Annotated in this window: 35 protein-coding genes and 1 tRNA gene; 12 read left to right on the forward strand and 24 right to left on the reverse strand. The window is 65.9% G+C overall.

Annotated elements, in window-relative coordinates; translation table 11 throughout:
• Positions 1–254 precede the first annotated feature (254 nt).
• The gene (locus FOA17_RS01815; protein WP_149139800.1) at positions 255–941 is read right to left on the reverse strand and encodes an ABC transporter ATP-binding protein; all 687 of its coding nucleotides are present in this window, start codon (positions 939–941) and stop codon (positions 255–257) included.
• A gap of 14 nt (positions 942–955) precedes the next feature.
• Positions 956–2314: a KpsE/RkpR family capsule polysaccharide export protein gene (locus tag FOA17_RS01820; RefSeq protein WP_149139801.1), complete on the reverse strand. Its 1359-nt coding sequence runs from the start codon at positions 2312–2314 to the stop codon at positions 956–958.
• A 96-nt stretch (positions 2315–2410) separates the two neighbouring features.
• Between FOA17_RS01820 and FOA17_RS01825 the strand changes: the two genes are divergently transcribed.
• The 5 genes from FOA17_RS01825 to rfbA all read left to right on the forward strand — a co-directional run bounded on the left by FOA17_RS01825 (position 2411) and on the right by rfbA (position 6730).
• Positions 2411–3265: an ABC transporter permease gene (locus tag FOA17_RS01825; RefSeq protein ID WP_149139802.1), complete on the forward strand. Its 855-nt coding sequence runs from the start codon at positions 2411–2413 to the stop codon at positions 3263–3265.
• Between the two features lie 84 nt (positions 3266–3349).
• The gene (gene rfbC, locus FOA17_RS01830; RefSeq protein ID WP_149139833.1) at positions 3350–3904 is read left to right on the forward strand and encodes a dTDP-4-dehydrorhamnose 3,5-epimerase; all 555 of its coding nucleotides are present in this window, start codon (positions 3350–3352) and stop codon (positions 3902–3904) included.
• A 1-nt stretch (position 3905) separates the two neighbouring features.
• Positions 3906–4967 carry a dTDP-glucose 4,6-dehydratase gene (rfbB, locus tag FOA17_RS01835; RefSeq protein WP_149139803.1) on the forward strand — a complete coding sequence of 354 codons (1062 nt, stop codon included), beginning with the start codon at positions 3906–3908 and terminating at the stop codon, positions 4965–4967.
• A gap of 31 nt (positions 4968–4998) precedes the next feature.
• Positions 4999–5847 carry a dTDP-4-dehydrorhamnose reductase gene (gene rfbD, locus FOA17_RS01840; protein ID WP_149139804.1) on the forward strand — a complete coding sequence of 283 codons (849 nt, stop codon included), beginning with the start codon at positions 4999–5001 and terminating at the stop codon, positions 5845–5847.
• Position 5848: 1 nt separating this feature from the next.
• Positions 5849–6730 carry a glucose-1-phosphate thymidylyltransferase RfbA gene (gene rfbA / locus FOA17_RS01845; RefSeq protein WP_149139805.1) on the forward strand — a complete coding sequence of 294 codons (882 nt, stop codon included), beginning with the start codon at positions 5849–5851 and terminating at the stop codon, positions 6728–6730.
• Here the strand turns inward: rfbA and FOA17_RS01850 are convergent.
• The 5 genes from FOA17_RS01850 to FOA17_RS19680 form a co-directional block, all read right to left on the reverse strand.
• Positions 6727–7071, reverse strand: coding sequence for a DUF4376 domain-containing protein (locus tag FOA17_RS01850; RefSeq protein ID WP_149139806.1), 345 nt, complete (start codon positions 7069–7071; stop codon positions 6727–6729). The genes rfbA and FOA17_RS01850 overlap by 4 nt on opposite strands.
• Positions 7071–7379 (reverse strand): hypothetical protein, encoded by a 309-nt coding sequence (locus tag FOA17_RS01855; protein ID WP_149139807.1) that lies wholly within the window; start codon positions 7377–7379, stop codon positions 7071–7073. Before FOA17_RS01855 ends, FOA17_RS01850 begins: the two co-directional genes overlap by 1 nt.
• An 11-nt stretch (positions 7380–7390) precedes the next feature.
• Positions 7391–8464 carry a DUF2793 domain-containing protein gene (locus FOA17_RS01860; protein ID WP_149139808.1) on the reverse strand — a complete coding sequence of 358 codons (1074 nt, stop codon included), beginning with the start codon at positions 8462–8464 and terminating at the stop codon, positions 7391–7393.
• A gap of 94 nt (positions 8465–8558) precedes the next feature.
• On the reverse strand, positions 8559–9557 hold the full coding sequence (locus tag FOA17_RS01865; RefSeq protein WP_238991697.1) for a replication initiator protein A: 999 nt from the start codon (positions 9555–9557) through the stop codon (positions 8559–8561).
• A 211-nt stretch (positions 9558–9768) separates the two neighbouring features.
• Positions 9769–9942, reverse strand: coding sequence for a hypothetical protein (locus FOA17_RS19680; protein ID WP_162528144.1), 174 nt, complete (start codon positions 9940–9942; stop codon positions 9769–9771).
• A gap of 83 nt (positions 9943–10025) precedes the next feature.
• Here FOA17_RS19680 and FOA17_RS01870 point away from each other — a divergent pair, with 83 nt between their 5' ends.
• From FOA17_RS01870 to galE, 3 genes are all read left to right on the forward strand, one after another.
• Positions 10026–11420, forward strand: a complete 1395-nt coding sequence (locus FOA17_RS01870; RefSeq protein WP_162528145.1) for an AAA family ATPase — start codon at positions 10026–10028, stop codon at positions 11418–11420.
• 81 nt (positions 11421–11501) lie between these two features.
• On the forward strand, positions 11502–12464 hold the full coding sequence (locus FOA17_RS01875; RefSeq protein WP_149139811.1) for a ParB/RepB/Spo0J family partition protein: 963 nt from the start codon (positions 11502–11504) through the stop codon (positions 12462–12464).
• Between the two features lie 70 nt (positions 12465–12534).
• Complete coding sequence (galE, locus tag FOA17_RS01880) at positions 12535–13527, forward strand: UDP-glucose 4-epimerase GalE (RefSeq protein ID WP_149139812.1); 993 nt, start codon at positions 12535–12537, stop codon at positions 13525–13527.
• On the opposite strand, the gene FOA17_RS01885 is transcribed toward galE, so the two are convergent.
• On the reverse strand, positions 13528–15180 hold the full coding sequence (locus FOA17_RS01885) for a glycosyltransferase (protein ID WP_149139813.1): 1653 nt from the start codon (positions 15178–15180) through the stop codon (positions 13528–13530).
• A gap of 129 nt (positions 15181–15309) precedes the next feature.
• On the opposite strand from FOA17_RS01885, the gene FOA17_RS01890 reads away from it, so the two are divergent.
• Positions 15310–19086 (forward strand): CDP-glycerol glycerophosphotransferase family protein, encoded by a 3777-nt coding sequence (locus FOA17_RS01890; protein WP_149139814.1) that lies wholly within the window; start codon positions 15310–15312, stop codon positions 19084–19086.
• Positions 19083–19385 carry a hypothetical protein gene (locus FOA17_RS01895; protein WP_149139815.1) on the forward strand — a complete coding sequence of 101 codons (303 nt, stop codon included), beginning with the start codon at positions 19083–19085 and terminating at the stop codon, positions 19383–19385. The genes FOA17_RS01890 and FOA17_RS01895 overlap by 4 nt, the downstream gene beginning before the upstream one ends.
• Here FOA17_RS01895 and FOA17_RS01900 read toward each other — a convergent pair.
• The 8 genes from FOA17_RS01900 to FOA17_RS01935 all read right to left on the reverse strand — a co-directional run bounded on the left by FOA17_RS01900 (position 19339) and on the right by FOA17_RS01935 (position 29133).
• Positions 19339–20637 carry a LicD family protein gene (locus tag FOA17_RS01900; protein WP_149139816.1) on the reverse strand — a complete coding sequence of 433 codons (1299 nt, stop codon included), beginning with the start codon at positions 20635–20637 and terminating at the stop codon, positions 19339–19341. The two genes, FOA17_RS01895 and FOA17_RS01900, sit on opposite strands and share 47 nt — an antisense overlap.
• 88 nt (positions 20638–20725) lie before the next feature.
• Positions 20726–21505, reverse strand: a complete 780-nt coding sequence (locus FOA17_RS01905; RefSeq protein WP_149139817.1) for a glycosyltransferase family 2 protein — start codon at positions 21503–21505, stop codon at positions 20726–20728.
• A complete protein-coding gene (locus FOA17_RS01910; RefSeq protein WP_149139818.1) occupies positions 21502–22320 on the reverse strand; it encodes a glycosyltransferase family 2 protein in 819 nt (272 codons plus the stop codon). Before FOA17_RS01910 ends, FOA17_RS01905 begins: the two co-directional genes overlap by 4 nt.
• A 4-nt stretch (positions 22321–22324) precedes the next feature.
• The gene (locus tag FOA17_RS01915; RefSeq protein ID WP_149139819.1) at positions 22325–24817 is read right to left on the reverse strand and encodes a glycosyltransferase; all 2493 of its coding nucleotides are present in this window, start codon (positions 24815–24817) and stop codon (positions 22325–22327) included.
• Between the two features lie 38 nt (positions 24818–24855).
• Entirely contained in the window at positions 24856–25917 is a 1062-nt protein-coding gene (locus tag FOA17_RS01920) for a hypothetical protein (protein ID WP_149139820.1), read from the reverse strand.
• A gap of 124 nt (positions 25918–26041) precedes the next feature.
• A complete protein-coding gene (locus tag FOA17_RS01925; RefSeq protein ID WP_149139821.1) occupies positions 26042–27190 on the reverse strand; it encodes an XcbB/CpsF family capsular polysaccharide biosynthesis protein in 1149 nt (382 codons plus the stop codon).
• Between the two features lie 13 nt (positions 27191–27203).
• Positions 27204–27641 carry a glycerol-3-phosphate cytidylyltransferase gene (gene tagD, locus FOA17_RS01930; protein WP_149139822.1) on the reverse strand — a complete coding sequence of 146 codons (438 nt, stop codon included), beginning with the start codon at positions 27639–27641 and terminating at the stop codon, positions 27204–27206.
• Between the two features lie 121 nt (positions 27642–27762).
• A complete protein-coding gene (locus FOA17_RS01935) occupies positions 27763–29133 on the reverse strand; it encodes a phosphohexomutase domain-containing protein (protein ID WP_149139823.1) in 1371 nt (456 codons plus the stop codon).
• Between the two features lie 230 nt (positions 29134–29363).
• On the opposite strand from FOA17_RS01935, the gene ilvD reads away from it, so the two are divergent.
• Entirely contained in the window at positions 29364–31202 is a 1839-nt protein-coding gene (ilvD, locus tag FOA17_RS01940; RefSeq protein WP_149139824.1) for a dihydroxy-acid dehydratase, read from the forward strand.
• Between the two features lie 117 nt (positions 31203–31319).
• On the opposite strand, the gene cysN is transcribed toward ilvD, so the two are convergent.
• From cysN to FOA17_RS01975, 7 genes are all read right to left on the reverse strand, one after another.
• On the reverse strand, positions 31320–33233 hold the full coding sequence (gene cysN, locus FOA17_RS01945) for a sulfate adenylyltransferase subunit CysN (protein WP_149139825.1): 1914 nt from the start codon (positions 33231–33233) through the stop codon (positions 31320–31322).
• 1 nt (position 33234) lies between these two features.
• On the reverse strand, positions 33235–34167 hold the full coding sequence (gene cysD / locus FOA17_RS01950; RefSeq protein WP_149139826.1) for a sulfate adenylyltransferase subunit CysD: 933 nt from the start codon (positions 34165–34167) through the stop codon (positions 33235–33237).
• 787 nt (positions 34168–34954) lie between these two features.
• Positions 34955–35524, reverse strand: coding sequence for a hypothetical protein (locus FOA17_RS01955; protein ID WP_149139827.1), 570 nt, complete (start codon positions 35522–35524; stop codon positions 34955–34957).
• A 390-nt stretch (positions 35525–35914) separates the two neighbouring features.
• Complete coding sequence (locus FOA17_RS01960; protein ID WP_149139828.1) at positions 35915–36844, reverse strand: alginate O-acetyltransferase AlgX-related protein; 930 nt, start codon at positions 36842–36844, stop codon at positions 35915–35917.
• Positions 36845–36859: 15 nt separating this feature from the next.
• A complete protein-coding gene (locus FOA17_RS01965; protein WP_149139829.1) occupies positions 36860–38308 on the reverse strand; it encodes an HlyD family secretion protein in 1449 nt (482 codons plus the stop codon).
• 2 nt (positions 38309–38310) lie between these two features.
• Positions 38311–40794, reverse strand: coding sequence for a rhamnan synthesis F family protein (locus FOA17_RS01970; RefSeq protein ID WP_149139830.1), 2484 nt, complete (start codon positions 40792–40794; stop codon positions 38311–38313).
• On the reverse strand, positions 40788–41018 hold the full coding sequence (locus tag FOA17_RS01975; protein WP_149139831.1) for a hypothetical protein: 231 nt from the start codon (positions 41016–41018) through the stop codon (positions 40788–40790). Before FOA17_RS01975 ends, FOA17_RS01970 begins: the two co-directional genes overlap by 7 nt.
• 445 nt (positions 41019–41463) lie before the next feature.
• Between FOA17_RS01975 and FOA17_RS01980 the strand changes: the two genes are divergently transcribed.
• Positions 41464–42384 (forward strand): NAD-dependent epimerase/dehydratase family protein, encoded by a 921-nt coding sequence (locus FOA17_RS01980; protein ID WP_149139832.1) that lies wholly within the window; start codon positions 41464–41466, stop codon positions 42382–42384.
• 179 nt (positions 42385–42563) lie between these two features.
• Here FOA17_RS01980 and FOA17_RS01985 read toward each other — a convergent pair.
• Positions 42564–42640: transfer RNA gene (locus FOA17_RS01985), tRNA-Met, on the reverse strand.
• Positions 42641–42688: the final 48 nt, after the last annotated feature.

Below are 42688 nucleotides of genomic sequence, written 5' to 3' on the forward strand. Positions count from 1 at the left end.
GCCAACCTCATCTCCAGTCCCGCTTCAGCCTCAACCGCTGCGGTGAAGCGGCTTCTAGACCCACCCAACAAAACCCGCAAGCCAAAAATCACTCCCCAAACGCTTTTTCTTCACCAAACAACAAATCCCCCTTGTTTCATTGGCAGGATGACCGGGCAGGCGGCGGCACGGATGCGGGAAATCGCGACGCGGCCCCGGGGCGGGGCGACGGCAGGCGCAGGAATCGCAGAATCGTCGGGCCGGGTCCGTCGCCTTCAGGCGCGGCGGCGGCGTTTCGGGGCGGGTTCGTCGCCCATCAGACGCTGATGCAGGGCGATCGCCTCTTCCAGATCTTCGAAATACCACAGCTGGCCCAGTTCCAGCACCAGACCCGAGTCGCAGAATTCGCGCACCGTGCTCATGTCATGGCTGACCATGATCGCGCCCGAGGTCTTCATCCTTTCGCGGAACACCGCGCGGCTCTTGCGGCGAAAGGCGGCGTCGCCGACGGCGGTGACCTCGTCCACCAGATAGGTGTCGAACCGGATGCCCATGGCCGCGCCAAAGGTCAGTCGCGACCGCATCCCCGAGGAATAGCTGCGCACCGGCATGTGGAAATGCCGGCCAAGTTCGGCGAAATCCTCGACAAAGGCGGCCAGCTGTTCGGTATCGACCCCGTAGATGCGGGCGATGAAGCGGATGTTCTGCGCCCCGGTCAGGTCGCGATGCACCGCCCCGCCCAGGCCTACCGGCCAGCTGATCGTGCCATCCGAGACGATGCGCCCGGCATCGGGGCGGATCGTGCCCGCCACCATCTGCAACAAGGTGGACTTGCCCGCCCCGTTGCGCCCCAGCAGCGCCAGCGACCGCCCGGTGGGCAGCGTGAGGTCCAGATCCTGCACGATGATCTTGCGCGCGCCGCCGGTGCGAAAGCTCTTGTGCAGATGCTCGAAGCGGATCATGCGCCCGGCCCGGATCAGCGCCGGTCGCGGACGCTGTAGAAGATCAGCGCGCCGATCGACCAGGCCAGGACCAGGAACAGCCCGACCAGGCCCGACCAGACGAAGCGCTGCGGGAATTCCGCCACCTGCGGCAGGGTCGGCCGGATATAGGGCGCGAGATAGAGCGTCTGGCGCGAAGCATTGGCCCGGGCCAGATCGAGTGCGGCCAGCGCGGTGCGATAGGCCTCTTCGGCGAATTGCTGATCGACGGTCAGGCGTTCGAATTCGGCAATCAGCTCGGGGTAATTCTCGTCGGCCTCCCCTGCGCCGTCGGCCGAGGCAAAGGTCTGGCGTTCGGCGGCGATACGGTCGCGGATCACCTGGATGCGGCGCGCGGCCTGATTGCGGCGCGGGTCGTTTTCCTGGGTGGTGCCCAGCACCAGGTCATTGTCGATCAGCGCCTCGGCCAGCTGTTGCTGAAGGTTGTTCAGCACGCCCATCCGCCCCTGGATATCGGCCGAGGGATCGACGATCCGGGTGCGGGTGCGGAAGCGGCTGAGCGCCTCGCGCGCATCCTTGAGCCGCGCCACCGCCTGATCCAGATCGGCATTGGCATAGCGCATCACGTCTTCGCGGGCCTGGGTGTTCAGGTCGTTGATCATGCGCTGGCTCTCGGCCACGATCTCGCCGGCGATGCGCTGCGCATCCTCGGGGGTAAAGGCCAGCACGCGCAATTCGATCAGCCGCGTGCTTTGATCGTAAGAGATGCGCACCATGCGGCGCCAGTAATCGTGCAATTCCTCGATCTGGGCATCGGGCCAGAGCGCGAAGACCGGGTCGCCCGGCCAATGCGCCGCATAGATCGCGCCAAGGCCGATGCGTTCGTCGATGGCGGAGACGATTTCCTGGCTCTGGATGAATTCATAGAGGATGTCGGATTCCGACATGCCCCCGCCCCCGGTCAGCTGCGCCAGCCCCCCCAGAAGCGCGCCCGAGGTATTGTCCTCGCGCCGGATGGTGAAGGCGACGGTCGAGGCATATTGATCCTGCGCCACGCCCCAGAGATAGCTCATCGCCAGCACCAGCGGCAGCACGACCAGCACGACAAAGGACCAGGCCAGCCGGCGATGGCGCGGCCGCAACTGCGCGGCTTCGGCCATGGGGCGGATCTCGATGATCGGCGCCGGGCGCGGCGCGGCGGCGGCGCGGGCCCCGGCCCGGGGGGCCGCCCCTTCCGCCTCGGCGGAAAGCCGCTGGCCTGGGCCCTGGGCCCCGGCCCCGCGGGCCTTCACCCCTGCCGCAGCGGGCTGCGCCCGCGCCCCGGCACGGGCCGGGGCCGGTTCGACAGGTTGCCCCTGTGCAACGGCCGCATCTGGGTTTTGCTGATCATTCAAGGGCTTGCCTCGGCATCAACCGATTTGAACTTATGCGCCCCCTTCTACATAATGGGCGACTGAAACGCCAGCACCCGTTTGCCCACAGGTTCGTGCATGCCCGCCTCCCCTGCCCTGCCCGCCATTCCCCCTGCCCTGCCGCCCGCCCTGCCGCCGGCGCAGGAACCCCGGCGCGTGCAGACCCGGCCCTTTCCGACACTGCGCACCGTTCTGGCGCTGACCCTGCGCGAGATGTCCTCGCGCTATGGCCGGTCGCCGGGGGGCTATCTCTGGGCGGTGCTGGAACCGGTGGGGGCGATCCTGCTGCTGTCGATCGCCTTCGGGATCTTCATCCGCAACCCGCCGCTGGGCGCGAGCTTCCTGCTGTTCTACGCCACCGGCTATCTGCCCTTCATGGTCTATGGCGACATTGCCGGATCGGTGGCGCGGTCGATCACCTATTCGCGGCCGCTGCTGATGTATCCGGCGGTGACCTGGGTCGATGCGGTGCTGGCGCGCTTTGCGCTGAATGCGCTGACCGGGATCACCGTCACCTTCCTCGTGCTGCTGGGGATCCTGATCTTTTCCGATTCCCGGGTCATTCTGGAACTGCCGCCGCTCTTGCTGGCACATGTGATGCTGCTGACCGTGGCGCTTGGCATCGGCGTGCTGAACTGCGCGCTGTTCGGGTTGATCCCGGTCTGGGAAATGATCTGGGGCATCGCGATGCGGCCGCTGATGCTGGCTTCGGGGGTGATGTTCATCTACGAGGACATGCCCGCCTTTGCCCGGTCGATCCTGTGGTACAACCCGCTGCTGCATGTGACCGGCGAGATGCGCAAGGGCTTTTACCCGATGTATGACGCAAGCTATGTCAATCCGGCCTATGTGCTGCTGGTCGGGCTGGGCGCGCTGTTTCTGGGCGTGGTGCTGCTTGGGCGCTATCACCGCGACATTCTGAACAACGACTGATCCGGCCCCTTTTCTTGCCCGGCGGGCACGGGCATAGTCCGGCCCGCTGGCCCGGGGCCCCAGACCGAGAAAGACGTGACGAACATGCAGATCGAACAGACCGCCCTGCCCGGCGTTGTCATCCTGACACCCGCGCGTTTCGGCGATGCGCGCGGTTTCTTTTCCGAAAGCTGGAGCCGCAAGCGCCTGGCCGATGCCGGGATCGACATCGACTTCGTGCAGGACAATCATTCGGTCTCGGCCCGGGCGGGCACGCTGCGCGGCCTGCATTTCCAGTCGCCCCCCCACGCCCAGGCCAAGCTGGTGCGGTGCGGGCGGGGCGCGCTCTGGGATGTGGCGGTGGATATCCGCGCCGGATCGCCGAGCTATGGGCAATGGGTGGGGGTGGAACTGTCGGCCGAAAACGGGCGGCAATTGCTGATCCCGGCGGGCTTCCTGCATGGTTTCGTGACCCGCGCGCCCGATACCGAGATCGTCTACAAATGCTCGGATTACTACGCGCCCGACTGCGACGGATCCGTCGCCTGGGATTCGGTCGGCATCGACTGGGGGCTGACCGACGCCCCGGTCCTGTCGGCCAAGGATGCCGCGGCGGTGCCGCTGGCCGATTTCAAGACGCCATTCGCTTACGAGGGATAAGATGAAGATACTGGTGACGGGGGGCGCGGGCTTCATCGGCTCGGCCGTGGTGCGGCTGGCGATTTCCCGCGGGCATAGCGTGGTCAATCTGGATGCGCTGACCTATGCGGCCTGCCTGGAAAACGTGGCCAGCGTCGGCAATTCGCCGCTTTACGCCTTTGAACAGGCCGATATCCGCGACCGCGCCGCGCTGGACCGCATCTTTGCCGCGCATCGCCCCGATGCGGTGATGCATCTGGCCGCCGAAAGCCATGTGGACCGCTCGATCGACGGGCCGGGCGCCTTTATCGAGACCAATGTGAACGGCACCTACAACATGCTGGAAGCCGCGCGCAGCTATTGGCAGGCCGAGGGCCGGCCCGAGGCGTTCCGCTTTCATCACATCTCCACCGACGAGGTTTTCGGATCCCTGCCCGCCGACCCGGCGGTCAAGTTCACCGAAGACACCGCCTATGACCCGCGCAGCCCATATTCGGCCTCCAAGGCGGCCAGCGACCATCTGGTGCGCGCCTGGCACGAAACCTATGGCCTGCCGGTGGTGCTGACCAATTGCTCCAACAATTACGGGCCGTTCCATTTCCCCGAGAAACTGGTGCCGGTGATCATCCTCAACGCGCTGGCCGGCAAGCCGCTGCCGATCTATGGCAATGGCTCGAACATCCGGGACTGGCTGTTTGTCGAAGATCACGCCGATGCGCTGCTGCTGGTGCTGGAAAAGGGCGAGCTGGGCCGCAGCTACAATATCGGCGGCGAGAATGAGCGCACCAATCTCGATCTGGTCAGGACGCTTTGCACCATTCTGGATGAAAAGCGGCCCAAGGCGGCAGGGTCTTATGCCGACCAGATCACCTTCGTGACCGATCGCCCCGGCCATGACGCCCGCTATGCCATTGATCCGACACGCATTCGCACCGAACTGGGCTGGCGCCCCTCGGTCACGGTCGAAGAGGGTCTGGCGCGCACCGTGGCCTGGTATCTGGAGAACGAGGCCTGGTGGCGCCCGCTTCAGGCCCGGCAAGGCGTGGGCGAGCGGCTGGGAACCGGCGAAAAGCGGGTGGGGTGATGCTGACGGCACCCCTGTTGTGGAGACGGCAATGACCCTGCTGATATTCGGACAGACCGGGCAAGTGGCCCGGGAACTGGCGCGCCGGGCGCCGGACGCGCGGTTTCTGGGTCGGGCCGAGGCCGATCTTTCCGACCCTGCCGCCTGCGCCGCCGCCATTCGGGCGCAGCGCCCGGATGCGGTGATCAATGCGGCCGCCTGGACGGCGGTGGACAAGGCCGAGACCGAGGAGGAGGCGGCGACCCTGGTCAATGGCGCGGCCCCCGGTGCCATGGCGCAGGCCTGTGCCGATCTGGATATTCCGCTGGTCCATATCTCCACCGATTATGTGTTTGACGGCGCGGGCACCCTGCCCTTTCGCCCCAGCGACCCCACGGCGCCGCTGGGCGCCTATGGCCGCTCCAAGCTGGCGGGCGAGGTGGCGGTGCGGGCCTCGGGCGCGCGGCATGTGATCCTGCGCACCTCCTGGGTGTTTTCCGCCCATGGCGCGAATTTCGTGAAGACCATGCTGCGGCTGGGCGCCGATCGCCCCGCCCTGCGGGTGGTGGCCGACCAGATCGGCGGGCCGACCCCGGCCGATGCCATCGCCGCCGCCTGTCTGACCCTAGCCGATGCCCTGCGGGAAGGCGCCGCCGGCGGCACCCATCATTTTGCCGGTGCGCCGGAAACCAGCTGGGCCGGTTTCGCGCGCGAAACATTCGCGCTGGCCGGTCTGCCGGTCACGGTCGAGGATATCCCGTCTGATGCCTATCCGACCCCGGCGCGCCGTCCGCTGAATTCCCGCCTTGATTGTTCCGCATTGGCGGCGGATTTCGGCATCATGCAACCAGACTGGCGGGCCGCCCTGGCCCATGTGATCACCGAGTTGAAAGGCGCCTGAAATGCAGCGCAAGGGAATCATTCTGGCCGGCGGGTCCGGCACGCGGCTTTACCCGATCACCATCGGCGTCTCGAAGCAGCTTCTGCCGATCTATGACAAGCCGATGATCTATTATCCGCTGTCGGTACTGATGCTGGCCGGCATCCGCGAGATCGCGATCATCACCACCCCGCAGGATCAGGACCAGTTCCGCCGCACGCTGGGCGATGGCAACCAATGGGGGCTGAGCCTGAGCTATATCGAACAACCCTCGCCCGACGGGCTGGCCCAGGCCTATCTGCTGGCCGAGGGGTTCCTGGCCGGCGCGCCCTCGGCCATGGTGCTGGGCGACAACATCTTTTTCGGCCATGGCCTGCCCGAGATGCTGGAACGCGCCGATGCGCGCCCCAGCGGCGGCACGGTCTTTGGCTATCATGTCGTCGATCCCGAACGCTATGGCGTGGTCGGCTTCGATGCCAGCGGCCGGGTGAACCGCATCGTCGAGAAACCCGCCGATCCGCCCTCGGCCTATGCGGTGACCGGGCTGTATTTCCTTGATGGCAGCGCGCCGGAACGCGCCCGTGCGGTGCAGCCCTCGCCCCGGGGCGAGCTGGAGATCACCTCCCTGCTGGAAATGTATCTGGCCGAGGGCAGCCTGTCGGTCGAACAGATGGGGCGGGGCTTTGCCTGGCTCGATACCGGCACCCATGCCAGCCTGCTGGATGCCGGGAATTTCGTGCGCACCCTGTCGGAACGCCAGGGCCAGCAGGTCGGCAGCCCCGAGGAGATCGCCTTCGATCATGGCTGGATCACCCCGGATCAGCTGGCCGAACGGGCGCGGCTGTTCGGCAAGACCGCCTATGGCGCCTATCTGGCCGCCCTGCTGGACCCGGTGCGCCGCTAACCGGCGTCAAGCTGGGCCAGTGCGGCGGCCTCGCGGTCGAAGCAGGCCTGCACATGGGCCCGCACCGCCCGGGCCAGCGTCAGGACCTGGGCCCCGTCCAGCGTCACGAAACGGCCATCCGGCAGTTTCCAGCCCAGCCTGAGGTCCGGGTCCATCAGCGCGGCCAGCGCCGCCCCGGCCAGCCGCGCCTGCGACACGTCATCGGTCGCGACGGGCAGCCCCTCGCACAGGATGCCGGCGGCAATCTCGGCATCGCGCCGGGTCTTCAGCGCCGCCCGCGCGGCCGCGCGGGCCTCGGCAGCGCGGGTTTCGGGCGCAATCATCAGGCTCCAGTCGATCATCACTGCACCTCCTCGGGGCTGGCTTCGGAACCGGGCAGGGCGATCGGGCCATCGCCCTCCAGCCGCAGCACCGTCGGGGCAGGGGCCTGCCCCGGCCCGTGCGGCAGCAGGATCGACAGCTGCAACAGGCCCGCCACGCGCGCCACCGGGCCGGCCAGCCAGCCGCCTGCCACCGCCTCGGCAGGCAGCAGGCCGCCTTCGGGCAGTGGCGCGAAATCAAGCTCCACGCCATTGAGACACAGGATGTCGCCCTGGCGGCTCAGGGTCAGGCCGTCGTCGCGGCGCTGCGGGATCAGGGTGATCTGCATGATTGTCCTCCTCAGAACCAGCGGCCGGTCGCCAGAGCATAGGCCTCGACCTGATTGCCCGAGACCAGGGCGACAGCACCGCTGCGGGCCCACCAATAAATGAGCGTGCTGCCAGCCGAGACATTGGCCGGCGTCAGCGCCCCATCCCCGCGCGACAGGCCAGACGGCATGTTCGACCAGACATTGGGGTTGAGCGCGGTCAACACCGTGGGAACAGAGCCGGCCGCAAAGGCAGCAGGAAAGGCCCATGTCGCCAAAAGCGCATTGGCCGCCGTATAGCCGAGCGTCACCTTGTGGCTGCAAATCTGGGTGCCATCGGCCCAGCGGACATAGTCGCCATTCGCATTGCTGCCGCGTTCGATCACCGCGCCGGTGGGTTGCCCGGTAGCCTGGCTGACCGGCCCCAGCAGATTGGCGCGGGTATAGGGCAGGGCGCCCGCCACGGTCAGCCCGGCGGGAAAGGCCGCGACCCCGGTCGCCCGGGCCACCCGCAGCGCCTCGGTCCAAGTGTTGCCATCGGCGCTGACCTTCACGCTGAAATCGTCATTCCCCGTCAGCCCGATCTCGGCCCGGCCCGACCAGTTGGTCTGATAGAGCAGCGAAGCGGTCTGTCCGGCCGCGGCCTTGTTGATCTTCATCTGATGTCCGGCGCCGTCATGGCTGAACAACGAGGCCTCGGCCGATACCGCCAGACGGTTCACCGCATCGGCGGTGGTGCCGATGCCCAGACTGCCCAGCTGCTCCATCGGCAGCACCTGCCAGCTTGACCCGCGCCAGATGCGCAGCTGCGCCTGTTCGCGCCCCCAGGCCCGCCACCCCTCGCGCGGGGCGATGAAGATCCAGCCCCCCGCCACCCGCAGCGCCAGCTTGCCGGTCTTGCCCGCCCAGTCGCCCGTCGCACCCGAGGTGACGGCCCAGATCAGCCCGACGCCCGGATTGGCGGGCGGCGTGGTGGCGCCAAAGGCCTCCACCACCAGCTGCGCCAGCGCGTCCAGCCGCTCCAGCGCCTCGTTATGGGTGACATGTTTCTGGGCCTGCGCCGGCATCAGATAGGGCAGGTCAAGATTGGGCGAGGTATCGGGCATCAGGCGCGGCTCCTGCGGATCACGAAATCAGCGCCGATCCTTGCCGCAATTCGCTGCGAAACCCTGATCCGCCCGGCCGCGCGCGGGTTTTTCGTTAACCTTGGCGCCGCGCCTTCACCCAGCCCAGAAAGGCCCGGTCGGGGGCCGACAGCCGGGGCCGCCCGGTTTGCAGCCACCAGGACCGCCACTCCGCCTCCAGCGCATAGACATCCGCGCCCGGGGCCAGCGCGCGCGCCGCATCCAGCACATCGGGGTCAAGGCGCGGCGGGGCCAGATCGGCGGCCGGCTCCTCCTCGATCATCCCGATCCGGGCAAAGCGGATCACGTCGCCCGGCTCCTCGGTCATCAGGTAATCGGGCAGCTGGGCCTCCTCGATCATCTTGCGGATCGCGGCACGAAACACCCGCACCGGGGCCGAGGATCCGGCCTTTTTGTGCAGCACAGAGACGGAAACCCGCCATTCCGGCTGCCGCCCGCAATGTTTGCGCGCCAGTTCATAGACCCGCCGCTCCAGCGGTTTGCGCAAGGTGAAATAGTCCCGGCTCAGCGTCAGGACCGACCGCGCCAGCACCGAGCGGAACAGCCATTCCGACAGTGTCACCATGACCGAGATCATCCGCCCGCCCCGGGTCTTGCGCAGGATCTCCCAGCTTTCGATCAGGCCGAAGCCGCTGGTCGCCTCCAGCCCGCCGGTGGTGATATTGGTGGTGATGCGGGTGCCGGCCAGCCGCTCGAAGGCCTCGCGCAGCCGCAGATAACTGTCGCCCCCGGTATCGCGCCGCGTGGCCTGCAACAGGTCATGCGCCTTGAGCTGCAAGGTGCGGCTGACCTCGCGCCCGGCATTCAGCGCCGCCATCAGCTGACTGATGCAATAGATCAGGATATCCTTGTCATGGATCGTCGCGCGCCCCTTGACCGAGGGCACCACCTCCACCGTCGCGCCATTATGCTCATAACGCAGGATGCGCCGGTCAGGCTTGGTAGACAGCGAAAAGATCGGATGTTCCATCGTGCCCAGATCGTCCTTCGGGCTCGCCTCCAACACGTCGCAGATGAACAGATCGCCAATGACCGGCGGCGCACTTGTCGCCATGCCGCCACGCCTTCGCGCGGGGAATGCCCCCGCTGCCGCCAGTTCCGCCATCTGCCTGCCTCGTCTTCGATCCCCGTTTTCGCATCGGGGTTTCAGTGACACCCAGACTAGAGTTATCCACAGCATCCGTCCAGCCGGCCGAGCGACGGATCAGAGTCACCCGATTGTCGGATCAGAGTCGCTCCAGCGTCGGATCAGAGTCGCCAAGGCATCATGATGCGCCATTTTTTTCTTTCTTCTCAAGGCGATCCAGAAAAGGGGATACAGCCGTAACAAGAAAGAATAACATCCATCTAACAGAAAAAATCTTTGCTCCGGCAGCAAAACCCGGCCCCGGCGCGCGGGAACAGGCTGGTGAAAACCCAGCAAGCCCCAGAATCAGCATGGAAATTCCCGTGATGTGATGTCTTTTCTTCCATGTGCTGCGTTTTACGCTATGATGCAAAAAACACGGCACATGAGGCGAGAATGAAGCCCGAGGCAGCAGCACCCCTTCCCCCCTATTTTGGCATTGACCCGGATGCCGCGCTGGCGGCTCTTGGCCAGCCCACCACGACCGAAGGCTTTGGCCAGATCGCCCAGGCCTGCGAGACCGGACGCAAGGGTCTGGCCGGTCGGGGGCTGGATGAGCGGGGCCAGCGTCAGCTGCGCATGTTCTCGACCTGGGAAATCACCCGCTATCTGATCCCGGTCGCGCAGGCGCATTTCCGGCGCGTGCTGAAGCAGAACCCCGACCTGCCGCAAGGCGCCTCGGAAACCGAGGGCGGCGCCAAGTGGTTCACCCTGGACGAGGTGCTGCGCCTGCGCGCCTTCTTTGCCGCCGAAGGGTCGCGCGCCAAGCCCTATGCCGCCTGGCGCCCCGCGGGCCTGCCTGCCAAGATGCTGGCAGTGGCGAATTTCAAGGGCGGGGTCGGCAAGACCTCCACCTGTGCGCATCTGGCGATGTCGGCCGCGCTCGATGGCTATCGGGTGCTGGTGATCGACCTCGACAGTCAGGGCTCGATGACCTCGATCTTCGGGGGCCGGGTCGAGGATGAGTGGCAGACGGTCTTTCCGCTGCTCGCACGTCACTACGCGGCCCATTTGCGGGTCGATAACCAGCGGCGGCTTGATCGCGGCGATGCGCCGATCCCGCTGGATGACACGCTGACCGAGGCGCTGTCCGTCAAGGCCGACAGTCTGATCCAGAAAACCCACTGGCCGAATATCGACCTGATCGGCGCCCAGCTGAACCTTTACTGGGCCGAGTTCCAGATCCCCGTCTGGCGCATGCAATCGCGCGGCTGGAAGCTGTGGGATGCCCTGACCGAGAGCCTGGCCGCCGACGGGGTGCTGGATCAATATGACCTGATCTTTCTCGATACGCCGCCCGCGCTTGGTTATCTGACCATCAACGGGCTGGCCGCGGCCGATATCCTGCTGGTGCCGATGGGGGCCTCGTTTCTGGAATTCGATTCCACCGGGCGTTTCTTCGACATGCTGCATTCCACCTTCCGCTCCATCGAGGAGGGCGAGAATCTGGCCGCCCGCGCGCTTGGCCGGCCAGAGCTGGCTTTTGAATGGGATGCCGTGCGCACGCTCATCACCCGCTTCGATGGCAGTCAGCAGGCCGAGCTAGCGGCCCTGATGCAGGGTTGGCTGGGCAAGACCCTGTCACCGCACCGGCAGGATTTCACTGCGCTGATCGGGCAGGCCGGTGAACAGGTGCGCGGCATCTACGAGGCAGATTACCGCGACTTCAACCGCGAGACCTATGCCCGGGGCCGCGAAACCTTTGACGAGACCTGGGCGGCGGTGAAGGCGCTGGTGCTGGGCAGCTGGCGCCGGGATGAGCTGGCCGCCGCGCAGGAGGCCGCGGAATGACCGGGTGTTTCGCGCGCGAAACCGCCCGGAAACCGTCTCTGAAGGCGCGGTTAGACATGGTTCCGGGGCAGGGGGGCTGACATGGCCAAACGCAAGAGACTGACGCCCTTCGGCAGCATGGTCGAGGATCTGCCCGAGACGCCCTTCCCCGCAACGGTCCGTCCGCCGATTGCCGATATGGCCGGCGCCGCCGCCGCGACCGCCGCGATGGAGGAGATGGCCGCCACGCTGCACGCCGCGCGCGAAGGCGGGCGGCTGGTCCTGTCGCTGCCGCTCGATCAGGTGGAGGCCGGCTATCTGGTGCGCGACCGCATCGCCTCCGACCCCGAGGAGATGGCGGCGCTGGTCGAATCCCTGCGCGCCCGGGGGCAACAGACCCCGATCGAGGTCGCACCCCTTGGGCCGGATCGTTACGGGCTGATCTCTGGCTGGCGGCGGCTGTCGGCCCTGCGGCAACTGGCGGCGGAAGACCCGGCTTTCGGCTCTGTGCTGGCCCTTTTGCGCAAACCCGATCAGGCCTCTGACGCCTATGTCGCCATGGTCGAGGAAAACGAGATCCGGGTTGGCCTGTCGTTCTATGAACGGGCGCGCATTGCCGAACGCGCGGTGGCGGCCGGGGTCTACCCGGATGACCGCGCCGCGTTGCGGGCGCTGTTTGCGGCGGCCAGCCGGGCCAAGCGGTCCAAGATCGGGTCGTTCCTGACCATCGTGCGGGCATTGGATGGCGCCTTGCGCTTTCCCGAATCCATCGGCGAAAGGCTGGGCCTGCAACTGGCGCAGGCGTTGGAGGGGGATGCGACGCTGGCCCCCCGTCTGCGCATGGCCCTGGGCCGGGAACCCACGGATGCGGCGGCGGAACAGCGGCTGATCCAGAAGGCGCTGACACCCGCCAAAACCGCCGTCACAGAGACGATACCCGATGAAGAACCACTGCCTGGCCTGCGGCTTTCCACCCATGCCTCGGGGCGGATCACGCTGGAAGGCCCGCGCGCGACGGCCGATCTGCGCGCCCGGTTGCTGGACTGGCTGCGCGAACAGGGCTGAAACCATGCGCATGGCTTGCCCCCGCGGCGCGGCAGGCCCATAAGGCGGGCGTGCAGTCGGAGAGCGTATGATGACAGAGGGCAGAACGGTTCTGGTGACGGGCGGCGCGGGCTATATCGGCGCCCATGCCTGCAAGGTGCTCAAGGCCGCGGGCTTTGTGCCGGTTGCCTTCGACAATCTCAATACCGGCTGGGAGGAGGCAGTGAAGTTCGGCCCCTTCTTCCGGGGCGATCTGATGAACCGCGCCGATGTGGACGCGGCCTTTGCGCAATACCGCCCCGTTGCCGTACTGCATTTCGCGGCGCTCAGCCTGGTTGGCGAAAGCATGACCGACCCGGGCAAATACTGGCGGGTCAATGTCATGGGCGCGCTGAACCTGATCGAGGGCGCGCTGGCCGCGGGCTGCCGGAACTTTGTGTTTTCCTCCACCTGTGCCACCTATGGCGATCAGGATGGCGTGTTGCTCGATGAGGGCAGCGTTCAGCAGCCGATCAATTCCTATGGCGCCTCGAAACGCGCGATCGAGGACATGCTGGCCAATTTCGGCGCGAGCCATGGCCTCAATCATGTGATCTTCCGCTATTTCAACGTGGCGGGCTGCGATCCTGATGGCGAGATCGGTGAACAGCATGTGCCGGAAACCCATCTCATTCCCTTGATGCTGGATGCGGTGGCGGGCAAGCGGCCGGCGCTGACGGTATTTGGCAGCGACTATCCCACCCGCGATGGCACCTGCGTGCGCGATTATGTGCATGTGATGGATCTGGTCGATGCGCATGTGCTGGGGCTGAACTGGCTGCTGGATGGCAAGGGCAGCCGCGCCTTCAATCTGGGCACCGGATCGGGTTTTTCGGTGCGCGAGGTGATCGAGGCCAGCCGCGCCGTCACCAATGCCGAGGTGCCGATCATCGAAGGCGCGCGCCGGGCGGGCGATGCGGTGGCGCTGGTTTCGGGCTCTGCCCGGGCGGTCGAGGAACTGGGATGGGAGCCGAAGCGATCGACCCTGCCGCAGATGATCCGCGATGCCTGGGGCTGGTCGCAGCGCCCGGGCTATCGCAAGTGATCAGCGCCGGGCCGGGATCCGGCCCAGAATCTCGGTAAGGAATTCCGCCAGCACGGCGGTGCGATAGGCTGCGGCGTCAAAGCCCGCGGCCGAGACCCCGCCCGCCAGAAAGCGCTGCATCCCTGCCGCGACCCCCTCGACCGAAGGGGGCACCAGCACCGGGCCGGTCAATCCGCCCAGCACGCTGCGCGCCCCGGGAATATCGGTCGCGATGACCGGAACGCCCAGGGTCAGCGCCTCCAAGAGCACCATGGGCTGCCCCTCGTAGTCCGAACTCAGCACCAGGCAATCGGCGCGGGCGATGACGGGGAAGGGGTTTTCGACATGACCGGCCAGGATCACCCGGCCCTCCAGCCCGGCCTTTGCCGCCTCGGCGCGCAAGGCGGCCTCCAGCGGGCCGCTGCCCAGAATGACCAGCCGCGCCGCCTGACCCGCCCCCGTCAGCCTGGTCAGCGCCTGCACCGCCCGCGCCTGCGCCTTTTCCGGCGACAGCCGCCCGACCATGACGAAAAGCGGCTCTGATCCAGCCAGAATGGCCTCCAGCCCGGCGGGCAGGGCGGCGGCGGCATTTTGGCGGATCGCCGCCGGGTCGATCACATTGCGCAGCGTGATCGCCCGGGCACCCGGCGGGTAATGCCGCGCCAGATGCGTCTGGTTCACTGCCCGGGTTTCGTCCGAGACGCTGGCGAGGGTGTCGAACCAGCGATAGGTGGCAAAGACGCCATTCAGGCTGTCAAAGCGGCGCTCTGCCTCGGCCTGAAGGTGGTTGTGCTGCCAGATCACATGCCGCCGGGCCGGGGTGGCGGCGATCAGCGCGCTCCATTCCCGGGAATAGCCGCTGAAATCCAGCGCGGCGTCAAAGACCCTTGCGCCGAACAGGCGCCGCGATTCCCGCCGGAACAGAGCCTGAATCTGCGTGGCCAGTGCCGGGTCCGACAGATCGTTGTCGCGCTGAAACCGGCTCAGGGCCGCATATTCGGCCCGCCGCATCGGCATCTGGTCGCGATGGATCACCCGGATCCGCGGATCGAGCTTGCCCAGATTGGCCCGCGCCTCCTCCGACCGGGCCTCGGTCACCAGATGCAGGTCCAGATCGTGATCGGCCAGCGCCCCCAGCAGATTGAGCAGCGAGGCGGTGATGCCGTTATTCTTCCAGCCGCCGCCGAACAGCGCGATCTGCGGGCGTGGCGCCGGGCCGGGTTCCTGCTGGCGCAGGCTATGCGCCCAGGCGGGGCCATCGGCGCCGGGCGGGCAGATCAGGCGTTGCCCCTGGCGCCGCAGCGCCCAGAGGGGCAGGGGCCGATCGGTGCGGATCGCCCCCGCCTGGGCGAGGGCGCGGGCGTGATCCGGGCTGCCGGGGCGCAGGCGCGGGGTTTCGGGCGGGGCGGGCAGGCTGCCGGGGCTGTCGATCGCCAGCACATGCCGCTGCCGGTCGGACCGCGCGGCCCAATCGGCGGCCAGCCCCGCGCCCTCGCCCTGCCACAGTACGAGGTCGGGCTCCAGCGGGGTCTCCAGCGCGGCCAGATAGGCGTCGCTCTGCGGATCGGGCCGCCAGAGCCAGAGCCGCACCCGCCCGGCCAGCCCCCGGCGCCCCCGCAGCCAGAGCCGGCGCAGGGCGGAAAGGGCGCGAGGAAAAGCGGGCAGGGCAGTCATCCCCCGTGCTTGCGCGGGGCGTGGGGCGGATGTCAAGCGGGGCTGCTGGCGGCGGGGGAGGTCCGCTCTGGTCAACCCGGGAGGTGGAAGGTATGAGTCAGGCGCATTGCGTTCTGGTAAGGGATCCTCATGGCTGTATCCACCGAGCCCGACATGTCAGAACTGGCCAAGGCCATCATGACGGCAGGCCTCTTCGATGCCGAGTGGTATCGGCAGGTCCATGCGGATGTCGGGCTTTCAGGGATGGCCCCGGATCTGCATTTTCGTCAGTTCGGTCTGAGCCTGCGGCGCCCGCCTTGCCCGGACTTCGAAAAACGCCTGAATCAGACGCCGTCTGCCGTCTTGTCGCGGCGCGCGCAGGCCCTTCTCTCCGGGCATTACTTTCCGGCACCCGCCGCTGTCCCTGCCGCGCTGGAGGCCGGGCCGCCGCCTGATTTCGACACTGCATTCTATCTACAGACCAATCCCGTCATTGACCTGAGCAAGGTTTCCAGCGCCTACGAACACTTTCTGCGGTGGGGCCATCGTGATCTGCGCAATCCCGGTCCGGATTTCGATCTGGTCTGGTATGCGCAGAACTACGGGCATGAATTCGCGACGCCGGACGAAAACCCTTTCCTGCACTACCTGCGCGAGGGCAAGGCCAGGGGCCATGTCCCCCATCCCCCCCGCCGTGTCGCCTTCGACATGGCCGGGGCCGTGCCCCTGCCCGCCGCCCCCCGCCGTGCCTGCCTGTTCGCGGCCTATGATCCGGGCCTGCGCATTGATGATTATGTACTGATCTTCCTGCGCGAACTGGCCCGCCATGCCGATGTCTTCTATCTGGCCGATTGCGAGATGCCGGCCAGCGAACTGGCGCGGCTGGACGGGATCGTGAAGGGCGCCTGGGCGCGGCGTCACGGCGCCTATGATTTCGGATCCTACAGCCTGCTTGCGCGTGAACTGGTCGGCTGGGACCGGCTGGAGACCTATGACGAGGTGCTGTTCGTCAATGACAGCTGCTATCTGCTTCGGCCGCTGGACGAGGTGCTGGAAACCATGGCCGCCCGGCCCTGTGCCTGGTGGGGCATGCAGGCGACCAAGGGGCTGGCGGCCACCCGTACGACACAGCCTTTCCCCGCCGAGGAAAGCCTGCCCGTTGCCCGGATCCGGGAAGAAATGCTGGGGCGTTTCGAACGCGACCCGATCTATGATTTCCATGTCGGTTCCTATTTCATGGCCTTTCGCCGTCCCGTGCTGCGGGATCCGCTGTTCCGCCGGCTCGTCGGGCAGGTGCGGGCAGAGCGCAACAAATACAGCATCGTGCGCAAATACGAGGTGGGGCTGACGCGGTTCCTGATCGGGCGTGGCCATCTCTTCGACACCTGGGTTCCTGTCGTGACACGGCGGCATCCGGTCTATACGGATGTGATCTTTGATCTGATCCGCGACGGATTTCCCCTGTTCAAGCGGTATCTGGTCTCGGACAATCCCTATTATGCCTCGGCCCTGGCGTTCTGGCCGGCCTTGCTGGACGAGGTCGGCACGGTGACGCCCGTTCCGGTCATCGAGGCGAATATCCAGCGTGTATCGCGGGCCGATCGGCTGTATCGCAATCATGCGATCCTGACGGATGGTGTCTTGCCGCCCGAGCCGCTCAGTGCGGAGGATTTCGCGGCCTATGATCGCAAGGTGCCGAAATACGATCATTACTGGGGCTTTCCTGTCTGCCTCTATGATCACAGCCTGTCCGACAATGGCCGAGCGGTCTTCGAGGCGGTGAAGAACGATCCGCGGATCACCAAGGTCATCTTCACGCGGGGCAAGGTGATCGACACCGACGGGGTGAACGTGATTTCGGTGCCGCTGAAATCGCTGGAAGGCCAGGCCCTGATGGCCCGTTGCCGGTATCTGTTCGTCCGTCACGGCGCCAAGCCCAATCTGGAATGGCCGCTGACGCCCGGGGCGCATGATGTCATCAATCTCTGGCACGGCATTCCGCTGAAACGGATCGGGTTTGCGTCTCTGGACCTGCCCGCCCATCGTGAGGATTGGGAGGCCGACAATCGCCGGCTGACCGCCGTCATCAGCGCGTCGGATGTCGATCGTCTGGCCATGACCGCAGCCTATTGGCCGCTGACCTTTGACGATATCTGGCTGACCGGCCTGCCGCGCCACGATTTCATCCTGACGGATGAAGAAAAGCTGCCTGCGGCCCTGCGCGCGCAGTTGGCAGAGATCCGGGCGCGCAAGGCCGGACGCCGGATGGTGCTGTTCTGCCCGACATTCCGCAATGACCAGAAACATGGCTATTACAACTTCACCCCCGATGAGGTGGCGCAGCTGTCTGCCTGGCTTGCGGAACATGGTCTGGTCATGGCGATCCGCGAACATCCCGCCGACAAGGCCCGGCAATACAGCTCGCAATTGAGCGGGCCCGATTTCCTGCAAATGCCCGCGGCTGCCTTCCCGGATGTCGAGATGCTCTACCGGGAATCCGATATTCTCCTGACGGATTATTCCAGCGTTTTCATAGACTTCATGCTGACAGGGCGCCCGGCGGTCAGCTTTGCCTATGATCGCAGGAAATATGAGGCGCGCGAACGTGGCCTGTTCTACGATCTGGAAAAGGTATTTCCCGGCCCGGTCTGCGAAACCTTTGCCAGCCTGATGACGGCACTTGGCGATGCGCTGCGGCCCCCGGGGGCAGAGGCGCGCCTGCGCTATGAAAACTGCCGCGATCATTTCCTGAAGTTCCGGGATGATGGCAATGCGGCCCGCGTCCTGCGCGAGGTGCGGCGTCTGGCGCGCGGGTCAACCCTGCTGCCGGGATTTACCCGCCCGGCCAGGCGGCCCACCCGATCGCGGATCGTGTTTCTGTATTCCGTGCGCCAGAACATCACCAACCGCTATCGCATCTTCGCGCTCTTGCCCGAACTGGAGCGGCTGGGTTGGGATGTCTGCGCATTGGACGAACGCCATGCCAGCCCCGCCATCCTGGCGGGGGCGGATATCGTTTCGCTCTGTCGCATGGAATGGTCGGAGCGTCTGCTGGATCTGATCGAGGGGGCCCGGGCCTGCGGCGCGCGCATCGTCTATGACACCGATGACCTGCTGCATGATTACATGGCCTTCACGCAGTCGGAATATTTCCGCAGGGATCCCAAACGCGCGAATGCGCTCTATCGCATGTCTGCCGGGTGCCGGGCGGTGATGGCCATGGCGGATGGGTTCACCCTTTCGACGGCCCCTCTGGCAGCTTCGGTTGCCGCCTTTGGCAAACCTGCGGCGGTGATCGCCAATACATTGTCCAGCGATCTGCTGGCGGAATATGGCATGCCGCCGCCACGCCCGGAGGGCGGGCCGGTGCGCATCGCCTATCTTTCGGGCACGGCTACCCATTCCCGGGATTTCGAGGAATGCCACGCCGCGCTGGATGCGGTGCTGGCGCGGATGCCGGAGGCAGAACTGCATATCGTCGGCCCGCTCAAGCTGCCGGACATGGGCCATGCGGCCCAAATCCACCGGCACGGGCTGATGCCCTATGCCGCCATGCATGATTTCCTGCGGGGCATGGATATCAATCTCGCCCCGCTGGCGCCGGGTGCGTTCAATGATGCGAAAAGCGAGCTGAAGATCTTCGAGGCGGCCCTGCATGGCGTGCCCACGGTGGCTTCGCCGACTGCGGGGCATCGCGGGGTGATCACCAGCGGGGTGAATGGCGTTCTGGCCGCAACCCCGGAGGATTGGCAAGAGGCGCTTTTGCGGCTGGTCGGGGACCAGGCCTGGCGGCAGGCCCTGGGAGAGGCGGCATATGCGCAGATCGTGCCGCAATACCGCGCGGCAGAGCAGGCGGCGCGCCTGGCGGCCTTTTTTCAGCAACTCATGGATCCGGCCCTGACGCGGCCTGACGAGGAGGTCGCATGAGCAGCCATCGGGCCGGGGAATGCCCCGATTGCGCGCAAAAGGATGCCGCGCTTGGTGCGCGCTATCGCGAACTGGCGCAGTTGCAAAAGCTCTTGCTGGCCCAGCAGGGCCAACAGGCGCGACTGACCCAGCAGAAGACCCGGCTGGAGGCCGATCTGGCCGCGCGCAAGGCCGCGCTCGCGCGTGAGGTTGCCGCGCGCAAGGCGGCCGAACAGCGGCTCGCGCAGATGCAGGTCAGCCTGTCCTGGCGGGTCACCGCGCCGTTGCGCCGTCTGGTCCGGCTGCTGCGGCGGCGCTGAGCGGGGCATCGGCAAAGGCACCCGGCACCGCCCGCCAGGCCCCTTCCGGCCCCGTGGGCGCGATGAAGCCGCCGCGCGCCAGCGCCCGGCGCAGGGCCTCGGCCCCGCGCGGATTGCTGCGCTCGGCCATCCAGATCCGCCGCAGGAAGATCGCGACCGACAGCGGATTGCGCACCACGCTCTGATTGGTGGTGTCGAGGGCAGAGTTGAATTCCGTCACCGGAATGCGCCAGGCGCCGTAATTCTCGGTCAGGTAACGGTCAGCCTCGGCCGGGCCCTGCACCGGGGTGCCGGCCAGATCATAGCCGGTCAGGGTGAAATCCGAATTGTCCCAGCGAAACAGCGACGAGGCATGCCAGATCGTGCTGCCCTCGCGGTAATGCACGAAGATGTCGATATAGGTGCCATTGGCATGGGCCGCCTTCATGAAGACCGGGCGGCGGGTCACGCGCACCCGCCCGGCGGCGTCGCGGTCAAAGCTGGTCTGCCATTCCAGATCGGTGCAGCGAAAGCGCCCGCCGGCGTTCAGCCGGGCGCGCAGCGCCGCCGGATCGGCACCTTCGGCCATGATGCCCGCGTCGATATCATAGTCATGCGCCAGAAAGCCGCCCTCGCGCACGATGCCCAGAAGCGTGCCCGACAGCACGAACCAGGGCGCCCCGATGGCGGCCATTTCGCGGGCGAAATCCGCCAATGCCTGCGCCGCGCGGTCCAGCGCGAAACCGTCGCGATCCTTTTCCTCGGGCAGTTCGGGCAGATCGGCCGGGGTCAGGCGGATCGCCTCCAGCACCCGGTCGGCATCCTGGCGGAATTGCTCCAGCGCCGCCGTCAGGGCGGGGCTGCCGCTGGCGGGGGCCTGCGCCGCCTCTTCCAGCACGGCCATGCCCGAGACATAGGCCAGATCGCAGGCGATCAGCCCCGGCGGATGGGCCGTTTCGCGCCGGGTCAGAAAGCGGCGCAGCGCGGCCAGTTCCGGCAGGGTCATCTGGTTGCAGAACACATAGACCATGTCGCGCGACAGGTTCAGCCGCATCCAGCCGCGCCTTGCATAGAACGAGGCGCGGCGCGCGGCGCGGTGGAACTGATCCTGCACGATCACCCGGCGGGCCATTTCGCGCGCCAGCACCGGCTCGGCCGTGGCGGCCAGCGTGAACAGCCACATGAGCCCGCCCAGCGGCAGGCGGGTCCAGCGCGAATGGTGCATGTTCAGAAACCGGCTGAGCCGGACCCGGCGGGGCAGGGCGATCTTCATCGTCGGGCTTCATCCTTTGGCAGGACTGGAACGGGATGCCCTGCCATAGCCCCGGCGGGCGCCTGCCGCAATGGGGCGGCGGGCAGGTTCAGGGCCGCAGGAAGGCCAGCGCGCCGCGCCAGCCGCCCAGGGTGCGGCGATGGCGCAGGGCAAAGGCCAGCCGGGGCAGCAGGCTGGTCCAGCGGCCAAGCGCGCGGATCAGCACACGGCGGCGCACCGCCATGGCCTCGGGGCCCTGGGTCAGGCCCGAACTTGTCGCCGGGTGGCTGGCGGGCACCAGATCCACATGCCAGCCCTTCAGGCCCGCGCGCAGCGCGTCGCACAGAAAGATGTATTCGTCGCCCATCCAGTCGGGCGCGCCGGCGCCGAAACCCGGGTCAAAGCCGATGCCGGCCGCGCGGGCCCGGCCCGGGCGCAGCGCCAGTTCCGGCGTGCCGACCTTGCCGCAATTGAACCAGCGCGCGCGGGTGCCATCGGGGGCATAGCGCTTGCGCGGGCGGCCGGTTTCGTCGGTCAGCCGGGCGCAGAGGAAATCGGCCGCCGCCTCGCGATCACAGCGCGCGATCAGCGCGGCGATGCCTGCGGGGTGAAAGGTCAGATCGTCATCGGCGAACAGCAGCCAGTCGGTCGTCACCGCCGCCAGCGCGGCATTGCGGCTGCGGGCCACGCCCCGGCTGTCCAATGCGGTGACGGCGATATCGGGCCGGGCCGCGACCAGCCGGGCGGTGCCTGTGGCCACCGCCGCCGCCGGCCCCTGCACGAACAGGTGCCAGACCATATCGGGCATCGGTGGCAGGCGCTCCGGGCTCAGGCCCGCCAGCCGGTCGGCCATGGTGGAGAGCGCGATGGTCAGGCGCGGCGCGCTCATGCGGCCTCCGCCGGCGGCTGCGCGTCCTGCAACCAGCCCAATCGCCGGGCCAGCCCCGGCAGGCGGTGGCGCAAGACCCCGCGCAGCGCATAATGCCCGAAATACCAGGCCGCCTGCGGCAGCGGCAGGTCAAGCGCCTGGCGATACAGGGTCCAGGTATCCCGCGCCGCCCGGCCCTTGGCGGCCGAAAGCGAGGCCGGGTGTTCGCGATAGGTCATCAGGATCAGCGGCAGGCCCAGCACGGCGGGCGTGTCGCGCAACAGATCGAGCCAGAGCGCGAAATCCTGCCGCCGCCGCAGCGCGGGCATGGCGCGCGGGCCGAAATGCGCCCGGTCATAGATCGCGGTGGAACAGGCCACGGTATTGGTTTTCAGCAGATCGCCCCGGCTGGCCCGGGCGGGCACGCCCACCACCCGCCGCGCGCCGCTTGCGGCATCGACCCGTTCATAGGCGGTGCAGGAAAACGGCAGGCCCGCCGCCTGCATCGCCGCCAGTTGCAGCTCCAGCTTGCGGGGGTGCCAGCGGTCATCGGCGTCGAGAAAGGCGATGAAGCGGCCCCGCGCCGCCGCGATGCCCAGATTGCGCGCGGGCCCGGCCCCCTCTTGCCCGGCGCTGCGCAGCGGGCGCAGCCGCGGATCCGCCGCCGCCAGCCGTGCGACGATCGCCGGGCTTGCATCGGTCGATCCGTCGTCGATCAGCAGCGCCTCCCAATCGGTCAGGCCCTGCGCCTGCACCGAGGCCACCGTGCCCTCCAGCGTTCCGGCCGCGTTGAAGACCGGGATCACCACCGAGACAAGAGGGGCGGCGGCGGTCATGGCGTCACTCCGCGCCGCAGACGGTGCGATAGAATTCGGCCATGGTCTCGGCGGCATAGGTCTCGCCCAGACGATCGGCGCGGCGCGGCAGGCGGCCTGCCGCCGCCTCGGCCATGGCGGCGGCCAGCGCCGGCACCTCGGGGGCGACGATCACGCCCTGGCCATCCTTCAGCACGGCGCGGATGCCGGGAATATCGGTGCCGATACAGGGCGTGCCAAGGCAGAGCGCCTCCAGCAGCACCATCGGCTGCCCTTCGTAATCCGACGACATGACGCAGGCATCGGCGGCGGCCAGCAGCGGATAGGGATTGGCGACCTGACCCAGAAGATGCACCTGCGCGCCCAGGCCCAGCCGGTCGATCTGCGCGCGCAGTGTCTCCTCCAGCGGGCCGGTGCCGCAGATCATCAGCCGCGCCTGCGGGTGATCCTGCGCGATCTGCGCAAAGGCGTCGATCATGCGGTCATGGCGCTTTTCCGGCGACAGCCGCCCCAGCGTGACAAGGCGCGCGCCCGCGCCCTCGAACAGCGCCGCCGCCTCCGCGTGGCTTTCCGCCAGCGGCTGCGCCGCCAGCGTGGTGACGCGGCGCACATCCAGCGTGTTGCGCACGGTATGGCTGGTCAGGCCCGGCGGATAGAAGTCGGCCAGATGTTCGGCATTCACCTGCCGGGTTTCCTCGGACACCGCGACGATGCGGTCAAACCAGCGATAGGTCTGGAACACGCCGAACAATTGCTTCTGGTTCCGCGCCGCATCCTCGTTGGTATATTCCGCCCAGAGGTGGTTGTGCTGGTAGCAGACCTTCTGCGCGGCGTTGGAACAGGCGATCAGCCCGGTCCAGTAGGGCGCATAGCCGCCGAATTCGATGGCCAGATCAAAGCGCGCCTCGCCCAGCAGACGGCGGTTCTCGCGGGCGAAGATGGCGGCGATCTGCGCCATTTCCGCGTCATCCAGCCGGCCCGCGCCGCTGCGGAAGCGGTGATAGACCGGGCGCTCCGCCTCGGTCAGCAGCAGGTCGCCCACCCGCAGGATCCAGTTGCAGCGCGGATCGAAATCGCGGAACTGCGCCATGCGGTTGGCATCCTTGCCCATCAGGGGCGCGTCCAGCAGGATATAGGGGTCGTAGCGGTCGTAATCGAGATTGGCCATCAGCCCCTTGAGCGAGGAGGTGATGCCATTGGGCAGCATCCCCCCCGGCGCGATCAGCAGGCGCTGCCGCCCGTCGCCCGGCACGGCCGCCGGGGTCGCCGGCGCGCGCAGCGCCGCCAGGGCGCGGGGGGCGGCCTGGCCGTCCTCTTCGGGGATGAAGCGCGCGCGCATCGCGGGGTAATCGGCAAAATCCGACGGGCGCCGCCCGGTCCGGATCGCGGCGATCAGCCCGGGCAGGTCGCGCGTCTCGGCGCAGGGCAATTCGGCGGGTTGCAGATAGAGGCCCCGCTCGGTGCTGTAGCTCTCGATATCGGGGGTATGCAGCACGATCGGCCGGTCCACCGGCAGGAAATCGAACAGGATGCTGGAATAATCGCTGACCAGCACATCCACGATCGACATCAGATCGTTGATATTGTCATTGGCCGCGACCAGTGCGCCATTGGCCACCTGCCCGGCATCGCTGACCCGCACCATCTGATGGGCCGAGAACAGCACGAACCAGTCGGGGCCAAGCTGGCGGGCGATCTCGCCGTAAAGCTGGGCCTGTTCGTCGAAGACCGGGGCGATGGCGGTGGAATTGCCGCGCCAGGTGGGGGCGAACAGCACCACGCGCTGCGCGGGCGCGATGCCATAGCGGGCGCGCAGATCACCGGCGGGCACCGGGCAATGCAGCGTGTCATCAACCCGCGGCGCGCCGCCGCGCAGCAGGGCGGGGGCCACCAGCCGTTCCACGTCATAGGGGCGGATCGTGGCCCAGCGGTAATAATCGCTCAGATCCAGGATCAGATCCGCTTGCAGGAAATTGCGCTGCGTATTGGCCATGGAAACCAGCGGCGCCGCCATGTCGCGGCCCATGGCCTTCATCGGCACGCCATGCCAGGTGTTCAGGTAGCGCTGGCCGGGGCGGCGCAGGAACCAGGGCGGGAAGGTCACGTTATTGACCAGCGCGCCGGCCTCCAGCAGGGCGCGGCCATAATCGGCGCTGCCGGTCCTGACCAGGATCACATCGGGGTCATCGGCGATTTCGGCCGGCGGCACCGCGCGCGGGGCCGCGACCCAGACGATGCGCAAGGTGCCCGCCGGCACGGTGCGCCGCAGCGCACGATAGAGCGCCAGCGGATGATCGCCGAATTTCTTGCCCCAATAGCATTCGAACAGGATCGTGTCGGGGCGCGGCGCGATGCTGTCCAGCCCCGCGACATAGCTGCGGTGATCGGCGTGAAAGCCCATGGCCGCGCGGTAGCGCTGCCGCAACCCCGAGGACAACCGGCCATAGAGCCGGACCCGGCGCAGCCGCGCGTCGAGGGGTCTGAGGATCAGCAGGAACTTGCGAAGCAGGCGTTTCATGGCATGTCCAGTGCGGCAGCCCCGGCGGGGCGGTCCCCTCAGGCGCGGGGCCAGCGGGGTTCGAGATAGTCGGGGTGACCGGCGAAGTGGCGGGCGGTGACGGCGGCATTGCCGGCGTCAAAGCGCGCCTGAAAGGCCCGGGCCTGTGCGAGGCTGGCCTCGGCGCCCTTGCCCGAACAATGCGTCTCGACCCAGCGGACCAGCCGCGCGCGGCGGGCGGTCGGGCTCAGGGCCGGGGCCGACAGGATCTGGCGCAGCCCCGCGACGGCGCGGGGCGCCAGGGCACGGGCGGGGGCTTCGGTCGCGATCCAGCCCTCCAGCGCGGTGGCGGGGTCCGATCCCGCGCGCAGGGCAAGGTTGAACAGCCGCAGCAATTCCTGTCCGCCGGCATGGATGGAACTGTTGGAATCCGCCGGCCGTGTCAGGCCCGGATCGGCCGGATCCAGCCCCAGCAGCGCGCAGAAATCGGCGACGACCCCGCCCTGATCGGGCGGCGGCAGCGCCTTGTAGGGCCGCACCTCCAGGCGATCGGCGCCGAAGACCTGGCTCCAGCGCGCGAGGATCCCCTCCAGATCGAAATAGGTGAAGTAATTGTCGGTCATGTGCCGCGCGACATGTTCGTCGATCGTGTCGGCAAAGCCGTTGCGCAGCATGGTGGAATAGAGCGAGATCATCTGGTCGAATTGCGGGCGCACATAGACCAGGATGCGCAGATCGTCAAAGCCGGTGGCAAACAGGTCGCGAAAGCGGATCAGGTTGCGCGGCTGGCTGCACCGCGATTGCAGATGTTCGCTGGTGATGATGACCTCGCGCGCGCCATGCCGGGCGCGGGCGGTTTCCAGTTCCGCCAGATAGGCCGTGCGGGTCTGGTCGCGGAACGTCTCCAGCATGGCGGCATCGGTCAGGCCCTGCCGCTTCATCAGATCGCCGCTCTGGCCGAAATTCAGGCAGGACAGCGCCGCATGGCGGTGATCCTGGGCGCCGAGGCTTTCGGGCACGCAAAAACCCCGTGCCAGCAGGGCGGCGCGATTGGCGCGCAGAAAGGCCTGGATGCTGGTCGATCCGGTCTTGGTGGTGCCGATATGTACGGTCAGTCTCATGCCATGTCCGATATGCGGGCCCGGCCCGAGAGGCTGGCCGGCCGGGGGGCCGGCCCGGGGCCGGCTGCGGGATCGGCGCTGATTAGCAAGCCCCCCCCGCTGTTGCAACCGTCGCGCATCCGTCTCACCAGACGGTGTGCAGGCCGCTGGGCGGGGTCAGCCCGGCCAGATGCAGGTTCAGCTGCGACAGGGTATGGGCCACGGTCTTTGGTCCGACATCGGGATGGTTCTCGATGCCGGGATTGTCGGAGTCGAGAAACAGGAAACGGTCGCGGAAAGGGGTGATCAGCGTCGGTTCGATATAGGCGAATTGCGGCGAGCGGCGCGAACAGATCACCGACAGCTTCGCCTCCGGGTGCAGGGCGTTGCGGATCAGCGCCCGGAACCGCGCCTGTTTGGTGGCGGGAAAGGTGCCTTGGGTGAAATGCAGGTCGCGATGGACCTTGACGTAATGTTCGTCCGACAGGATCGGATCCACCGCCACCGCGCGCAGCCCATGGCGCAGCGCGTGAAAGGTGGCCGCCGTGCCCCCCTTCGAGGCGCCGTAAAGCACGATATTGTGCCGCGCCACCTTCAGCTCCGCCGCCGTCGCCGCGATCCGCGCCCAGATATGGGTCTCGTTCTGCGGCAGGGCCAGCGAATTGAGGTAGAACGACCCCAGAACCGCGCCGAAATCTGCGATGCGCAGGATATGGGTGTTCTGCGGCACATATTTCGGCAGCGAGGAGAAGTTCCGCTCGAAATGCCGCATCAGGCCGGGATTGTAGATCTTGGCCGCGATCGAGGAGAACACGACCAGCAACCGCGGCTCGCCCGGGCCGGGGGCGCGTTCCAGCGTGTGAAAGATCTCGTTCTCGTCCACCTGCACATGGCCCGCGATCACTTCGCGCCACAGATGGCGGATCCGGCGGTGCCGCACCAGCGAGGTGACCCCGTCGCGCAGCGCATAGACATGAAACCCCGCATTGGCCAGCGCCACCAGCTTGGCCCGCGTCTCGGCATTCTGCCGCGCGAGGTTGATCAGGCTGATGCCGGGATCGGGGTTGGCGCCGCTGTGATCGACATGCAGGAAATCCAGCGCGGGCTGTGTCTCCAGCCGGTGCCGCAGCGCCTCGATCGGCTCCGACAGGGGAATGCGGGCGCTGACGCGGGTATCCAGCACCTCGACCGCCTCTTTCGCACGGCTGATCCCGTCGCCCATGCCACGGCGCAGCCGGCGCGCCAGCCAGTCACGGTCGGTCAGACGGGACAGGATCTTGCGGGGCAGGCTCATCGCGGGGCCGCGATCACGAGGCCGGGGTTTCGGCCGCCGTGGGGGCGATGACCGGCTCGCCCGTCTGCGGATCCATCGTGTTGCGGATCATGGTCGAGGAAATCCCCTCGGTGCGCGGCAGATAGGTGACGGTGCAGAGATCGGAGAGGAAGTCGAACTTGCCTTCCCAGTCGCTGCCCATGGTGAAGATATCGACATGGTAAAGCGTCACATCCTGACGCTTCTGTTCCCAGGTGTTTTCCGGGATCACCAGATCGACATAGCGCAGCGCCTCCAGATGGGCCTTGCGTTCTTCCCAGCTGTGATAGGCCTTCTTGCCCTTGATCGCGTTGAATTCATCGGTGGACAGCGCGACGATCAGGTAATCGCCAAGCGCGCGGGCGCGTTGCAGCAGGCGGATATGGCCGTAATGCAGGGTGTCGAAAGTGCCGTAGGTCAGAACGCGCTTCATCACAGGATCCGGGGTAATGGGTTCCCGCTGTAAAGCGGCTTGCCCCCTGCGTTTCAAGCCCAAAACGCCCCGAAGCGGCCATGGCGGGGCGGGATCGGTGCTTTCCCGCCATGTTCGGCCGTCAGAGCCGCGCGGCCACGGCGGCGCGGGCGGCCTCCAGCAGGGCCCGGGCGGCGGCGGGGGTTTCGGCCTCGGCATAAAGCCGGAATTCGGGCGCATTGCCCGAGGGGCGCAGATGCAGCACACGCCCCGAGGCGAGGGTCAGCCGCAGCCCGTCGGTCAGGTCGCGCGCGGCCTCGGTCTCGGCCAGCCCGGCCAGCAGCGGCGCCGGATCGGCGGTCAGCCGCGCCAGCAGCGGCCCGGTCGCCTCGGGCGGGGTGTTTTCCAGCCGGTCGGTGGCGGTAAAGCGCGCGGGCTGGCGGGAGATGAGCGCGGAAAGCCCCCCGGCCTTGCGCGCCTCGGCCAGCACGGCGACCAGCGGCAACAGGCTGTCGCGCGTCATCAGCGGCGCCAGCATCCCGGCGGGGCCCTGCGCGGCAAAGCCCAGCAGAAAGCCGCCATTGGCCTCATAGCCGGCCACCTTGCCGCCCGCCGCCTCCATCGCGGCGATGACGAAGGGCGAGCCGATCTTCGTGCGGATCACCCGGCCAAAGGCGCCCGAGGCTTCGGCGCCGCTATTGGAGCTGACCGGGGTGACCACGATCTCGGCGCCCAGGGCGGCGGCGGTGATCTGGCCCAGGATATCGCCGGGGATCACCGCGCCCGTGCCATCGGCCAGCAGGGGCCGGTCGCCATCGCCATCGGTGGAAAGGATTGCCGCCAGCCCCGGCGCCCAGCCCGCCAGCGCGGCGCGGGCCTGATCGCTGACCGCCTCGGTATCGACGGGGACAAACGTCTCTGAACGGCCCAGAGGCACAGGTTCCGCCCCCAGCCCGGCCAGGGTTTCGGCCAGCAGGTCACGGCTGACCGCGCTGTGATCCCAGACCCCGATCCGCATCCCGGCCAGAGCCTGCGGCCCGAAGGCGGCGAGGATGCGCGCCCGCCAGGCCGCCCCCACGCCCGCCGCCTGCCGCCGGGCCGGGCCATGGATCGCGGGGTCGGCGGGGGCAGGGCGGGGCAGGGCTGCCAGAATGGCGGCCTCATGCGCCTTGGTGATCTCGCCCAGGGGGGTGTAGAATTTCAGCCCGTTGCGATCGGCCGGAATATGGCTGCCCGTCACCATCACCGCCGCCGCGCCCGCCTGCATCGCCGCCAGCGCCAGCGCCGGGGTTGGCACCGCGCCGCAATCGACCGTGGCCAGCCCCGCCGCCTGCGCCGCCGACAAGACCACCTCGGCCAGCGCGGGCGACGAGGGACGCAGGTCGCGCCCGACCCAGATGCCACTGCCCATGGGGCAGGCGGCGGCAAAGGCATGGATATGGGCCGCGACCAGATCGGGGGTCAGTTCGGTGACCAGCCCGCGCAACCCGCTTGTGCCGAATTTCGGTGCCATCTGCCGTCCCTTTCCCTGCCTTGCCCGCCTCTTGTCCGGTCAGGATGGCCCAAACCGCCGCCAAGGGCCAGAGGCGGGCCAGGGGAGAAGGGGCCGGCCCGGGTCCGGGATGGGATGGGGCAGGGCGCCCGCTCCTTGTCTTTTGGGGCGAAAATGCAGGCGGGCGGTTGATTTTTGCCGCCCGAAAGCGCACTCATCACCCCCGAACCGCCAGCCTTTGGATCTCAGACATGCCCGCATACCGTTCCCGCACCACCACCCATGGCCGCAACATGGCGGGGGCCCGTGGCCTCTGGCGGGCGACCGGGGTGAAGGACAGCGATTTCGGCAAGCCGATCATCGCCATCGTCAACAGCTTTACCCAATTCGTGCCGGGGCACGTTCACCTGAAGGATCTCGGTCAGATGGTCGCCCGCGAGGTCGAGGCCGCGGGCGGGATCGCCAAGGAATTCAACACCATCGCGGTGGATGACGGCATCGCCATGGGCCATGACGGGATGCTGTATTCGCTGCCCTCGCGCGAGCTGATCGCCGACAGCGTGGAATATATGGTCAATGCCCATTGCGCCGATGCGATGGTCTGCATCTCCAACTGCGACAAGATCACCCCCGGCATGCTGATGGCGGCGATGCGGCTGAACATCCCGGCGATCTTCGTCTCAGGCGGGCCGATGGAGGCGGGCAAGGTCACGCTGGGCGACGGGCGCAAGGTCGCGCTCGATCTGGTGGATGCCATGGTGGCGGCGGCAGACGAAAACGTCTCGGATGCCGATTTGCAGGCCATCGAACAGGCGGCCTGCCCGACCTGCGGGTCGTGTTCGGGCATGTTCACCGCCAATTCGATGAACTGCCTGGCCGAGGCGCTTGGCGTGGCGTTGCCGGGCAATGGCTCGACCCTGGCGACGCACGCCTTCCGCAAGGGGCTGTTCCTGGAAAGCGGGCGGCGGGTGCTGGATCTGGCGCGGCGCTATTATGAGCAGGACGATACCAGCGTGTTGCCGCGGTCGATCATGAACAAGGCCGCGTTTGAAAATGCCATGGCGCTGGATATCGCCATGGGCGGCTCCACCAATACGGTGCTGCATATCCTTGCGCTGGCGCAGGAAGGCGGGGTCGATTTCACCATGGACGATATCGACCGGCTGTCGCGCAAGGTGCCCTGCCTGTGCAAGGTCGCGCCCAACAAGGCCGATGTGCATATGGAAGACGTGCATCGCGCCGGCGGCATCATGGCCATTCTGGGCGAGCTGGATCGTGGCGGGCTGATCGCGCGCGATTGCGCCACGGTGCATGCGCCCTCGATCGGGGCGGCCATCGACCAGTGGGATATCGCGAAGTCGAACAACCCCGAGGCGCGCAAGCTGTTCCTGGCCGCGCCGGGGGGCGTGCCCACGCAAACCGCCTTCAGCCAGTCGTCGGAATGGCCGGATCTGGATACCGACCGCCAGAACGGCGTCATCCGCTCGGCCGAGACCCCGTTTTCCAAGGATGGCGGGCTGGCGGTGCTGAAGGGCAATATCGCGCTGGATGGCTGCATCGTGAAAACCGCCGGGGTGGACGAATCCATCCTGAAATTCACCGGCAAGGCCGTGGTCTTTGAAAGCCAGGATGCCGCCGTCTATGGTATTCTGAACGGCAAGGTTGTCGCGGGCGATGTGGTGGTGATCCGCTATGAAGGGCCGAAGGGCGGCCCTGGCATGCAGGAAATGCTCTATCCGACCAGCTATCTGAAGTCGAAGGGCCTGGGCAAGGCCTGCGCGCTGATCACCGATGGCCGTTTCTCGGGCGGCACCTCGGGCCTGTCGATCGGCCATGCCTCGCCCGAGGCGGCGGCCGGCGGCACCATCGGCCTGGTGCGCGATGGCGACCGGATCGAGATCGACATCCCGAACCGCACCATCCACCTGGCCGTGCCGGAGGCCGAACTGGCCACCCGCCGCGCCGCGCAGGATGCGCAGGGCTGGAAACCGGCCGAACCGCGCAAGCGCCAGATCTCGACCGCGCTGAAGGTCTATGCGCAATTCGCGGCCTCGGCCGACAAGGGGGCGGTGCGCGTCCTGCCGGAGTGATCCGGCATCCGCGCGGGGGAGCCGTGCGCGTCCTGCCGGAGTGATCCGGCAAAACCGCTGACGCAATGAAAAAGGCCGGGCACAGCGCCCGGCCTTTTCCTTGATCTGGCCCCGCGATCAGCGCGCCAGCAGCGCGGCCACGATGCGGTCGGCGGCTTCCTCGGCCGACAGATCGACGGTGTTCACCGTGATCTCGGCCAGTTCGGGCGCCTCATAGGGGCTGTCGATGCCGGTGAAGTTCTTGAGCTGCCCCGAGCGGGCTTTCTTATAAAGCCCCTTCACGTCGCGCGCCTCGGCCACGTCCAGCGGCGTGTTCACGAAGACCTCGATGAATTCGCCCTCGGCCATCAGATCGCGCACCATCCGGCGTTCCGACCGGAAGGGCGAGATGAAGGCGGTCAGCACGATCAGCCCGGCATCGGTCATCAGCTTGGCCACCTCGCCCACGCGGCGGATGTTTTCCACCCGGTCGGCATCGGTGAAGCCCAGATCGCGGTTCAGCCCGTGGCGCACATTGTCGCCATCCAGCAGGAAGGTGTGCTTGCCAAGCGCATGCAGCTTTTTCTCCACCAGATTGGCGATGGTGGATTTGCCCGACCCCGACAGGCCGGTGAACCAGACCACGGCGGGTTTCTGGGTCTTGAGCGCGGCATGGGCCTCGCGGTTCACATCGACGGCCTGCCAGTGGATGTTCTGGCTGCGGCGCAGCGCGAAATGGATCATGCCGGCGGCCACGGTCGCATTGGTCATGCGGTCGATCAGGATGAAACCGCCCAGATCGGGGTTCACCGCATAGGCCTCGAACGGGATCGCCCGGTCGGTGGAGATATTGACCACGCCGATGGCATTGAGGCCCAGCGTCCTGGACGCCAGATGCTCCAGCGTGTTGACGTTGACCTCGTATTTCGGCTCGGTCACCGTCGCCGTCACGGTCTGCGTGCCGATCTTCAGCAGATAGGGCCGGCCCGGCAGCATGGCATGTTCGTCCATCCAGACCAGCGTCGCCTCGAACTGGTCGGCCACCTCGCAGGGCGCATCGGCCCGCACGATGACATCGCCGCGCGAACAGTCGATCTCGTCGGTGAAGGTCAGCGTGACCGACTGGCCGGCAATCGCCTGATCCAGATCGCCGTCAAAGGTCGGGATCGACTTGACCGTGGTGGTCTTGCCCGAGGGCAGCACCCGGATCGCATCGCCCGGGCGCACCACGCCGGCGCCGATCTGCCCGGCAAAGCCGCGGAAGTCGAGGTTCGGGCGGTTCACCCATTGCACCGCCATGCGGAAGGGCTGGTCCAGCATCCGCGCATCGTTGACCGGCGCCTCTTCCAGATGTTGCAGCAGTGTCGGCCCCTGATACCAGGGCATGCCGCTGCTGCGCGCGGCGATATTGTCGCCCTTCAGCCCGGAAATCGGAATCGGCAGAAAGCTTTCCATCCCGATCTGCTGGGCGAAATGCGAGTAATCCTTCACGATCTCGTAAAAGCGTTCCTGGCTGTAGCCCACCAGATCCATCTTGTTGATGGCCAGCACGATGTTCTTGATGCCCAGAAGCTGCACCAGATAGCTGTGCCGCCGGGTCTGGGTCAGCACGCCCTGCCGCGCGTCGATCAGGATCACCGCCAGATCGGCGGTCGAGGCGCCGGTGACCATGTTGCGGGTATATTGTTCATGGCCGGGGGTATCGGCCACGATGAACTTGCGCTTTTCGGTGGCGAAAAAGCGATAGGCCACGTCGATGGTGATGCCCTGTTCACGCTCGGCCGCCAGACCATCGACCAGCAGCGCGAAGTCGATATCGCCGCCCTGGGTGCCCACGGCCTTGCTGTCTTTCTCAAGGCTCGCCAGCTGATCCTCGAAGATCATCTTGGTGTCATAGAGCAGGCGCCCGATCAGCGTCGATTTGCCGTCATCGACCGATCCGCAGGTGATGAAGCGCAGCATGGTCTTGTGCTGATGCTTGAGCAGATAGGCGTCGATATCCTCGGCGATCAGGGCGTCGGTGACGTAGACGGGGTCTTGGGTCGCGGTCATCTCAGAAATACCCCTCTTGCTTCTTCTTCTCCATCGAGGCCGACTGATCGTGGTCGATGGCGCGGCCCTGACGTTCCGACGTGGTGGTCAGCAGCATTTCCTGAATGACCTCGGGCAGGGTTTTCGCCTCGGATTCCACGGCCCCGGTCAGCGGATAGCAGCCCAGCGTGCGGAAGCGGATCGAACGCATGACCGGCGTCTCGCCGGGTTCCAGCGGAAAGCGGTCATCGTCCACCATCAGCGTGAGGCCGTTGCGGATGACCGTCGGGCGCGGCGCGCTGAAATACAGCGGCACGATCTCAATGCCCTCGAGGTGGATATATTGCCAGATGTCCAGCTCGGTCCAGTTCGACAGCGGGAAGACCCGGATGCTTTCGCCCTTGGACTTGCGGGTATTGTAAAGCTTCCACAGTTCCGGGCGCTGGTTCTTCGGATCCCAGCGGTGATTGGCCGAGCGGAACGAGAACACCCGTTCCTTCGCGCGCGACTTTTCCTCGTCGCGGCGCGCGCCGCCAAAGGCCACGTCGAAATTCCACTTGGTCAGCGCCTGTTTCAGACCCTCGGTCTTCCACATGTCGGTATGCAGGCTGCCATGGTCAAAGGGGTTGATGCCTTTCTCCATGGCTTCGGGGTTGTGATGGACCAGAAGGTCCATCCCCGCATCCCGGGCGGCCTTGTCGCGCAGGTCATACATCGCCCGGAATTTCCAGGTCGTATCGACATGCAGGAGCGGAAAGGGCGGCGGGGCCGGATAGAAGGCCTTTTTCGCCAGATGCAGCATGCAGGCACTGTCCTTGCCCACGGAATAGAGCATCACCGGGTTCTCGGCATTGGCCGCCACTTCCCGCATGATGTGGATGCTCTCGGCCTCCAGCCGTTGCAGGTGGGTCAGCGTGGCCTGGCTGATCCCGGCCGCGGTGCTGGTCGTCGTCATGGAAGACCTCTTTGAATTTTGCTGGCGGCGGTGTCGCAAATTTTCGCGCCGCGTCCAAGGGGCACAGGCGGGGATTGCGGGGATTTCCGCGCCCTGCGCGAAAAATGCCGCGGAAAACAAGCCGCCCCGGGGCACTCCGGCGCGATCCTGTCCCGCCATGCCGCCCGCGGCGCGAACAGCCTTCCGGCCCCGGCGCGCCTGGCGGGAGGCGGTTCTTTTCCGGCAGGCACAGCAAGGGCCCGGCCTGCGGTCGCGGGGGCGTCCCGGTCGCGCTCTGGTGGCTGCCTCTCCAGGGTGGATACCAGCTTGAAGCCCGCTCAACCCGCAATATGAATGCAGGAAGGGGCTGTCGGAAACCGGCCATACCGCCCGCTGGGGCGAAACGCGCAACGGCCAAAAAAGTTAGTCAAGTATTCTGCTCTTGCCGGCATGGCGCTTCCGGCTTTGGCTTATGGTGCGCTCACCCTGCCGAGTGATATGAGCCATTGGGCCGGTTTTTTCTGGCGCATCCGTCTTTCTCGGAATTGCCGCGATATTGTTTGGGATCATTCTTCCGGTAACATATTCGGCAATGTTCCCCAGGGCCCTTCAGTTCAGGTCATATTTTAATGAGAGATGGAGGAATCTGGCCTGGCTGCGCTGTTCTTTATTCGGGGCATGGAGAAGTGACCGGGGAAATCGGCGTGATCGACCCGGTGGATCTGCACATGCTAAGCCAGGCCGTGTCTGACCCTCGTTTCAAATTTTATGCCAAACGTGACGCTCGACATTTCAAGCGTGGTGAGATTTATTTCCATTTCAATACCTCTACGACTACGTTGTTACCAATTATCAGCAGGGCGATAGTTTTAATGCCATTTGACACTTCACCTATAAACATCATTTTGTATATCAGATTCCCACACTCGCTTGTGGGCTCAACAAACGGACCGCTTATCGTCTCATATTTTCCCATATCTATTTGACTGAATTTCTGAAACTCCTCCCTGTAGCGCCTCGTGTCCCTTTCGCACTTCTCTCCCTCTCTAGTGTAAACATCTGCCCTTTTTTTTGTGAATTGATCATTGTTAAAACTTGTGAGGGCAAGACCAGAACGAAGGCGCACATCCCCGCCCATGCTTATTTCTTTTATGCAGTCACCTCTCCAGCTTTCTATCAGCACTAGTTCTTTCTCTGGACTGTAATATGCCTTTGGAGCCGCTGGTTCTCCTTGTTCAATTTCCCCCAGCAGTATAAAATTTTGATCAGCCGAGTCATTCTTGCACATGTTGCTGGATGCTGGATTGGTCGGGGTGCAAGCCTGGAGTTGACCGAGTATAATTGCTGCTACCACGATTTTTATTTTCAATTTGTGCATGCTGATATCTCCCGAGAGATGACGAGGCGGGCGCAGGTCAATTTAGTGATAGGGTTATGTTTCGGGTATATGGGTGTGCGCTCGGCGGTGTCGGATGTTTGCGCAAATTTTAACGTGGTGATCCTCATGCAGCCAGAGGTAAAGCCGAATGTCGGAAATCCAGAAGGCTTATCCATCTGATCGCCCCTCCTGAACACACGCTTACTTGGTGGGCGCATGACTAGTTATAGCCCTAGGGTGGTTCTTAGATTTCCTTCATCTCTGTATGCGTGTCCACTGAAATCTTGAGTTCCGTCATTTAAGTGCAAAAGCTGACAGATTATAACATAATCAAGCTTATCCGATGTTTCTGTCGGTGTGAAACGCGCCCCTGATCCGACCGAAAACGCCCTATTGCGTGACAGTGGCAAGGGCGCGTGAATCGATCAGGTCGCTCCAGAGTTCGGCAAATCCCGGATCCGGGTTGGTGCCGCGTCCCTGCATCAGGGGCCATGCCAGGAAATGCGGTCTTTCCGCATCCGGCTGGACCGAAGGAAAATAGCGTTCGGCCATGCCACCGAAAATGTCATCCGGGGCCACGGCATTGAGCATCTCGCTATGGAAGAACGGTGTGCGCAAAAAGATGATCGTCCGCCAGTAGCGCGCCAGTTCCCCCAACATGGACCGGAAGAAGGAGTCGCCGAAGATGAGCAACCGCCGCTCTGAAACCGCCTGTTCCGACCGGATCAGATGGATGATCCCGTTATTGCCGGCTTGCAGGCCGCTCGAGGCGGATTGCAACGCGGGAACGCCCGGCAGCACAAGCCGGCTTTCCTCGGGGGGTGGGTCACACTGGACGGCAAGATCGCCCCGATAACCCGACTTCAGGCTGGCCTGTGCCACGATCTGCGCGAAATGGTCAGGATCGTCATGGCCAAAGGCCGCACTGGCGGCCGCGCGGGCCAGGCAGGCCGCACCCAGCGGGCTGTAATGCGTATCGGTTTTCAGTTGCCGTTCCGGGTAGGGGGCGATCAGATCCCAGGGGTAATGCAGATCGTCGGGCCAGGAAGCGTCGCGCAGCGCGGCCCGCAGGACCGATTGCCCCTGCCCGGCGCCAAGGCTGCCGGGAAAGGTGATCGGATCGGGAAATACCCATTGCGAGAAACTGATGCCGCGCCCGGCACAGATCTCGCGCCGCTGCCGATGGTTGGACAGGAACGTCTCGACGGTGCCGGCCGCCGGTCTGGTCTCTCCGGTGAACAGACGCAGCACATTGTGCCGGCCCCCGACCAGGAGAAGCCGGCCATCCTCACCTTGGCGGATATTCTCGGGTATCTGCATGAATGCGTGTTGCCCTCAGGACCGGCCAAGGCGCCGGAGCAGGCGGGACAGGCTGCGCAGCGGCTGGGTCAGCTTCCATGAGGTGCTGCCCTGCATCTGGGTCATGCGGCCTTGCATCTGGGCGAGTTCGGCCCTGGACCTGGCTTTCTGGGCCTCGGCGGCCTGTTTCTGCTCGGCCAACCGCGCCTGTGCCGCGTCCCGCTCTGCGGCCAGGCGGGACAATGTGCCAGTCTGGTTGCCAGCCTGGGTGCCGATCGGGGCCGCATCCACGGCGCCCGGCACGGTATGGCCGGCGATCAGGGCAAGGTTCGTATCAAGCTGACGGTGGCGTTGCACGGAGACGCGGGCCGTATGGCCGGCCAGATCACGCCGCACCTGCGCCTGCTCTTGCTCCATCTGCCCCAGGCGTTGCTCCTGCTGGCGTAGGCGTTGTTCCAGCGCGGAGATGGTTTCCGGCACGCCCTTATGGGCGGTCTCCAATGTGGCCAGCCGTCCGCTCAATTCGCGCAGATCCGCGGCCTGGCGTGTCGTCAGATCCAGCAGATTGCCGAGCAGGGCATCAATCAGCTCTGCCGGCTCATAGGGAGGCGGGGCGCTGACCGGTTCTGTCGCGAGGTCGATGCCAAAGCGGGTGCGGATTTCCTGCCAGACCGGCTCATGCCCGGTGATGACATCGGCAAGCGTGTCATAGGCATAGAGATGCGCGAACTTGTCGGAGAGCTTGCGCGGCAGCCCGTTTGTGAGCAGAGGCAGAACCTGCTGGTTATAGGCATTGGGCAGCATCGGGGCCTTGAAGTGGCTGTTGAATGCCGTGCGCAGCAGCAGGTCGGCCGGCGCGGGCCGGGCCTGAAGGTTCCGCGACGCCGGCGGAAGATCCGCACCGATCTGGGTGCTGAAATCCGCGAAGAGGTCCGTCTTGCGATCGAACAGCCGGACATGGATCCGCTCGCCCAGAGTTTCGTGCCAGCTCAGGATGTGATCGTATTGCTGGACCAGGCGGCGGGCGACATCCTGCACGGGGGCGACCGGGCCCATATTGGTCTTGTGATAGGCGCCCCATTGCGCGCAGGCCGAGGGAAGCCAGCTGCCGGCCGGCCGCGCATAGATCAGAACCCGAAGGGGAATCTGTTCTGCCAGGGCAGAGAAAAACGGGCTCAGCGCGCGGCCCCATTCGAGATATTCCTCGTTCGACACCAGAAAGCGGGTGAAGCCCTCGTGCGCCGCGCGCTCCTGGACATGGGCGACCAGACGCGCGGCGGATTGCTGTTGCCGCTCGGGTGTCTGGCGCAGGAATTTCTGGAAACCGCCATAGCCCTCAAAGGCCGGATCGACCATTCCCATCCACATGCCGAGATAGCAAAGCCCTGCGTCGCGCAGGACCGTTTCGCTGTTTTCCGACAATGCAGCTTGCAACGAGGTCGTGCCGGTCTTGCCCATGCCGACATGGAAAATCAGTTCGACCATCGTCACACTCTCCGCTCGTCAATCTTGTGTACGAACACCGCATCCAGCCCGCATTGTGCGGCCATCGCAGGCCAGAGGCGTTCGATCAGGTGAAATTCTGTCCCGTCATTCGGGATCGGTTCATTAGGCCATAGATAGGCCGGGCCGAACAGGGCGCGCATGGCGTCGATGACGGGGCGCCGGACCCAGAACATATTGCCGATCGGGAACAGCAGCGGATGGGCCGGCAGCGGCCCCGGCATCGCCTTGGCAAAGCGCGGCAGCATCTTTCGGGCGGCGCTCCATCCGACATAATGCGGATCGAGCGGTGCCACCAGACCGACTCGCGGATCGGCGATCTCGCGCAGTGCCGAGGGCAGGCTTGTGGCATCGCCCAGCAGGACGCGCAGCAGGAACTTGCGCCAGACATCGCCGCCGGTGGCCGATGCCAGCGATTTCTTCTGATGCACATGGCACCAGATCTCGTCCTGCCCGGCAACGCCGCCGGGGGCGAACAGATCGAGGAATGGCAGGATGTCACGTCCGCGATTGGGCACCAGCACGATCTCGGGCATCAGCCCCTCTGCGGCCATCAGCGCCGCGATCTCGCTGCGCTTTTCCTCGGTATCGGTGGTCACGACGATGCGCCGTGCCAGGTGATAGGTCTGGTGATTGCGCAGATCCTCGGCCAGTTCATCCGTGTAGAAGGCGTGAACATGCAGCGAAAAGGCCGGCAGATCGGCCTGCATCTCCTGCGGCGGGATATCTGCATGGGCGGCGACACGCATGCCGCGATGGACCCAGTTGTCAGACTGGCGAAGACTGCGTTCCACCTCGGCAATGTCACGCCACAACATGCGGCGGCCATAGGTCTGGATCTTTTCACGCGCGCGTTGGCGCAGCGGCCGGTCCTCGTCCGAGGTGCCAAAGAGGATCGGCAGGTCAAAGGTCGAGGCGCCGATGACAAAATGGTCCTGTTGCGCCAACCTCTCCCGCAGGGCGGTGCGGAGCTGGAGAAAGACATTGAAGTCGGCCGGCGCGGCAGCCGGCACCGCGTCCTGCCCTGTCTTGGGGGGCAGCGCCAGCAGGGCGAGCAGGGCGGCTTCGGGATCCGCATAATCGACGCCGATCAGGCGGTCGGTCCCCTGATAGGCCGCGTCGGAAAAGCCGGTACCGCCCTCGAAATAGACGACCCGGCACCCCTGCGCGAGGGCGTCGAAGACGACATTCGGCAGCGGGTCGAGCCGCGAGGACACGAACATCGCATCCGAGGCCTGCATGACAGCCTGATATTCGTCGCCAGCGGGCAGGAGGAACAGGTTGCCCTGTGGATCATTGGCCCCGATCTGGCGCAGGTGATAGTCGAACCAGGTGCCAAATCCCATATCCTCGAAGTTCTGGCCCGCGCCGATCCAGAGGAAAACCGTGTCGTCGCTGCGGCGCCGGGCCATCCGGGAGACCATGAGAAAGATGTCGCTGCCCTTGCGCCACTGCAGATGGCCGGCGCCACAGATGATGCGGGTCCCGGTCAGATCCCGGCCCAGCAGGCCCGAGAGATGCGCCCGTGCCGCGTCGCGCTCCTGATCCGGAAGGGTGCCGAACATGGCGGGGCGTTGCGCGATGATGCTGGTATCGCGCGCCATGTCGAAGTCGATATCGGTGAGCCGCCCCTGCCAGGAATCCCTCACATGTTCGGACGAGAAGACGACAATATCGGAAAACAGGCCGGTGAAGGTGGATTTCCAGACCGGGAATGTGTAGTCGGCATATTCGTGGATATAGGAGGCGAAGGGGATCTCGCGCGCGACCAGAGGGCGAATGAAGGGCACACATTCGACCGAGTTCAGGATCGCGAATTCGATCTGCGAGAAGGCTTCATGTTGCGTGAACTTGAAATCTTCCATCGGATTGGGGGAGATGACGACCATGCAGGCCCCCTCCAGGAAACTGTCCAGCAGATCCCCGCCCCGCAGGGCCGCGACAATGACATTGTGATCCCGGGCCGCCTCGCGCATCAGATCGCGCCCGACCACGGGGGCCCCAGTGCGCGACATCTCATGAACGCAGATCAGGACGGTCGGCCATTCCGGGCGGAAGGGCTGGGTGCCGGCCATCTGGTTGCGCCGGATCTCCGCCAGGGTCTTGCGCCCCTCGGACGCGCCGAACCGGAGATAGTGGTCCAGCGCGTTCATGTTGGCCGAGGCAATGTCAGGGTAAAGGGTCAGGTAATGCTGCCGCGAGAAATGCGATACCATCGCATCGACGGGGGCCCCCAGGCAGATCAGCTCATAGGCCAGATGCTGCGCGCCGGGGATGCCGGCCCGCAGCGCCGCCACGAGATCGGGGTCGATCACCAGATCTTCAAGCACGGCCCCCATGGCCGGGCTCTGGTCTTTCAGTGTCGCATAGGCCTTGGCGCGGGAGCGTGCCGCGGGGCTGTGAAACTGCGGTCGCGCCTCGAAAACCCCGGCAAGGGTCGCGTATTTGCGCCAGATCGCATCTAGCATTCGGAAGGCCCCTGAAAGAATTCCGTGAGCAGCAGCGCGAAGTCGGGATCCGTCAGATCGCAGTCGCGCAGCCTTGCCGCAAAGCCCTGCAACAATGCCCCTGCGGCAAGGGCACGCCCGAGCGAGAGTGCCGCGATCGAATCCCCCGCCCCCAGCGTCAGCCGGATCTCCAGATCATCGGGCAGGTCCGCGGGCAGGGCCTCGACATGAGGGCTGTTGATCATGACAAGGGGCAGCCCCGCCCCGCGCAGGCGAAACCGCAACGCATGAGCCGCGCCCGTAAACCAGCCCGCCGCAGTGCCCTGCGGGTGAAGCCATTCGATGACAATATCCGCCGACGGGAGATGCGGATCCCCTGCCCTGCCCATCATCACCAGAGGCAGGTCAGGCCATCTTTGGCGGCAAAGCGCGGGCAGTTCGGAATTCGCCCCCGCCTGAGGCGTCAGTAGCAACATGTTGGAATCGCACAGTCAGGCGCGCCGGATGCAGCACGCGGCCCTCTTTGCGGCCCGTGATACTGGACCACTGCCAGAGCGTCCACTGCTTTCCGCCGATTGTTTCTGTCATGGGTTGAACAACCCGCTGCTTCTTTTAAATTGCGCGTGCATTTCTGCCCAGGTGGCCCCGGTGCTTTGGCGCTGTGGCAAGATATGGAACCATATACGGGACATGGCCCCCAGAACGCTCGTCATAGGAGGATGCGGCTTTATCGGCTCGCATGTCGTCGATCATCTCCGCGCGCGCGGCGCCGCTGTCAGGGTGCTGGATCGCAGACCCGAAGCCTTCCGCCCGCCGCTCGAGGGGGTGGAATATGTCTTTGGCGACTTTTCGGACACGAGCCTGATCTACGAGGCGCTCGAAGGCGTCGATGCGGTGTTTCACGGTGCCAGCACAACGGTCCCTGCCACCTCAAATCTCGATCCCGTGGCCGATATTACCGGCAACCTCATCGCGACGGTGCGGCTGCTGGAGATCCTGCGCAACAAACCTGTTCGCAAGCTTGTCTACCTGTCCTCTGGCGGCACGGTCTATGGCATTCCGAAAACCGAGCGCGTCCACGAGGATCATCCGCAGAACCCGATCAATTCCTATGGGATCGTGAAGACGGCCATCGAGAAATACATCTACATGGAGCAGGAGCTTCATGGCCTTCAACCCGTCATCCTGCGGGCGTCTAACCCCTATGGTCCGCGCCAGGGCCATACCGGCATTCAGGGGATCATCGGCACATATCTGTGGAAGCTGCACCGGCAGGAACTGATCGAGGTCTGGGGCGACGGTTGCGTCGTGCGGGACTACATCTATGTGAAGGATCTGGCCGGACTCTGCGTCGAGGCGCTGATGCAGCCGGCAACCGGGTGCTTCAACGCCGGTTCCGGGACCGGGCATTCGGTCAATGACATCGTCCGGGTCGCGCTGGAAACCACCGGATGCGAGACCCAGGCAATCTACAAGAGCGGCCGCGCCTACGATGTCCCGCGTATCGTCCTGGATATCGAAAGAGCCCGCGCCGCTTTTGGCTGGCACCCGCGCATGTCGCTGGAAGCCGGGCTTGCCGAAACCTGGTCCTGGGTGCAATCCCAGAGATAGGCCCGGAGAGGCACCTGCCTGTCCGGCCATGATCCGCTTGACCCGGTGATGCGACGTAAGCGGCGTTGCTGTCTTTTCAGGCGGGCCTGGTCCGATATTCACGCTGGCACCATGGCGCGCAACGCAAAAAAGCCGCCCGTTGGGGCGGCTGGTAACGTCTTTGATCTGTATCGGGATTTTGGTTGCGGGGGCAGGATTTGAACCTGCGGCCTTCAGGTTATGAGCCTGACGAGCTACCGGGCTGCTCCACCCCGCGTCAGGGTGTTTTGTATCGTTGATGGGGTCTTTTCTAGGTTTGGCGGTG

Origin of the sequence: Gemmobacter caeruleus (assembly GCF_008271655.1) — a bacterium.
Taxonomy (GTDB): Bacteria; Pseudomonadota; Alphaproteobacteria; order Rhodobacterales; family Rhodobacteraceae; genus Gemmobacter; species Gemmobacter caeruleus.

What these genes read in the sequence shown, in the direction of transcription:
- FOA17_RS01815 (WP_149139800.1), bottom strand. Translation starts at nt 941, where the DNA reads ATGATCCGCTTCGAGCATCTGCACAAGAGCTTTCGCACCGGCGGCGCG.
- FOA17_RS01825 (WP_149139802.1), top strand. Translation starts at nt 2,411, where the DNA reads ATGCCCGCCTCCCCTGCCCTGCCCGCCATTCCCCCTGCCCTGCCGCCC.
- rfbC (WP_149139833.1), top strand. Translation starts at nt 3,350, where the DNA reads ATGCAGATCGAACAGACCGCCCTGCCCGGCGTTGTCATCCTGACACCC.
- rfbB (WP_149139803.1), top strand. Translation starts at nt 3,906, where the DNA reads ATGAAGATACTGGTGACGGGGGGCGCGGGCTTCATCGGCTCGGCCGTG.
- rfbD (WP_149139804.1), top strand. Translation starts at nt 4,999, where the DNA reads ATGACCCTGCTGATATTCGGACAGACCGGGCAAGTGGCCCGGGAACTG.
- rfbA (WP_149139805.1), top strand. Translation starts at nt 5,849, where the DNA reads ATGCAGCGCAAGGGAATCATTCTGGCCGGCGGGTCCGGCACGCGGCTT.
- FOA17_RS01850 (WP_149139806.1), bottom strand. Translation starts at nt 7,071, where the DNA reads ATGATCGACTGGAGCCTGATGATTGCGCCCGAAACCCGCGCTGCCGAG.
- FOA17_RS01855 (WP_149139807.1), bottom strand. Translation starts at nt 7,379, where the DNA reads ATGCAGATCACCCTGATCCCGCAGCGCCGCGACGACGGCCTGACCCTG.
- FOA17_RS01860 (WP_149139808.1), bottom strand. Translation starts at nt 8,464, where the DNA reads ATGCCCGATACCTCGCCCAATCTTGACCTGCCCTATCTGATGCCGGCG.
- FOA17_RS01865 (WP_238991697.1), bottom strand. Translation starts at nt 9,557, where the DNA reads ATGGCGACAAGTGCGCCGCCGGTCATTGGCGATCTGTTCATCTGCGAC.
- FOA17_RS19680 (WP_162528144.1), bottom strand. Translation starts at nt 9,942, where the DNA reads ATGCTGATTCTGGGGCTTGCTGGGTTTTCACCAGCCTGTTCCCGCGCG.
- FOA17_RS01870 (WP_162528145.1), top strand. Translation starts at nt 10,026, where the DNA reads ATGAAGCCCGAGGCAGCAGCACCCCTTCCCCCCTATTTTGGCATTGAC.
- FOA17_RS01875 (WP_149139811.1), top strand. Translation starts at nt 11,502, where the DNA reads ATGGCCAAACGCAAGAGACTGACGCCCTTCGGCAGCATGGTCGAGGAT.
- galE (WP_149139812.1), top strand. Translation starts at nt 12,535, where the DNA reads ATGACAGAGGGCAGAACGGTTCTGGTGACGGGCGGCGCGGGCTATATC.
- FOA17_RS01885 (WP_149139813.1), bottom strand. Translation starts at nt 15,180, where the DNA reads ATGACTGCCCTGCCCGCTTTTCCTCGCGCCCTTTCCGCCCTGCGCCGG.
- FOA17_RS01890 (WP_149139814.1), top strand. Translation starts at nt 15,310, where the DNA reads ATGGCTGTATCCACCGAGCCCGACATGTCAGAACTGGCCAAGGCCATC.
- FOA17_RS01895 (WP_149139815.1), top strand. Translation starts at nt 19,083, where the DNA reads ATGAGCAGCCATCGGGCCGGGGAATGCCCCGATTGCGCGCAAAAGGAT.
- FOA17_RS01900 (WP_149139816.1), bottom strand. Translation starts at nt 20,637, where the DNA reads ATGAAGATCGCCCTGCCCCGCCGGGTCCGGCTCAGCCGGTTTCTGAAC.
- FOA17_RS01905 (WP_149139817.1), bottom strand. Translation starts at nt 21,505, where the DNA reads ATGAGCGCGCCGCGCCTGACCATCGCGCTCTCCACCATGGCCGACCGG.
- FOA17_RS01910 (WP_149139818.1), bottom strand. Translation starts at nt 22,320, where the DNA reads ATGACCGCCGCCGCCCCTCTTGTCTCGGTGGTGATCCCGGTCTTCAAC.
- FOA17_RS01915 (WP_149139819.1), bottom strand. Translation starts at nt 24,817, where the DNA reads ATGAAACGCCTGCTTCGCAAGTTCCTGCTGATCCTCAGACCCCTCGAC.
- FOA17_RS01920 (WP_149139820.1), bottom strand. Translation starts at nt 25,917, where the DNA reads ATGAGACTGACCGTACATATCGGCACCACCAAGACCGGATCGACCAGC.
- FOA17_RS01925 (WP_149139821.1), bottom strand. Translation starts at nt 27,190, where the DNA reads ATGAGCCTGCCCCGCAAGATCCTGTCCCGTCTGACCGACCGTGACTGG.
- tagD (WP_149139822.1), bottom strand. Translation starts at nt 27,641, where the DNA reads ATGAAGCGCGTTCTGACCTACGGCACTTTCGACACCCTGCATTACGGC.
- FOA17_RS01935 (WP_149139823.1), bottom strand. Translation starts at nt 29,133, where the DNA reads ATGGCACCGAAATTCGGCACAAGCGGGTTGCGCGGGCTGGTCACCGAA.
- ilvD (WP_149139824.1), top strand. Translation starts at nt 29,364, where the DNA reads ATGCCCGCATACCGTTCCCGCACCACCACCCATGGCCGCAACATGGCG.
- cysN (WP_149139825.1), bottom strand. Translation starts at nt 33,233, where the DNA reads ATGACCGCGACCCAAGACCCCGTCTACGTCACCGACGCCCTGATCGCC.
- cysD (WP_149139826.1), bottom strand. Translation starts at nt 34,167, where the DNA reads ATGACGACGACCAGCACCGCGGCCGGGATCAGCCAGGCCACGCTGACC.
- FOA17_RS01955 (WP_149139827.1), bottom strand. Translation starts at nt 35,524, where the DNA reads ATGCACAAATTGAAAATAAAAATCGTGGTAGCAGCAATTATACTCGGT.
- FOA17_RS01960 (WP_149139828.1), bottom strand. Translation starts at nt 36,844, where the DNA reads ATGCAGATACCCGAGAATATCCGCCAAGGTGAGGATGGCCGGCTTCTC.
- FOA17_RS01965 (WP_149139829.1), bottom strand. Translation starts at nt 38,308, where the DNA reads ATGGTCGAACTGATTTTCCATGTCGGCATGGGCAAGACCGGCACGACC.
- FOA17_RS01970 (WP_149139830.1), bottom strand. Translation starts at nt 40,794, where the DNA reads ATGCTAGATGCGATCTGGCGCAAATACGCGACCCTTGCCGGGGTTTTC.
- FOA17_RS01975 (WP_149139831.1), bottom strand. Translation starts at nt 41,018, where the DNA reads ATGATCAACAGCCCTCATGTCGAGGCCCTGCCCGCGGACCTGCCCGAT.
- FOA17_RS01980 (WP_149139832.1), top strand. Translation starts at nt 41,464, where the DNA reads ATGGCCCCCAGAACGCTCGTCATAGGAGGATGCGGCTTTATCGGCTCG.